The organism is Flavobacteriales bacterium (assembly GCA_016779995.1).
GTDB lineage: Bacteria > Bacteroidota > Bacteroidia > Flavobacteriales > UBA7312 > UBA8444.
In genome coordinates, this window is the sequence record JADHMO010000001.1 from 173,015 (window position 1) to 230,685 (window position 57,671).

53 protein-coding genes (2 of these 53 running past the window's edge) are annotated in these 57,671 nt (G+C 34.0%); 31 read left to right on the plus strand and 22 right to left on the minus strand.

Going from position 1 to position 57,671, the window contains the following annotated elements:
- The 8 genes from ISP71_00825 to uvrB all read left to right on the plus strand — a co-directional run.
- Window positions 1-1,607, plus strand: partial view of a PKD domain-containing protein gene (locus tag ISP71_00825; GenBank protein MBL6662618.1) — the 3' end only. It extends 3,412 nt beyond the left edge of the window; only the last 1,607 of its 5,019 coding nucleotides appear in the window; its start codon lies beyond the left edge, outside the window; it ends in the stop codon at window positions 1,605-1,607.
- 82 nt (window positions 1,608-1,689) lie between these two features.
- Window positions 1,690-3,090 carry a tetratricopeptide repeat protein gene (locus ISP71_00830; GenBank protein ID MBL6662619.1) on the plus strand — a complete coding sequence of 467 codons (1,401 nt, stop codon included), beginning with the start codon at window positions 1,690-1,692 and terminating at the stop codon, window positions 3,088-3,090.
- Window positions 3,091-3,097: 7 nt separating this feature from the next.
- Window positions 3,098-3,856, plus strand: coding sequence for a phosphosulfolactate synthase (locus ISP71_00835; GenBank protein ID MBL6662620.1), 759 nt, complete (start codon window positions 3,098-3,100; stop codon window positions 3,854-3,856).
- A gap of 13 nt (window positions 3,857-3,869) precedes the next feature.
- A complete protein-coding gene (locus ISP71_00840) occupies window positions 3,870-4,166 on the plus strand; it encodes a rhodanese-like domain-containing protein (GenBank protein MBL6662621.1) in 297 nt (98 codons plus the stop codon).
- A 2-nt stretch (window positions 4,167-4,168) separates the two neighbouring features.
- Window positions 4,169-5,146 (plus strand): DUF368 domain-containing protein, encoded by a 978-nt coding sequence (locus ISP71_00845; protein ID MBL6662622.1) that lies wholly within the window; start codon window positions 4,169-4,171, stop codon window positions 5,144-5,146.
- Window positions 5,146-5,880, plus strand: a complete 735-nt coding sequence (locus ISP71_00850) for a shikimate dehydrogenase (GenBank protein MBL6662623.1) — start codon at window positions 5,146-5,148, stop codon at window positions 5,878-5,880. The genes ISP71_00845 and ISP71_00850 overlap by 1 nt, the downstream gene beginning before the upstream one ends.
- 43 nt (window positions 5,881-5,923) lie before the next feature.
- The gene (locus ISP71_00855) at window positions 5,924-7,705 is read left to right on the plus strand and encodes a DUF349 domain-containing protein (protein ID MBL6662624.1); all 1,782 of its coding nucleotides are present in this window, start codon (window positions 5,924-5,926) and stop codon (window positions 7,703-7,705) included.
- Window positions 7,706-9,694: an excinuclease ABC subunit UvrB gene (gene uvrB / locus ISP71_00860; GenBank protein MBL6662625.1), complete on the plus strand. Its 1,989-nt coding sequence runs from the start codon at window positions 7,706-7,708 to the stop codon at window positions 9,692-9,694. It begins immediately after the preceding gene.
- Window position 9,695: 1 nt separating this feature from the next.
- Here uvrB and ISP71_00865 read toward each other — a convergent pair whose 3' ends face one another.
- The 6 genes from ISP71_00865 to sucD form a co-directional block, all read right to left on the minus strand.
- Window positions 9,696-10,100 (minus strand): hypothetical protein, encoded by a 405-nt coding sequence (locus tag ISP71_00865; protein ID MBL6662626.1) that lies wholly within the window; start codon window positions 10,098-10,100, stop codon window positions 9,696-9,698.
- A gap of 37 nt (window positions 10,101-10,137) precedes the next feature.
- Window positions 10,138-10,509 (minus strand): hypothetical protein, encoded by a 372-nt coding sequence (locus tag ISP71_00870; GenBank protein ID MBL6662627.1) that lies wholly within the window; start codon window positions 10,507-10,509, stop codon window positions 10,138-10,140.
- Between the two features lie 31 nt (window positions 10,510-10,540).
- On the minus strand, window positions 10,541-11,386 hold the full coding sequence (locus ISP71_00875) for a prohibitin family protein (GenBank protein ID MBL6662628.1): 846 nt from the start codon (window positions 11,384-11,386) through the stop codon (window positions 10,541-10,543).
- 22 nt (window positions 11,387-11,408) lie between these two features.
- Window positions 11,409-13,436, minus strand: a complete 2,028-nt coding sequence (locus ISP71_00880) for a hypothetical protein (GenBank protein MBL6662629.1) — start codon at window positions 13,434-13,436, stop codon at window positions 11,409-11,411.
- Window positions 13,436-14,182 carry a 3-oxoacyl-[acyl-carrier-protein] reductase gene (gene fabG / locus ISP71_00885; protein MBL6662630.1) on the minus strand — a complete coding sequence of 249 codons (747 nt, stop codon included), beginning with the start codon at window positions 14,180-14,182 and terminating at the stop codon, window positions 13,436-13,438. Before fabG ends, ISP71_00880 begins: the two co-directional genes overlap by 1 nt.
- An 87-nt stretch (window positions 14,183-14,269) precedes the next feature.
- Window positions 14,270-15,148, minus strand: coding sequence for a succinate--CoA ligase subunit alpha (gene sucD, locus ISP71_00890; GenBank protein ID MBL6662631.1), 879 nt, complete (start codon window positions 15,146-15,148; stop codon window positions 14,270-14,272).
- 87 nt (window positions 15,149-15,235) lie between these two features.
- On the opposite strand from sucD, the gene mnmE reads away from it, so the two are divergent.
- The 3 genes from mnmE (at window position 15,236) to lpdA (ending at window position 19,086) form a co-directional block, all read left to right on the plus strand.
- Complete coding sequence (gene mnmE, locus ISP71_00895; GenBank protein ID MBL6662632.1) at window positions 15,236-16,588, plus strand: tRNA uridine-5-carboxymethylaminomethyl(34) synthesis GTPase MnmE; 1,353 nt, start codon at window positions 15,236-15,238, stop codon at window positions 16,586-16,588.
- Window positions 16,589-16,661: 73 nt separating this feature from the next.
- Window positions 16,662-17,606 carry a sulfotransferase gene (locus ISP71_00900; protein MBL6662633.1) on the plus strand — a complete coding sequence of 315 codons (945 nt, stop codon included), beginning with the start codon at window positions 16,662-16,664 and terminating at the stop codon, window positions 17,604-17,606.
- A 91-nt stretch (window positions 17,607-17,697) separates the two neighbouring features.
- Window positions 17,698-19,086 carry a dihydrolipoyl dehydrogenase gene (gene lpdA / locus ISP71_00905; protein MBL6662634.1) on the plus strand — a complete coding sequence of 463 codons (1,389 nt, stop codon included), beginning with the start codon at window positions 17,698-17,700 and terminating at the stop codon, window positions 19,084-19,086.
- A gap of 49 nt (window positions 19,087-19,135) precedes the next feature.
- On the opposite strand, the gene ISP71_00910 is transcribed toward lpdA, so the two are convergent.
- Window positions 19,136-19,480 carry a hypothetical protein gene (locus ISP71_00910; GenBank protein ID MBL6662635.1) on the minus strand — a complete coding sequence of 115 codons (345 nt, stop codon included), beginning with the start codon at window positions 19,478-19,480 and terminating at the stop codon, window positions 19,136-19,138.
- Between the two features lie 119 nt (window positions 19,481-19,599).
- On the opposite strand from ISP71_00910, the gene ISP71_00915 reads away from it, so the two are divergent.
- A complete protein-coding gene (locus ISP71_00915; GenBank protein ID MBL6662636.1) occupies window positions 19,600-21,372 on the plus strand; it encodes a discoidin domain-containing protein in 1,773 nt (590 codons plus the stop codon).
- Between the two features lie 54 nt (window positions 21,373-21,426).
- Here the strand turns inward: ISP71_00915 and ISP71_00920 are convergent, their stop codons facing one another.
- Window positions 21,427-22,014 (minus strand): FKBP-type peptidyl-prolyl cis-trans isomerase, encoded by a 588-nt coding sequence (locus ISP71_00920; protein ID MBL6662637.1) that lies wholly within the window; start codon window positions 22,012-22,014, stop codon window positions 21,427-21,429.
- 169 nt (window positions 22,015-22,183) lie between these two features.
- Here ISP71_00920 and rfbC point away from each other — a divergent pair, with 169 nt between their 5' ends.
- Genes rfbC through ISP71_00945 form a run of 5 tightly spaced genes read left to right on the plus strand, consistent with a single transcriptional unit; the run spans window position 22,184 to window position 29,428 of the window.
- A complete protein-coding gene (gene rfbC / locus ISP71_00925; GenBank protein ID MBL6662638.1) occupies window positions 22,184-22,726 on the plus strand; it encodes a dTDP-4-dehydrorhamnose 3,5-epimerase in 543 nt (180 codons plus the stop codon).
- A complete protein-coding gene (locus ISP71_00930) occupies window positions 22,726-23,697 on the plus strand; it encodes a transglycosylase SLT domain-containing protein (protein MBL6662639.1) in 972 nt (323 codons plus the stop codon). Before rfbC ends, ISP71_00930 begins: the two co-directional genes overlap by 1 nt.
- Complete coding sequence (gene uvrA / locus ISP71_00935; GenBank protein ID MBL6662640.1) at window positions 23,690-26,524, plus strand: excinuclease ABC subunit UvrA; 2,835 nt, start codon at window positions 23,690-23,692, stop codon at window positions 26,522-26,524. Before ISP71_00930 ends, uvrA begins: the two co-directional genes overlap by 8 nt.
- Before the next feature lie 15 nt (window positions 26,525-26,539).
- Window positions 26,540-27,238 carry a TIGR00730 family Rossman fold protein gene (locus ISP71_00940; protein MBL6662641.1) on the plus strand — a complete coding sequence of 233 codons (699 nt, stop codon included), beginning with the start codon at window positions 26,540-26,542 and terminating at the stop codon, window positions 27,236-27,238.
- A gap of 54 nt (window positions 27,239-27,292) precedes the next feature.
- Complete coding sequence (locus ISP71_00945; GenBank protein ID MBL6662642.1) at window positions 27,293-29,428, plus strand: outer membrane beta-barrel protein; 2,136 nt, start codon at window positions 27,293-27,295, stop codon at window positions 29,426-29,428.
- A 29-nt stretch (window positions 29,429-29,457) separates the two neighbouring features.
- Here ISP71_00945 and ISP71_00950 read toward each other — a convergent pair whose 3' ends face one another.
- Window positions 29,458-30,639 (minus strand): class I SAM-dependent RNA methyltransferase, encoded by a 1,182-nt coding sequence (locus ISP71_00950; GenBank protein ID MBL6662643.1) that lies wholly within the window; start codon window positions 30,637-30,639, stop codon window positions 29,458-29,460.
- 47 nt (window positions 30,640-30,686) lie between these two features.
- Here ISP71_00950 and ISP71_00955 point away from each other — a divergent pair, with 47 nt between their 5' ends.
- Genes ISP71_00955 through ISP71_00980 form a run of 6 tightly spaced genes read left to right on the plus strand, consistent with a single transcriptional unit; the run spans window position 30,687 to window position 36,168 of the window.
- Window positions 30,687-31,409, plus strand: coding sequence for a class I SAM-dependent methyltransferase (locus ISP71_00955; GenBank protein ID MBL6662644.1), 723 nt, complete (start codon window positions 30,687-30,689; stop codon window positions 31,407-31,409).
- On the plus strand, window positions 31,406-32,107 hold the full coding sequence (locus ISP71_00960; protein MBL6662645.1) for a ZIP family metal transporter: 702 nt from the start codon (window positions 31,406-31,408) through the stop codon (window positions 32,105-32,107). The genes ISP71_00955 and ISP71_00960 overlap by 4 nt, the downstream gene beginning before the upstream one ends.
- Entirely contained in the window at window positions 32,104-32,613 is a 510-nt protein-coding gene (locus ISP71_00965) for an ATP-binding protein (protein MBL6662646.1), read from the plus strand. The genes ISP71_00960 and ISP71_00965 overlap by 4 nt, the downstream gene beginning before the upstream one ends.
- Before the next feature lie 17 nt (window positions 32,614-32,630).
- Complete coding sequence (locus ISP71_00970; GenBank protein ID MBL6662647.1) at window positions 32,631-34,535, plus strand: RecQ family ATP-dependent DNA helicase; 1,905 nt, start codon at window positions 32,631-32,633, stop codon at window positions 34,533-34,535.
- A 47-nt stretch (window positions 34,536-34,582) separates the two neighbouring features.
- On the plus strand, window positions 34,583-35,494 hold the full coding sequence (locus ISP71_00975) for a methionyl-tRNA formyltransferase (protein ID MBL6662648.1): 912 nt from the start codon (window positions 34,583-34,585) through the stop codon (window positions 35,492-35,494).
- Window positions 35,494-36,168: an RNA methyltransferase gene (locus tag ISP71_00980; protein MBL6662649.1), complete on the plus strand. Its 675-nt coding sequence runs from the start codon at window positions 35,494-35,496 to the stop codon at window positions 36,166-36,168. Before ISP71_00975 ends, ISP71_00980 begins: the two co-directional genes overlap by 1 nt.
- Here the strand turns inward: ISP71_00980 and pdxH are convergent.
- Complete coding sequence (gene pdxH, locus ISP71_00985; protein MBL6662650.1) at window positions 36,157-36,789, minus strand: pyridoxamine 5'-phosphate oxidase; 633 nt, start codon at window positions 36,787-36,789, stop codon at window positions 36,157-36,159. The genes ISP71_00980 and pdxH overlap by 12 nt on opposite strands.
- Window positions 36,790-36,831: 42 nt before the next feature.
- Here pdxH and ISP71_00990 point away from each other — a divergent pair, with 42 nt between their 5' ends.
- Window positions 36,832-38,049, plus strand: a complete 1,218-nt coding sequence (locus ISP71_00990) for a 4-hydroxy-3-methylbut-2-enyl diphosphate reductase (protein MBL6662651.1) — start codon at window positions 36,832-36,834, stop codon at window positions 38,047-38,049.
- On the opposite strand, the gene ISP71_00995 is transcribed toward ISP71_00990, so the two are convergent.
- From ISP71_00995 to ychF, 7 genes are all read right to left on the minus strand, one after another.
- Window positions 38,046-38,723, minus strand: a complete 678-nt coding sequence (locus ISP71_00995) for a (d)CMP kinase (GenBank protein ID MBL6662652.1) — start codon at window positions 38,721-38,723, stop codon at window positions 38,046-38,048. The two genes, ISP71_00990 and ISP71_00995, sit on opposite strands and share 4 nt — an antisense overlap.
- Entirely contained in the window at window positions 38,720-39,742 is a 1,023-nt protein-coding gene (gene porQ / locus ISP71_01000; GenBank protein ID MBL6662653.1) for a type IX secretion system protein PorQ, read from the minus strand. The genes ISP71_00995 and porQ overlap by 4 nt, the downstream gene beginning before the upstream one ends.
- A gap of 108 nt (window positions 39,743-39,850) precedes the next feature.
- A complete protein-coding gene (locus ISP71_01005; protein ID MBL6662654.1) occupies window positions 39,851-40,429 on the minus strand; it encodes a DUF3575 domain-containing protein in 579 nt (192 codons plus the stop codon).
- Between the two features lie 72 nt (window positions 40,430-40,501).
- Window positions 40,502-42,913 carry an endopeptidase La gene (gene lon / locus ISP71_01010; protein ID MBL6662655.1) on the minus strand — a complete coding sequence of 804 codons (2,412 nt, stop codon included), beginning with the start codon at window positions 42,911-42,913 and terminating at the stop codon, window positions 40,502-40,504.
- Window positions 42,914-43,010: 97 nt separating this feature from the next.
- Window positions 43,011-44,165: a GlmU family protein gene (locus ISP71_01015; protein ID MBL6662656.1), complete on the minus strand. Its 1,155-nt coding sequence runs from the start codon at window positions 44,163-44,165 to the stop codon at window positions 43,011-43,013.
- 86 nt (window positions 44,166-44,251) lie between these two features.
- On the minus strand, window positions 44,252-44,728 hold the full coding sequence (locus ISP71_01020; GenBank protein ID MBL6662657.1) for a hypothetical protein: 477 nt from the start codon (window positions 44,726-44,728) through the stop codon (window positions 44,252-44,254).
- Window positions 44,729-44,825: 97 nt separating this feature from the next.
- On the minus strand, window positions 44,826-45,917 hold the full coding sequence (ychF, locus tag ISP71_01025; GenBank protein ID MBL6662658.1) for a redox-regulated ATPase YchF: 1,092 nt from the start codon (window positions 45,915-45,917) through the stop codon (window positions 44,826-44,828).
- 122 nt (window positions 45,918-46,039) lie between these two features.
- Here ychF and ISP71_01030 point away from each other — a divergent pair, with 122 nt between their 5' ends.
- The 5 genes from ISP71_01030 to ISP71_01050 all read left to right on the plus strand — a co-directional run bounded on the left by ISP71_01030 (window position 46,040) and on the right by ISP71_01050 (window position 50,905).
- Window positions 46,040-46,879, plus strand: a complete 840-nt coding sequence (locus ISP71_01030) for a transketolase (protein MBL6662659.1) — start codon at window positions 46,040-46,042, stop codon at window positions 46,877-46,879.
- The gene (locus ISP71_01035; protein MBL6662660.1) at window positions 46,880-48,256 is read left to right on the plus strand and encodes a VWA domain-containing protein; all 1,377 of its coding nucleotides are present in this window, start codon (window positions 46,880-46,882) and stop codon (window positions 48,254-48,256) included.
- Window positions 48,257-48,258: 2 nt separating this feature from the next.
- Window positions 48,259-49,194, plus strand: coding sequence for a transketolase family protein (locus tag ISP71_01040; GenBank protein ID MBL6662661.1), 936 nt, complete (start codon window positions 48,259-48,261; stop codon window positions 49,192-49,194).
- A 64-nt stretch (window positions 49,195-49,258) separates the two neighbouring features.
- On the plus strand, window positions 49,259-50,383 hold the full coding sequence (locus ISP71_01045; GenBank protein MBL6662662.1) for an aspartate aminotransferase family protein: 1,125 nt from the start codon (window positions 49,259-49,261) through the stop codon (window positions 50,381-50,383).
- Between the two features lie 3 nt (window positions 50,384-50,386).
- The gene (locus ISP71_01050; protein MBL6662663.1) at window positions 50,387-50,905 is read left to right on the plus strand and encodes a TlpA family protein disulfide reductase; all 519 of its coding nucleotides are present in this window, start codon (window positions 50,387-50,389) and stop codon (window positions 50,903-50,905) included.
- Here the strand turns inward: ISP71_01050 and ISP71_01055 are convergent, their stop codons facing one another.
- Window positions 50,906-51,109 (minus strand): TIGR03643 family protein, encoded by a 204-nt coding sequence (locus ISP71_01055; GenBank protein MBL6662664.1) that lies wholly within the window; start codon window positions 51,107-51,109, stop codon window positions 50,906-50,908.
- 41 nt (window positions 51,110-51,150) lie between these two features.
- Entirely contained in the window at window positions 51,151-53,370 is a 2,220-nt protein-coding gene (locus ISP71_01060; protein ID MBL6662665.1) for a T9SS type A sorting domain-containing protein, read from the minus strand.
- Between the two features lie 108 nt (window positions 53,371-53,478).
- Here ISP71_01060 and ISP71_01065 point away from each other — a divergent pair, with 108 nt between their 5' ends.
- Both ISP71_01065 and ISP71_01070 read left to right on the plus strand, forming a co-directional pair.
- Complete coding sequence (locus ISP71_01065; GenBank protein MBL6662666.1) at window positions 53,479-55,221, plus strand: ATP-binding cassette domain-containing protein; 1,743 nt, start codon at window positions 53,479-53,481, stop codon at window positions 55,219-55,221.
- Between the two features lie 14 nt (window positions 55,222-55,235).
- Window positions 55,236-56,006, plus strand: a complete 771-nt coding sequence (locus tag ISP71_01070; protein ID MBL6662667.1) for a methyltransferase domain-containing protein — start codon at window positions 55,236-55,238, stop codon at window positions 56,004-56,006.
- On the opposite strand, the gene rsmG is transcribed toward ISP71_01070, so the two are convergent.
- The 3 genes in view from rsmG to ISP71_01085 are tightly spaced (at most 38 nt apart) and all read right to left on the minus strand, a layout consistent with a single transcriptional unit that may run on beyond the window.
- Window positions 56,003-56,629: a 16S rRNA (guanine(527)-N(7))-methyltransferase RsmG gene (gene rsmG / locus ISP71_01075; protein MBL6662668.1), complete on the minus strand. Its 627-nt coding sequence runs from the start codon at window positions 56,627-56,629 to the stop codon at window positions 56,003-56,005. The two genes, ISP71_01070 and rsmG, sit on opposite strands and share 4 nt — an antisense overlap.
- The gene (locus tag ISP71_01080; GenBank protein ID MBL6662669.1) at window positions 56,629-57,189 is read right to left on the minus strand and encodes a sigma-70 family RNA polymerase sigma factor; all 561 of its coding nucleotides are present in this window, start codon (window positions 57,187-57,189) and stop codon (window positions 56,629-56,631) included. Before ISP71_01080 ends, rsmG begins: the two co-directional genes overlap by 1 nt.
- Before the next feature lie 38 nt (window positions 57,190-57,227).
- Window positions 57,228-57,671 carry the 3' portion of a glycosyltransferase gene (locus ISP71_01085; GenBank protein ID MBL6662670.1) on the minus strand. Its footprint extends 600 nt past the window's final position, so only the last 444 of its 1,044 coding nucleotides appear in the window; its start codon lies beyond the right edge, outside the window; it ends in the stop codon at window positions 57,228-57,230.

Here is a 57,671-nt window from a genome sequence, read left to right on the forward strand (position 1 = left end):
ATGATTATGGCTGTTCAGATAGTATTCATAAAGAAATTACAGTTTTAGCACAACCAAACGCTCAATTTTCTGTTTCAGAAAACAACGGTTGTCACCCATTAGAAATTACTATAAATAATACCTCAACCGATGGAGACAATTACATTTTTGATATGGGTGATGGCAATACGATTAACTCAAACTCGATGACAATAAATTACAATTATGAAAATACAACTCAAGAGGTTCAAAATTATACCATCAGCTTAATCTCCTATATCAATCAACTATGTACAGACACTTCAAAAACGACAGTAAGTGTATATCCCAAAGTATTTTCCAATTACGTATCTGACACAGTAGGATGCAGTCCATTAGACGTACAATTTTATAATCTATCCATAGGTGCTAACAATTCTATTTGGGATTTTGGAAATGGACAAACAGATAACGCTGATGAAATCGCCCATGCGCAATACACGAATACTAGCAGTGAAACTCAAATTTTTAATACACAACTCATCTCATCTTCTGAATACGGTTGTGCCGACACTTCATTTAGGAATATTTATGTATTTCCAACACCACTAGTAAATTTTACTGCTAGTCCCTCTAGCCAAATGCTTCCAAATTCGACTGTTGAAATTACTAATAACTCAAGCTCTGGAAATTGGGCTTACCTATGGGACTTTGGCGACAATAACCAATCCGATTTGGAAAACCCAAGCCCTCACACCTACTCTACTTTTGGTAATTATCCAATCAAATTAGTCATGTATAATGAGTTCTCTTGCTCGGATTCAGCAACTGTATGGATAGAAATATTACCCAATACCCCTATTGCAGATTTTAGTATTGACGAACAGGGCTGTGCACCATTATTGGTGAATTTCACTAATAATTCTCAAAATGCCACATCATTCAATTGGGATTTTGGAGATGGCACATACTCAAATATTGAAAACCCAAACAAAGTATATCATCAAGATGGAATTTATAGTGTTTCTTTAACTGTATTTAACGAATCTGGTTCTCATTCGATTACTAGAACCAACAGTATAGAAGTATTTAAAAATCCAATATCACAATTTTTAGTTAATGACGATTATATTCGAGAGCTAGGTGTGGAATTAATTACCACAAATCAATCGCAATTTGCCAACACTTATCATTGGGATTTTGGAGATTCTTTTACTTCTACAAAAAATAATCCTTCACATTATTATGAGAATAATGGAATTTATACGGTTACACTAATAGCATACAACGATGCTTGTAGTGATACGAGTATGAAGAATATTACTATTGCTAATAATGAAGGAGGTCATATCATCATTCCTAATTCCTTCACACCTAATTCAAACAATATAAATGATGGTGATTTCAAAACAGATAATGGAGTAAATGATATATTTTACCCCGTAATTTTAGGAGCAAAAAGTTATACACTAGATATTTATAATAGATGGGGTGAGCATCTTTTTCATACTGACAATTTATTAAAAGGTTGGAATGGTTATTTCAAAGAGGAATTATGCCAACAAGATGTTTATGTTTACAAAATACATGTAGTATTCCATAACAACACCGAAGAAAAATTAGTTGGACACCTAACCTTAATTCGCTAAAAATAACAAGTGTTAATTTCTTTGTTCAAAAACTTATCTGAATAAAATTTGAATCTCAAAACTTTAAACTTATCTTTATAATATGTTTGAAGACGGATTGAATTCACAAGAAGAAAGCAAAATTAATCACTTAATAAATAGGTTTAACGAAATGTTAGAGTCAGGTCAGTATTCTTACTTTGACTCTCACGAAATCGAAAAGATAATTGATTATTTTATTGAGAATGTTAATTTAGCTAAAATTAAAGAGGCTTTTTATCTCTATGAAAAATTATATCCCTTTTCATCACAATTAAAAATAAAAAAAGCTCAGACTTTATTGTATTTTGATAAGGCTTCCGATGCCTATGAAATTTTGAAGGAAGTGCCTTCAGTAAATGATGAAGAATATCTATTTACCCTTGCCACTATTTACAGTAAATTGGATAAAAACAAAAAGGCTATATCGATATTTGAAGAATTATTAAACCTCAATAACAACAATGAGGAGATCCTTTCTAATTTGGCTAATGAGTATCAAAAAATTGAAAATTACTCCAAATCAGCAGATATGCTTGAAAGATTACTCCTTTTAAATAATTACAATGAAATCAATTGGTATTCGTACATCATTACTTGTGAAATATCAAATAACTCAAACCGTTCATTGTCCTTTATCAAAAACTATATAAAATCAAAACCATACGACCATGAAGCTTGGTTTTATCTAGGAATAATTTACCAAAGATTGGATAATCATTTGGACGCCATAGAATCATTTGATTATAGTATATGTATAAAAGAGGATTATATAAGCGCCTACAACAATAAAGCAGAGTCATTATCTGAACTCGGATATTACCAAAAAGCTATAGATTGCTGTAAAGAGACTTTTAAATACGAGGATCCTGATGCCATAATGTATTTTGATATTGGTGAATTGTATGAGAAAATGGATAATCTAATTAAGGCTAAATCATACTTTTTTAAATGCATAAGAAAAGACGAGAATTTTGCTGAAGCATGGTATTCCCTAGCTCTAATTTTAGATTTGCAAGACTTAACCTTAGAAGCCTCTTATCATATTAAAAAGGCAATAGACATAAATTCTTCAAATGTTGACTACCTATTTACTTATGCCCAAATCAATGAAAAAATAGGCTTTATTAAAGAAGCTGAAATAGCTTACAGAAAAGTTTTAGAACTTGATGAATTAGATTCAGAATCATGGTTGAACTACTCTCATTTACTTCACAAAAACGAATCTACTATTGAAGCTATCGAGGTTCTAAAAAAAGGATTGAAATTAAATCCTAAAAATGCCGAGTTATCATATAGGTTGTCTGCCTATCTTTTTCATTCTGGCAGTGAAAATCAAGCTTTATCAATCTTCGAAAAAGCACTATCCATTGACTATGATTTACATGAAGAATTTTTTCAATACTTTCCTAGTATAAAAGATAATAAAAATCTACTACATTTGCTGCTTGAATACAAAAAATAAATTACCTATGAATTTCGACTTACCTTACTTGCCACAAAGAGCATCTAAGCCTCGTACAAATGGTCTTACTATGATGATGGATAAAGGCCTGAGTATTCGACAAGTAGAAGATTTTATAGAAACTGCTGGTGAGCTCACAGATATGGTTAAGTTCGGTTTTGGAACATCTATTATTTCACCAAACCTTGCTGAAAAGATTAAGCTTTATCAAAGCGCAAATATTGACGTATATCTAGGAGGAACACTTTTTGAAGCCTTTATTGCTAGAAATAAATTTGATGATTATCAAAGAATACTTGATAAATACAACATCAATACCGTTGAAGTTTCTGATGGTTCTATAGAAATATCGCACACCGATAAGTGTAAATATATTTCAGAACTCAACAAAAATTTTAAAGTTCTTTCAGAGGTTGGCTCAAAAGATGCCAACAAATTAATTCCACCTTACAAATGGATAGAATTGATGCAAAAAGAACTTGATGCTGGTTCATGGAAAGTTATTGCCGAAGCTCGTGAAGGGGGCAATGTTGGTATATTCAGAGGAAGTGGTGAAGTACGTTCTGATTTGATTGAAGAAATATTAACAAAAATTGATTACGATCAAATTATTTGGGAATCACCACAAAAAACTCAGCAAGTATGGTTTATTAAATTGATGGGTTCTAACGTAAACCTTGGAAATATCGCTTTTAACGAAGTTATTCCTTTAGAGTGCCTAAGACTAGGCTTAAGAGGAGATACTTTCTTCGACCATCTTCCATAATAGTATTACAACAATGACAGTTCAAGAGCTCAAGCGTTTAATAGATGGAAATGAAAACATTACCATTATTGACATCAGAGAATCTTATGAGTGTGAAGATGGTGCTATTTGTGAGCTAAACATTCCACTAGCACAATTTTTGAGTAGAATTAATGAGATACCTAAGGATAAACCAGTAGTGCTATATTGTAACAGTGGAAAAAGAAGTCGTTCATTAAAATATATGATTGAAAAACTTCACTTCTTGAATAACCTCAATCATCTAGAAGGTGGTTTTCAAAAATGGCAAGAAGAAGTCATAACACTGTAATTATGAAAACGTTTTTTACACGATTATTTAAAGGTGTTGCAATGGGTGCTGCAAATGTAATACCCGGAGTTTCAGGCGGTACAATAGCTCTTATAACGAACATCTATGAAGAATTAATTGACTCTCTTAAATCCTTCAACTTAAACGCATTAAAACTCATTTTCAAAGGTCAATTCAAAACACTATACAGTCAGTTAAACTTAAATTTTCTGATACCTATTATGTTAGGTATAGTGTTAAGCATTTTAAGTTTAGCTAAATTATTTGATTACCTTTTAGTAGAATATCCTGCACATACTTGGGCATATTTTTTTGGCTTAGTGTTAGCCTCTGTTTACTATGTAGGGCTAAAAGTCAAACATTGGGATTGGAAAATAATAGCTATACTAATAATAGGTACTTTAGTCGCTTTAACAGTTTCTTTTGTATCTCCATCTCCTACTGAAAACACTTCTTATTTCTACATTTTCATTTGTGGATTAATTGGAATATGCGGTATGATACTACCAGGTTTATCGGGTTCTTATATTTTGATGTTGATGGGAAATTATCATCTATTGATGGTAAAATCTATTAATAGTATTTCAGAACTTGCTCAAGCACTACTAAGTGGTAACCTTTCTGCTTTTTTATCGAGTTCAGAATTCGATTTACTGATTTACTTCTTGATATTCCTTATTGGGTCTGTGGTAGGTTTAATTACCTTTTCAAATGTTATTTCTTGGATATTTAATAAATATCATGATGGTACACTAGCACTTCTTACTGGATTTGTTTTTGGATCATTAAGTATAATATGGCCATGGAAAAAAGAAATTTTCAGCAGTGAAATAATTGACAGACACGGCGAGCCTCTACTTATAGGTTACGAACGCTTTTTGCCAGAGGTATGGGGAGTAAATGAGCTTTTTGTAGTTGTAATGATGCTTATTGGAGTACTTTCAATAGTACTTGTAGAATATTTAGCTAAACAGGAATAATGAAATCCTTTGGACTTATTGGATACCCTCTAGAACATTCTTTTTCAAAATCCTATTTTGAAAATAAATTTTTAAATGAAAACATAAAAGATGTTGAGTATCTAAATATAGAATGTCAAGATTTAGATGAATTAGTCAATTCAAAAAAATTGTTACGATTAGATGGCTTTAACGTTACTATTCCACATAAAGAAACTATTATTAACTATTTAGATGAATTAAGTCCTGAGGCTCAAGTTATTGGGGCAGTAAATTGTGTAAAAAATAATGGAGGTAAGCTAGTAGGATACAATACAGACTATTTAGGCTTTTTAAACTCTCTTGAACCTATTTTAAAACCTCATCATAAAAGTGCATTATTACTAGGGAATGGCGGAGCTACAAAAGCTATTATTTTCGCTTTAAAAAAGCTAAATATTACATTTCAAATAGTTTCTAGAAATTCTTCATTTGATTATGCTGACGTAGATAAAAAGTGCGTAGAAAAACACCAAATAATTATTAATTGTACGCCATTAGGAACATTTCCTAAAATCGATAGTTTTCCAGAGATACCCTATCAATTTTTGTCAGAAAAACATATTCTCTATGATTTAGTTTACAATCCAGAAATAAGCCGTTTTCTTTCTTTTGGAAAAGAGAAAAATTGCACAGTTAAAAATGGAATGGAAATGCTAACTATTCAAGCAGAACAAGCATGGAACATTTGGAAAAGTAAAAAATACACTTATTAATATTTTTAATGTTAAATTTGCATAAATCTAATCTATTGACAAGATGATCCAAGATTCAAACGAGGATAAAAAAGAAATCGTTAACCAAGAGTTAACCAATAAAAATACTGTCATTGAAATTGACTATAACTCATTTACGCCTCAAGAATTACAGCAACAAGTATCTGAACTAATTACAACTGAAAATATATATTCAGTTGCTAAAAGTATTGATGCAATCAAAGCCGTGTTTTATAAAAAAATAAATGCTGAAAAAGAAATCCACAAAGAAGAGTATTTAAAAAACGAAGGCCTTGAAGAAGAGTATAAATTTGTCCACCCACTAGAGAAAGATTTTAAAAAGCTCTTTAGCGAATTTCGTAAAAAGAAAGCCGATTATAGAGAGAAAATAGAGTTAGACTTTGCCAAAAACCTCAAGATAAAAACTCAAATCATAAAGGATATAGAAAGTATTATTAGTGATGAAGAAACCATCAAAGAGACATTTGAAAAGTTTAGAGCATTACAAGATAAGTGGAAAGCTACAGGTGAAGTAGGTATTGGATTCAGGAACGATATATGGAAATCATACCACCATCAGGTTGAAAAATTCTATGATTTTATTAAAATTAATAATGACTTACGTGATTTAGATTTTGATAGAAACCTTAAACAAAAAACTAGCTTATGTGAACAGGCTGAAGCCTTAATGGAAGAAAAATCTATTAATAAGGTACACGCTGAATTGCAAGTTCTTCATGAAAAATGGAAAGAAGTCGGACCAGTTAAAAGAGAGTTGAGGGAAGAAATATGGGAACGTTTTAAAGAAGCAACACATAAATTACACAAAAGACGAAACGAACATTTCCTTGATTTAAAAGAAAAAGGAAAACAATCTTTTGAGAATAAATCTGCGATTTGTCAAAAAATTGCTACCCTCAGTGAAAGTGAAGTAAAATCTCATAACGAATGGAATAAGTTAACTTCACAAGTACAAGAGTTAGAAGCTGAATGGAAGAAACAAGCTCCAATGAGTAAAGAAGAAAATAAAGCGGCTTGGAAACTTCTAAGAGAAACTCTTTCTAATTTTTATGCTAAGAAAAACGAATTTTACAAAGAGAAAAAGCATGAAAATAAACATATCATACAAAATAAAGTTGTCTTGTGTGAAAAAGCCGAAGAATTAGTCAATTCAGAAGTCAGTTGGAAAGAGAAAACAGATAAGGTCAATAAACTTAATGAAGACTGGAAAAAAAGTGGCTATCTGCCTAAATCTCAATCGGAAAAACTATGGAAGAGATTTAGAACAGCTATGGATAATTTCTATGATAGTAAAAAAAGCTTTTTCAAAGAACTAGACAAAGAAAAAGCTGACAACCTAGCTAAAAAAGAAAAATTCTTAAAAACAGTTCAAAAATTCAAGCTTTCTGAAGATAAAAAAGTAAACCTTAATGCTCTTGAAGACTTTCAGAAAGAATGGCGTTCTCTTGGTGATATTTCTAGAGATAAAAACCAAATAGAAGATGATTTCAGGAAGTCCATAGATGATTTCTACAAGCAAATGAAAGTTGATAAGAAAGAACTCAATGATATTAAGTTCAACAACAAACTAGAAAATTTAAAAGCAAAATCGGATTCATTTGCAATAGATAAAGAAAAGCAATTCATCAGAAATAAAATTAACGATTTACAAAAAGAAGTTAATCAATACGAAACCAACATCTCTTTCTTTGGTTCATCTAATGGTGCTGACAAACTCAAATCTCAAATAGAAAAGAAGATAGACAACGGAAAAGCTGAAATAGACTCACTAAAAGATAAACTAAAACAGCTTAACACCCTGTAAATGGGATTCAAAGTCGTATCGGATTTTAGCCCTATGGGCGACCAGCCTACAGCAATAAAACAACTGGTTGAAGGCATAGACAACGGAGAATCACATCAGACTTTACTAGGTGTTACCGGTTCTGGAAAAACCTTTACAGTAGCAAATGTTATTAAAGAGGTTCAAAAGCCAACTTTAGTTCTTAGTCACAACAAAACTCTAGCGGCACAATTATACAGCGAGTTCAAGCAATTCTTTCCCCATAATGCCGTAGAATACTTTGTGTCCTATTACGATTATTATCAGCCTGAGGCCTACATACCAAGTAGTGGAACCTATATTGAAAAAGATTTATCTATAAATCAAGAAATAGAAAAGTTAAGATTGAGTACCACCTCTACCCTATTATCAGGAAGAAAAGATATTATTGTGGTGGCTTCTGTATCCTGCATTTATGGTATCGGAAACCCCGATGAATTCAACAATAACGTAATTGAAATAGAGCAAAATCAAAAGATTAGTCGTAATAAATTAATTAATCAATTGGTAACATCTCTATACTCACGTTCAGACATACAATTCGAAAGAGGCAATTTTAAAGTCCAAGGAGATACTATTTCGGTTTTTCCAGCCTATGCCGATATCGCTTATAAAATTCACTTTTGGGGCGATGAAATTGAAGAAATAGAAAGTTTTGACCCTGTAAACAACACTATTTTAGAAAAGTTCGAGTACTTACGCATTTTTCCTGCAACTATTTTTGTGGCTTCTAAAGACCGTATCCAAAGTGCTATTCATCAGATACAAGATGATTTGATGGATCAGGTACAATTTTTAAATAATACCGACAGAAAACTAGAGGCTAAACGTTTAGATGAACGTGTCAATTACGATTTGGAAATGATTAGAGAACTCGGTTACTGTTCGGGAATAGAAAATTATTCTCGCTATTTTGATGGTCGTATGCCAGGAACTCGTCCGTTCTGCCTAATCGACTATTTTCCTAAAGATTTCTTGACTGTAATAGATGAAAGTCATGTGACAATACCTCAGATAAGAGCTATGTTTGGTGGCGACCGTTCAAGAAAAGAAAACCTCGTAGAGTATGGCTTTCGTTTGCCGGCTGCTATGGACAATAGACCATTGAAGTTTGAAGAATTTGAGAACATTAACAATCAATTCATTTATGTTAGTGCTACTCCAGCTGATTATGAGCTAGAGCAATCGAGTGGCGTGGTAGCTGAACAAGTCATTCGCCCTACAGGCTTATTAGACCCCAAAATAGACGTCAGACCTTCTCTGAATCAAATAGATGACTTACTAGAAGAAATAAAACTGAGAGTTGATAAAGACGAACGTACCCTTGTAACCACACTTACTAAACGAATGGCTGAGGAATTGACAAAGTACCTGACACGTTTTGATATTCGTTGCCGTTACATACACTCGGATGTGGATACCCTAGAGCGAGTAGAAATATTACATGAATTGAGAGAAGGTCTTTTTGATGTCTTGGTGGGTGTTAATCTTTTAAGAGAAGGATTAGACTTACCAGAAGTTAGCTTAGTAGCTATTCTAGATGCCGACAAAGAGGGTTTTTTAAGGTCGGAACGCTCACTTACTCAAACAGCAGGTAGAGCGGCCAGAAACGTCAATGGTTTAGTTATAATGTATGCCGATAAAATAACACGCTCTATGAAACTCACTATTGACGAAACAAATAGACGTAGAGAAAAACAAATTGCTTACAATACCGAGCACGGCTTAGTGCCTACCCCATTGAATAAAAAGAAAGACAATGCACTAGCCAAGAGTCTTAATCCATACGCAGTAAAAGAAGGTATGAGTATGGCTGCTGAGAGTGAAACGGACTACTCCAACCCAAAAGAATTGGAAAGAGCTATTAAAAACACCAAGAAACAAATGGAAAATGCAGCTCAAGACTTGGATTTCCTAGAGGCTGTAAAACTTAGGGATAAACTTACTGAGCTTAAGAAATTGAGGAAATAATCTACTCATATCCCCAACGGTGTACATCGTTATTAGCTTCTTCTATATCGTCTTTTACTAATTTTATACGCTGAGCTATTACCCCAAATAGTTTATCGTTTAACATAAGCCAACGCATTTGCTCTTTATCATTATCGGCTGCCTTGGCTACTTTTGCTAATAATTTAAAGCCATTGATTTCTAGCCAACGTATAGCATCTTTTTTGCCCTCAACACCTTTGATTGTTGCTAGAAGATGTGGTGCATTTTTCATCAACCAATCCGAAGCACCTTTATCGAAATAAAGCGCGTAACAAAATAAGCCTAATTCGGGGTAATTATTTTTCATCAGCCAATCTCTTATTTCAAGATTTCCTGAAATGGCTTCACCCCATGCAACAACGATTTTTTCTGGATATTTTTTCATAAAAAAAGCCTCAATAAAGAGGCTTTAAATTATTAGATTATTTTACCCTGCCAATGGTTCTGTGTATAAAAAAATATCGTCCATTTTCAACAGTAACCAACTCCCAACCTCTTTGACCTAAAAGATTAAGCACCTCAATAATTGATTCTTTATCTTTAACTGATTGTGATAATTTATTAGAATATTTTACATCGAAGGACTGGAATTTAAAAGAAAGACGAGGAACATTTTTCTTAGGAATATTTTCCGTAACATCCATAATCATGTACGCATTTGGCGCAGGTTTTTTGTCTTTTACAACATCTTTTTTAGTAATAGTTTTATTATTTGCTTTAGTAGGCATAGGTCTAGTCTGAGCCAATATAGTCAAAGGCAATACAAAACTCATTAAAATTAAAATCTTTTTCATTGTTAAATAGGTTAAAATTAATACTGTTTTTTTATTTATCGCCACCTAAAATAATCGGTAAATCACCTTCTCCATTTCCAATAACAATAACTTTGCTGTTAGGAGATTTCGACAGTTCCTGTGTCGTTTCAATACCTTTCCATTTAAGTAACTGGGGAGTAATAGTCTTTGTCACGATACGTTGAAAGTCTGAAATACCTTCCGCCTCAATACGCTTTCTTTCTGCTTCTTTAGACTCTTTTAATAGTTTAAACTCATACTCTAAAGCTTCTTGCTCTTGTCTCAGTTTATTTTCAATAGCTGCTTGTAGAGTTTGTGGTAAAGTCACATCTCTAATAAGTATAGCATCCAAAAAGATATATTTATCGGCAATAGATTTAGAAGTGATTTCAAAAATCTTGTCTTCTACTTCTTCTCTCTTTGTAGAATATAATTCCTCAGGTAAATATTCACCAATCACCTCTCTAGTTACAGAACGTATCTCAGGGCGAATGATACTTTCTAAGTAGTCCTCCCCAACCAAATCATGAAGATAACCTAGCTCAGAAACATTGGGCGTATAACGAAAAGATAAATCTACTTTAATAGAAAGTCCATTTTTAGATAGTACTTCCATAGCCTCATAATCTTCTTGTATCTTAACATTGTAGATATAAACTTTATTCCAAGGTGCAATAAAGTGAAAACCTTGAGGCACTACTAAGTCCTTATCTAATCCACCACCAAAACGCTTAAAAACAACCGCTTTCTCACCTGGATTAACGGTATAAAACATATTACCTCCAGTTATTAAAAGAAAAATAATTGCTACAAACCCTAGAACAAAAAACCTCGGCAGTTTTGGGTTAAATCCACCTGAATCATTAGTTTCAAACATACTATTATAAAATTTTAAATTGTTAAATGTTAGTAATTCTCTTTCTCACGAACCACTCTAGTGTCAAAAATACAAATAATAAAATGAAAATCCATTTCAAGTTAATGAAATCACTCTGCGATTCTTCTTTATAACTTAAACTTTGTGATTCTATTGCTGACAATTCATTTTTGAGTTCAGAAAATTGAGATTTATCATAAGATTTACCTCCATATTTTTGTGATAAATTATAAAGAATTTGAGGATTAGCTTGTGAAGATATTTTCTCTAATTCTAAAGGAAGTACTGAAAACTTGCCTTTGTTCAATAACTCCTTGCCATTGAATATTACTTTAGCCTCATAACTGTAATTACCTACTTTTAACTCATTCAACTCTAAGGTGTAGCTAATAGCTGTTTTGTTAAATGAAAAATTGTATTCATTACCATCTTCGTCTTTTATCAAAAGACTTACTTCAGCACTATTGACCAGCTCATAGTTAGCATTGTATAAATCCGCCTCAATTAACAAGGGTTCGTTCTCATAGATAAGTTTTTCATGTCGCAATCTAAAAGGTCTTTTATCTTCTTTAACTGATAAGAATTGAACGCTTTTATTGATTAATTCATCAAATAGCTGATGATTATTAGTTTTTAGATACTCATACAAACGCCATTTCCACAAGCCTTCAACAGCACAAACTGCTTGTCTGTATTCTCCTTGCTTACTGAATGTAAAGATGGGGTTTTGAGTAGTTATACCTAATATGTTTTGAGTAAAAAGATGATGATGTTCAGAGTTAAAAGTATATTCTGCTAAAGGACTATATAAGGGTGGTAGTTCTTCCAACCACAGATTCCATTTATCATTCAATGAGAATAAAGAAAAGGAATTATAGTCGGAATGAACCTCATTAAGAGTACTTTTAGACGGCAAAAAACTAAACCATTCTAAAGATAGGGCTTGACTTGAATTTCCTATGAAATAAAAAGTAGGAATATTAGGTTCTGAAACATTTAACTGAAAAGCAATTAGCAAACTGTAAGGACTGTAATCACCATTAAAATCTGATGTATTTTGTACAACTAACTCATAATTTTCATTGGACTGTATAGATTTACTTATGGCAGCTATATCAGGGTGTGAGATATCACTCAATAAGAGTATTTTCTGCTTACTTTCTAGGACATCTACAAAGATATTTTGAGTATTGTTTAAGGTGTTTTGTTCTCCCTCTACAGCTTTGACTTCAATTCTGTAATTATGAATACCAACGCTTTGAGCACTTAGTTTATAGTCAAAAGAAATAATCTCGTCATTACGATTTATTAACTTCTCTTTTCTATCTAGCAAAACATCTCCTTCATAAATACTAACTTCTAGCCTCTCTCCTTTGGAAAATTGAGATAAAACTGTTGTTGAAATAGGAAAAGAATTACCCAAATATGCAATTTCATTGTATGAAACTGAAGTCAATTCTAAATCTTTCTTGGCAATAGTATCGCCTAATCGTATGGTATATAAAGGAGCATTAAAAGGATAATTGGCATACAAAGGATTAGACCCTGAGTTATAAATCCCGTCAGAGGCGATGACATTAGCTACCACATTACGGTTGGAATATATATCGGAAACCTCATTAAGATAATCTGATATATTTGTTTTTCTGTCTTTAAAATCAAGAATTGGGTTCCTTTCTACTTGTTCACCAAAGGCATATATCTCAACTTGAAAATCTTCCTCAAATTCAGCTTTTAAATCATTCAGCTCCTTAACAAAATTAGTAGAGTAATAGACGCTATCAGCATTAGCAAGTAGAGAAGATGAATTATCAACTCCAATCAAAATGATTGCTTGTTCTTTATGCGTAACAAACTGATTTATGTAAGGTTTGAGCAATAAAAAAGTAAGAATAAAAAAGGTCGCAAAGCGTAGTGCGAATAAAAATCTTCTAAGCCATAAAGCGGATTTAAAGACTTCCTTACTATACAGAACATAAGAAACAGCTATGGAAAGGGCAATACAACCCACAATCCATAGCATTGACCATTCTGTAGTAATGTAATTCATTAAGTGAGCATTCCTCCACAAACATTTAACACTTGTCCTGAAATATATGCTGACATATCAGAAGCTAAAAAGACGGTTGCATTAGCAATATCTTCAGGTGTTCCTCCACGTTTCAATGGAATACTATCTGTCCAGCCTTTCACAATGTTTTCATCTAACTTAGCCGTCATTTCTGTCTCTATAAAACCAGGTGCAATAACGTTACAACGGATATTTCTAGAGCCTAATTCTAGAGCTGTAGATTTTGAAAAACCTATGATACCAGCTTTTGAAGCCGAATAATTAGCTTGACCAGCATTACCTTTTACACCAACAACAGAGCTCATGTTTATAATAGAACCCGAACGTTGTTTTAGCATAGGTCTTAATACAGCTTTTGTTAAGTTAAAAATAGACTTCATATTAACCTCCATGACCGTATCAAAGTCTTCTTCACTCATACGCATGAGTAGGTTGTCTTTGGTAATACCTGCATTGTTTACCAATACATCAATGCTTCCAAAAGTTTCTATGACTTTATCGGCTAAATCTTGAGCAGCTTCAAATTTTGAAGCGTCCGATTTAAACCCTTTAGCTTTAATTCCAAATGCTGATAATTCTTCTTCTAAAGCTTTGGCTTTTTCTTCAGATGACAAATAAGTAAAAGCAATATTTGCACCTTGCTTTGCAAAGGTTATTGCTATTCCTTTTCCTATTCCTCTTGAGGCACCAGTGATTATGGCCGTTTTACCTTCTAATAATTTCATTGTTTTTTAAATTTAAATGCTAAAATAATAGTATTCCAATAAAAAAGACGCTTAAAGCGTCTTTTCTACTAATTTTTATCGTTTGAGTTATGCATTAACACCCATCAATTCGGCCATTTTAGAGCCAATTTTTGCAGGAGAAGCTACGACATGAATACCACATTCGCTAAGAATTCTCATTTTAGCCTCAGCCGTATCGTCTTCACCACCTACTATTGCACCAGCATGTCCCATAGTTCTTCCCTTAGGAGCAGTCTGACCAGCTATAAAACCAACTACTGGTTTTGTGCCGTTTGCTTTAATCCAATGTGCAGCATCAGCTTCTAACTGTCCACCTATCTCGCCAATCATGATAATAGCATCTGTTTCAGGGTCGTTCATCAATAATTCAACTGCCTCTTTTGTGGTCGTACCAATGATAGGGTCACCACCAATACCAATAGCAGTAGAAATTCCCATTCCTGCCTTAACCACTTGGTCAGCCGCTTCATAGGTTAGTGTACCTGATTTAGAAACAACCCCTATTCTACCCGATTCAAAAACAAAACCTGGCATTATACCGCACTTGGCTTCTCCTGGCGTAATAACACCTGGACAGTTTGGGCCTACCAAACGGCAATCTTTATCAGATAAATATTCTTTTACTGTAATCATATCTTTGGTAGGAATACCTTCCGTTATGCATATAATCACTTGAATACCTGCTGCTGCTGCCTCCATAATAGCATCGGCTGCGAAAGCTGGTGGCACAAAAATTAAAGAAGTATTAGCACCTACTTTTTCTACTGCTTCAACAACAGTATTAAAAACAGGTCTATCAAGATGAGTTTGACCACCTTTGCCTGGTGTTACGCCACCAACAACATTTGTGCCATACTCTATCATTTGACCGGCATGGAAAGTTCCTTCACTACCCGTAAAACCTTGAACAATAACTTTAGAATCTTTGTTTACTAATACGCTCATTTTTGTTTTGAATTTATTTGCATGCAAATTTAAAATGAAATATGGATTAGTAAAACAAAAAAGCAAAAGACTTTCTATCTTTGTCAAATGTTTATCAACAACGATACTATTTGTGCCTTAGCAACTTCGTCTGGTCAAGGTGCTATTTCTGTGATACGACTTTCAGGTCCTCAAGCTATTCCTATTTGTAATGCCTTTTTTATCAATAAAGACTTGACCAAAGTAGATAGTCATACCCTACATTTTGGTACGATTAGAAAAGACCATAAAATTTTAGACGAAGTGGTGGTTAGTGTTTTTAGAAATCCACACTCTTACACTGGTGAAGATGTCATAGAGGTATCTTGTCACGGCTCAGTGTATATCCAAAACCAACTCATACAGTTGTTTATTGGTGCTGGTGCTAGAATGGCTAAGGCAGGTGAATTTACTTTAAGGGCATTTGCCAATGGTAAAATGGACTTATCACAAGCCGAGGCTGTTGCCGATTTAATAGCTTCGGAAAGTGAATCGGCACACCAAGTAGCTATGCATCAGATGCGAGGTGGTTTTTCTAACGAATTAAAAGAGTTAAGACAAGAGCTTATCAATTTCGCTGCTCTGATAGAATTGGAGTTGGATTTTGGTGAAGAAGATGTAGAATTTGCCGATAGAGAACGATTTAACCTACTGTTAGAAAAAATAAAACAGGTTATTCAAAACCTCATTGATTCGTTTGCTATTGGTAACGTTCTAAAAAATGGTGTGCCCGTAGCTATAGTTGGGCAACCCAACGTGGGCAAATCCACCCTACTTAATGCTTTACTAAAAGAAGACAGAGCCATCGTTTCCGAAATTGCAGGAACAACGAGAGACACCATAGAAGATGTCATTATTTTAGGCGGCATCCAATTTCGTTTTATAGATACTGCTGGTCTAAGAGAGACTCAAGACAGCATTGAAAAGATTGGTATAGAAAGGGCTGTTGAGAAAGCCCTAAGCGCAAAAATTATTGTGTTCTTAATTGACGCCTCACAAAACCTTAAGGAACAGCTTAGTGAGTTAGAAGCACTACAAGAAAAAGGGCTAAAAGAACCGTTAGTGGTAGTAAACAAAATTGACTTGAATGGCGATATAAAAGAAAAATTACCAAATGCCATTTACATATCTGCTAAACATAATGAAGGTGTAGAAGCATTTTCACAACAAATGATTGATTTAGTCAATACATCTTCTTTGGGTAATAGTACTCTAATTAGTAATAGTAGACATTTGGAGTCATTGACTCTTGCATTAGAAAACATCATCAAAACCATCACTGGCTTAAACGATGGAACAAGTGGAGATTTCTTGGCTATGGACATTCGTCAAGCACTACAACACATAGGAGAAATTACTGGCGAAATTTCTTCCGATGATTTGTTAGAAAATATTTTCTCCAACTTCTGTATAGGAAAATAAGTGTCATAAAACTTAGCCAAAAGCTATCAGAAAATATGTGTGTCAAATTGTTTTTTTTTCAGATATTAGCTAAATGATGAAAAACTACTTTTTCATTTTATCCTTTTCTCGTTCTGGCAGTACAACTCTGGGGCAAAAGTTAAACAACCATTCGGATATAGATGTAATCAATGAAAGTTGGATTTTCAACCTTCTAGGTGTTTTAAAATGGAAAAAGCTAAGTCCATTGAGGCAAAAGTACCTCTTAAAACAACTGAATAAAGGACAAAAACCCATCACGGCTATTCAATCAAACCAAATTATAGACGATACTATTTCTGTTGAGCATTTTTTCCAAGCCATTTTTCCAACAGCATCTAATTTTATAGGTGAAAAAACACCAACTAATCTTTTTTATTACCCTTATTTAAAGTCACAATTTAAATCGGCAAAATTTTTGTTTCTGAAAAGACATCCCTTAGCTATTTGCTCCTCCTACTTCAATCGATGGTATTCTTCCACTTATGACGATAAATTTATTATCGAAACTGTAGATGTTATAAAGGCTTACTTTAATAAGTTCGAATCAATTGAAGAAAAAAATGAAATTTTACAACTGAGCTATGAAGATTTAGTTAGCGATAACAAACTGTGGTTAACTGCAATTGCTGAACATATAGGCTCTGAATTCGAGGAAAGTATGCTTACTGAATCTGAGGTCAAACTGTTTGAAAATTCTGAAGACGAAAAACACCATCAAGACTCCCATAAGTCCCTAAATACCAGTCATATTGACAAATACAAAAGCGTATTTACACCCCTACAATTGCAAGAGCTAAGCTATTTACTGAGAAAAGAAATTAAAGCATTAGGCTACTCTGCTGGAGAAGAAATTACACCCAACCCAAGACTTTTGCGTTTGGAAAAAAGAATTGGCTTAAAACGTTCACCAGCAAGACTATTTTACAGGACAAAAGTAAAACTCATAAAAACCAAATTATCTTACCTTAAATTCATTTTAGAACAAGGATTTAGATAATGTTCATTTAATATGATTTATTTGCTCAATTTACTTCGTTTTCTGTTTTAGAATTTATTAGATTTGTCACGATTTAAAACACAAAGAAAATATGAATTTTGATGTCATTGTTATAGGAAGTGGACCTGGAGGATATGTTACTGCCATTCGCGCTTCACAATTAGGTTTAAAAACAGCTATCGTAGAAAAAGAATCTCTAGGTGGTGTGTGTTTAAACTGGGGATGTATTCCTACTAAAGCCTTGTTGAAATCAGCACAAGTATTTGAATACATTCAACACGCTGAGGATTTCGGTATTAATGTAAAAGATGCTGATGCAGATTTTAACTCTGTTGTTCAACGTTCAAGAGGCGTTGCTGACGGCATGAGTAAAGGAATTGACTTCTTGATGAAGAAGAATAAGATAGAAGTGATAATGGGAACAGCTAAAGTAAAAGCTGGTAAAAAAATAGATGTAGTAGATGCTGATGGCAAAACTACAGAGTACAGTGCTTCAAACATCATTATTGCTACAGGTGCTCGTTCAAGAGAATTACCTAACCTACCACAAGATGGAAAGAAAATTATTGGCTACAGAAAAGCTATGACTTTAGATAAAAAACCATCTAAAATGGTAGTTGTAGGTTCTGGAGCAATTGGCGTAGAATTTGCTTATTTCTATAATGCTATGGGTGTAGACGTAACCGTAGTTGAATACATGCCTAATATCGTTCCTATTGAAGACGAGGACGTTTCTAAACAATTGGCTCGTTCGTTCAAAAAATCTGGTATTAAAGTAATGACCAATTCATCAGTAGAAAGCGTTGACACCTCAGGTAAAGCTTGTGTCGTTAGCGTTAAAACTAAAAAAGGTCTAGAAACTATAGAGTGTGATGTCGTTCTTTCGGCAGTAGGTATCACAGCTAATATTGAAAATATAGGTTTGGAAGACGTAGGCATTGTTACGGACAAAGGTAAAATACTAGTCAACGACTTTTATCAAACGAATATACCGGGCTACTATGCCATCGGTGACGTATTACCAACCCAAGCACTAGCTCACGTCGCTTCTGCTGAAGGCATTATTTGTGTGGAAAAGATAGCAGGTCACAATCCTGAACCTTTAGACTACGGTAATATTCCGGGTTGTACCTATTGTTCTCCAGAAATATCTTCTGTAGGCTACACTGAAAAAGCGGCTAAAGAAGCTGGATACGATATTAAAGTGGGCAAATTCCCATTCTCAGCATCTGGTAAGGCTTCTGCCGCTGGGCACAAAGATGGCTTCGTAAAAGTTATTTTTGATGCTAAGTACGGCGAATGGTTAGGGTGTCATATGATTGGTTACAACGTAACTGAAATGATTGCCGAAGCCGTGGTAGCACGTAAGCTAGAAACTACAGGTCACGAAATACTAAAAGCAGTACACCCGCACCCAACTATGAGTGAGGCTGTTATGGAGGCTGTTGCCGCTGCTTACGATGAAGTGATACACATGTAATAAAAAAAAACATATTCCATTAAAAAAGCCTCGCAATTGCGGGGCTTTTTTAATTGGAAAGTTTATTTATTAAATTGTTAATTTGACAATCTTTAACATTTAATTGATTTTTTAACTCATTAAAAACATCAACATGGATGGTTATATACTTATCACCGTCACTAGCAACAACTTTTTGTTTCATCATTTCTTCTTGACCAGTCATTAACCAAGTTGGATTTATTTCAGGAAATAATTCTAGGAATTTTACAATAGTTTCTTCTGAAACTCCACCTTTTTTACCTAAAACGCCATTAGAAACTTTACTTTTTTCGTAAAACTTATTTAGACTCATACCTTGCTTTTTTATAAAAACAATCATTCTTTGTTTAATTATTGAAGTTGTATCTAACATCACATTTTTTATTGAGAAACATTTCTACTTTCGTAGATTTTTTTCTATATTAGGACCGTATTTTGTATTAAAATAAGCTAAAACTGTTTGCTACCGCAACGTAAAAGTACTTACAAACTATGAAAAAGACAAAACTACCCCAACCAATTAGAGTGCATTCTGATATTAAAAAAGAAATTGCTGAAGAATTAAATATCACAACTCAAACCGTAAGAATGGCTTTAGGCTATGTTCGTAATTCAGAATTATCAAGAAGAATACGTTCAGTCTGCAAAGAAAAACTAGTAAAAGAAGCTAAGAAAATACTTATTTTCTTTATTGGCACTTTATTTGGTTTACAGTCGTTTTCACAAATTGACGGTTCATCACTAGTACGCTTAGTAAATGTACCATCAGAAAATGATTTAAGTGCTATTATCAATCCTTTAATGGGTTGTATAGCATATGCTGAACAAGAAAACAGAGTATATCATTACGATGGTACTAATTGGATGTCTATTGAAGATAATGATAATCAAAACTTAGCCTTAATAGGTACAATTTTGCATATTCAAGGTGGTAACAGCGTCAATTTATCCATTATTCAAGATGGTACAGGTTCAGATGATCAAAACCTAAGTCTTCAAAACGACTATAACAATAATGAAGCGATTATAAATATTGAGGGAGGTAATGGATTGGTATTTAAAACAAATGGAAACTTGCAACTAACCAAAAACACTAACACAATACCTCACGAATTAACGTTTACGACTACAGCTCCTCCAGGAGATGGAGACGCATGGAATGTCGATAATGAAAATACCATCTCTTCCATTAAAAGGACTGGTAATGTTGGTATTGGTACAAATGATCCAATAGGAAAACTAGATGTAAATCAATCTGATTTAAAAGAGAGGATAGCTTTTACCCCACACACAAGAATTATCCATCAAAGTAGTTATATAGCTCCTCATCATGCAATTAATGTTCTTGAACAAAATGCTTATTACTGGCAACCACATACTCCCTCAAACCAATCATTTACCATAGACTTAGGTTTAAATAGTGCCGTTACGCCTTCAAGTTATAAAATGACAGTTGGTTATACAGGCGGTTTGGCGTCTAGTCCAGCCAATTGGACGCTTGAAGGATCAAATGATAATTCACAATGGACAGTTTTACACACTAGTAACACGCCAATAGGAATAGAAATGTCACAAACTTACCAAATTAATACAACCCAATCTTTTAGATACTTCAAGTTAAATATTATCAGTTCTTATTCGCCTTCTGTTCGAATAGGTGCACTTATAATATACCGCAAAGCTCACGATCGTTTCCTAGTTCATGAAAGTGGAAAAGTAGGAATAAATACCGACATGCCTATTGCAGAACTTGATGTTAATGGTTATGTTCATCTTAGTGGTGGCAATTTACTATTGTCTCCTGGCTCAAGAATAGGTATAGGAACAGCAGCAGCTCCTGTAAGTGCACTACACGTCAATGGTAGTATATTCTCGAGTGGTATAGCAACTATACAACGTTTTTATACTGAAGGAATGGGTGTCCATGGTTACTGTGGTATTGGTACCACAAACCCTTCTCAAGCATTACACGTTATGGGTAATATCTTGGCTTCAGGAACAATTACTCCTGACTACGTATTTAAAGAATATTATGATAAAAACGATGTTAACAAAGATTATGATTTCAAAAGCTTAAAAGAAATAGAACAATTCGTAAAGAAAAATAAACATTTACCTGGTGTCCCTTCAGAAAAAGATATTGAAGAACAAGGCGGTATAATAGTTAACAGAGCAACCGAAATAAATTTAGAAAAAATTGAAGAATTGTATCTACATCTTATTCAAATGGAAAAGAGGCTTAGTTTATTAGAAAAAAAGAAGTAAACCAAAAAGCCCCGCAATTGCGGGGCTTTTTTAATGATTTATATTTATGATAAATTAGCCTCCTATGGAGATTAATTCCACTTCAAAAATAAGTGTCGCATTTGGTCCAATAGAACCACCAGCACCTCTTTCGCCATAAGCCAAGTTAGAAGGAATAAATAGTTTGTACTTAGCACCCGGCTTCATCAATTGTAAAGCCTCTACCCAACCTGGAATAACACCATTTACAGGGAATGTCGCTGGCTGACCTCTTTCAACAGAACTATCAAATACAGTACCGTCAATTAGCGTACCATGATAATGAACGGTTACTTGGTCAGTTTCTTTCGGAGAATCGCCAGAACCTTCTGCCAACACTTCGTACTGCAAACCTGTAGCTGTAGTTACAACGCCATCTCTTTTGGCATTTTCAGCTAAAAACTTTTGTCCAGCTTCTACATTAGCAGACTGGGCTTCTTTAGCTAGTTTGCCAAAATAATCTTGTAAAATAAGATTAGATTCTTGTTCCGAAATTTTTAGTTCATTTCCTTCAAATACGTCAGTAAACGCTTGAGCAATAGCCTCAGAGTCAATACTTGTTAGTCCTTGATTTTTAACGCTTTTGGCTACGTTGACACCCAAACTGTAACTTACTTTTTCCATTTCTGTGTTTAAATTTTGTGCATTAATGTTAGTTATTCCCATTATTAGAATAAGGGATAAAATTATTTTTTTCATTTCAGATAATTTTAATGAATGGCAAATATACTTTAAAATCATTTATTAAAGTTTTTATGAGCGATGTTTTGTATCTTTATCCCTTTTGAAAAATATGGAATTTGAGAAGACAACAATCGAGGGCTTATTTATAATTAAACCTCGTGTTTTTAGTGATGAAAGAGGCTATTTTTATGAAAGCTACAACAAAGCTATTTTTGAGAAAAATGGCTTGGATTTAGATTTTATTCAAGACAATCAATCTTTATCTCATAAAGGCGTACTAAGAGGCTTACATTTTCAAGCACCACCATTTCAACAAGGTAAGCTAGTTCGTGTTATTCAAGGCAGTGTATTAGATGTTGCTGTTGATATTCGTACAGACTCTCCTACTTATGGCAAGTACGAAAGCGTATTACTCAGTGGAGAAAACAAAACTCAGTTTTGGATACCACCAGGATTTGCACACGGCTTTGTTACGCTAGAAGATAATACCATATTTTGTTATAAATGCACTGGTCCATATTCTAAAGAATCTGAAGGTGCTTTACTTTGGAACGACCCACAACTAAATATCAACTGGAATATTGACGAACCCTTAGTATCTTCTAAAGACCAAGAAGCTGAATTATTTGAACACTTTAAAAGCCCATTTTAATGAAAAGAAACATTCCTTTAATTGCCACCCTTGTTGTTTTACTTTCCATAATGTCTATATTCACTTTCTCCTCTAGAGAATATTCAGAAAGTATTTCTGTTCTTAAAAGCCTCAAAGAGAAGTACACCATCTTTGCTATACCAAAACCCTCATCAAACATCTACTTTGCCAATGAGCGAGTGCCCCTAGAAAATCCAGATATATGGGAACGCTATGATAAAGAGTTGCTAAAAAATACCTATTGGCAATCCAACACCCTGTTATTGCACAAAAGAGCAGCAAAATACTTCCCTGTCATAGAGCCCATACTCAAGAAAAACAATCTACCTGACGACTTTAAGTATTTAGCACTGATAGAAAGTGGTTTAGAAAATGTAACCTCTCCTGCTGGTGCAAAGGGCTTTTGGCAAATCATGAAATCTACCGCCAAAGAATTTAACTTAGAAGTAAACTCCGAAGTAGATGAACGCTACCACATTGAGAAATCCACTCAGGCAGCTTGTGATTTTTTAAATTCTGCCAAAGAGAAGTTTGGTAGTTGGACATTAGCCGCTGCAGCATACAATATGGGTAGGTCAGGACTACTAAAACAAATGAATAGACAGAAATCATACACCTACTACGATTTATTGCTAAACAATGAAACTTCAAGATATGTGTTTAGAATTTTGGCCATTAAAGAAATTATAGAAAACCCAAAAAAATACGGCTTTCAATTTAGAACAGAAGATTTGTATAAAAATATACCGACCTATGAAGTAATGGTAGATACAAGCATTAACAGTTGGGCAGATTTTTCTATAGAATACGGCATAAATTATAAAATACTAAAACTTCACAATCCTTGGCTTAGAGAAAGTTTTCTCACCAACAAATTGAAGAAAAAATACTATATTGAGATACCGCAAAAAGGAAATTATTCCTTGCAAAATAACTTAACACAAGCTGACAGCAGTCTTTTTAATGAGTAAATCAAAGTCTAAAGAAATGCTTCATATTTTTGGAGCTAAAGAACATAACCTTAAAAACATCAATGTTTCCATTCCTCGTAACGAGTTAGTGGTTATAACAGGTCTTAGTGGTAGTGGCAAATCTTCTCTAGCTTTCGACACCATCTATGCCGAAGGTCAAAGACGATATATTGAAACATTTTCAGCCTATGCTAGACAATTTTTGGGTGGCTTAGAACGCCCAAAAGTGGATAAGATTAGTGGACTTTCACCAGTAATTTCAATTGAGCAAAAAACAACCAGCAAAAATCCACGCTCTACCGTAGGTACTATAACAGAGATTTATGATTTTCTAAGATTGTTATACGCAAGAGCCTCCGATGCTTATTCCTACAATACTGGTGAAAAAATGGTTTCTTACTCAGATGAAGAAATACTACACATAATTCAAAAAGAACTCGACCAACAAAGAACAATACTACTTGCGCCAGTAATTCGTTCAAGAAAAGGACATTATAGAGAGTTATTTGAACAAACAGCCAGACAAGGATTTCTTAGAGTAAGAGTAGATGGTGAGTTACGAGAGATTACACCAGGAATGAAATTAGACCGTTTCAAAACTCACGATATTGAAATAGTAATTGATAAACTAGTCATTAAGCAAGAAAATGAAAAACGTTTGAAACAATCCATAGAAACAGCCATGAAATATGGCAATGGATTGATGATGACACTAGATATTGACACTGAAAAAGAACGCTTTTTTAGTAGACAACTCATGTGTTCAAAAACAGGCATTTCTTACGCTCAAGCCGAACCAAATAGTTTTTCTTTTAATTCCCCAAAAGGAGCTTGTCAGTCTTGTAATGGACTAGGAGTTGTTTCTAATATCGACCTTAAAAAAATCATAACCAACGATTCCCTCAGTATTCAAAAAGGTGGTATTGTTCCTATTGCGAAAAGCAATAACTCCTGGATAATCAATCAAATAGAAACAATAGGCAAAAAATACGATTTCAACCTTTCAACACCCATTAAAGAGATTCCTAAAATGGGATTAGACGCTATTCTTTACGGCTCAAGTGAATCGTTTAATGTCGAACTTAAAAAAGCGGGAATTAGCAAATCCTATAAAATCAATTTTGAAGGTATTGTGCCATTTATAGAAGACCAATTTAAACATGCATCCTCGCCAAGACTAAAACGTTGGGCAGCAGAATACATGATCAAAGAAGATTGTGAGGAGTGTCATGGTAGCCGACTAAATAAAGAGTCCCGTTTCTTTAAAATAGATGGTCTTAATATAGCTGAAGTATCCAATATGGATATCCAAGAATTACAGAAATGGATAAACAGTTTGGAAAGTAAACTTTCTGAAAAACAAAATATTATTGCCAAAGAAATAATCAAGGAATTACGTAAAAGAGTGCAGTTTCTTATCGATGTGGGACTAAACTATTTATCACTCAATCGTTCTTCAAGAAGTCTTTCTGGTGGAGAAAGTCAGCGTATTCGTCTAGCAACACAAATAGGCTCACAACTAACTGATGTTTTATATATTCTTGATGAACCAAGTATTGGACTACACCAAAGAGATAACCAAAAGTTGATTAATTCACTTAAAGAGTTAAGAGATATTGGCAATTCTATCATTGTCGTTGAACACGATAAAGATATGATTATGGCAGCAGACTACGTCATTGATATAGGACCAGGTGCAGGAATCCATGGTGGACAAATCATAGCCGAAGGAAATGCTAAAGATTTTATCAAAAATTCATCAATAACTATTGACTATCTGAAAGGAAAAAAACGAATTGAAGTCAATCCCAAACGAAGAAAAGGAAATAATAAAAGCATCGTCATTAAAGGAGCTAGAGGCAACAACTTACAAAACGTAACAGCCGAATTCCCCCTAGGAAAGTTTATTGGAGTAATAGGTGTTTCTGGTAGTGGCAAAAGTAGTTTGATTAATGAAACCCTCTACCCCATTCTCAATCAACATTTTTATAACTCCGTAAAGAAACCTTTAGAATTTGATTCCGTAAAAGGTTTAGAACACATCGATAAAGTAATAGAAGTTGATCAGTCTCCGATTGGTCGTACTCCACGTTCCAACCCAGCTACTTACACAGGAGTATTTTCCGAAATAAGAACACTTTTTGCTAACCATCCTGAATCAAAGGCAAGAGGATACAAAGTAGGACGATTTTCATTTAATGTATCTGGAGGTAGATGTGAAGAATGTCAAGGGGCTGGTGTAAGAACCATAGAAATGAACTTCTTGCCAGACGTACATGTAGATTGTGAATATTGTAACGGCAAACGATACAATAGAGAAACATTAGAAATAAGATACAAAGGCAAATCCATTGCTGATGTATTGGATATGAATATTAACCTAGCACTAAAATTTTTTGAAAATCACCCTAAAATAAAAAGACAGATTAATGCCTTGGTAGAAGTTGGGCTCGGTTATATCAAATTAGGTCAACAATCTACAACACTATCTGGTGGAGAATCACAACGTGTCAAATTAGCTAGTGAGTTATCTAAAAGAAGTACAGGAAACACCTTTTACATTCTTGACGAACCTACTACAGGCTTACATTTTGAAGATGTAAATGTTTTGCTACAAGTTTTAGAAAAACTTGTCAATAAAGGTAATACCGTATTGGTCATTGAACATAACTTAGACGTTGTAAAAATGGCCGACCACATCATAGAGATAGGGCCTGATGGAGGCAGCAATGGTGGAAAAATAATCAATACGGGAACACCAGAAGAAATCACTCTTTCTAAAGCAGGTTATACCGCCTCATTTTTGAAAGAAGAATTAAATTATTAATTAAAATATAATACTATGAAAAAGATAGAGAAAGCATTCGAAAATAAAAATTGGAATGAAATTAAAACAAAAGACTCTTGGCAAATTTTTAAAATAATGGCTGAATTTGTTCAAGCATTTGAAACACTTTCAAAAATTGGTCCTTGTGTATCTATCTTTGGTTCGGCACGAACCCAGCCAGATAATCCTTATTATAAAATGGCAGAAGACATAGCAGAAAAACTTACCGTCAAAGGATATGGAATTATTACTGGTGGTGGTTTCGGAATTATGGAAGCTGGTAACAAAGGAGCAAACAAAGGAGAGGGAAAATCTGTTGGTTTAAATATCGATTTACCATTCGAACAAGAAGCCAATACATATATTGACAATGATAAGTTAATAAATTTTGATTATTTCTTTGTTAGGAAGGTAATGTTCGTAAAATACGCACAAGGATTCGTAGTAATGCCCGGTGGTGTAGGTACTTTAGATGAGCTTTTTGAAGCAATTACTCTCATACAAACACAAAAAATTGCTGCTTTCCCAATTGTCTTGGTCGGTAAAGACTATTGGAGTGGCTTAATCGACTGGATAAAAAATGTAATGCTCGAAAAAGAACAAAACATAAGCCCTGAAGATTTAGACCTATTTACTCTAGTAGATACTGCAGATGAAGCCGTTGAATACATTGATAATTTCTACTCAAAATATTTGCTGAAACCAAACTTCTAATTCTAAGCTAAAATTTCTTAGTTTTACAAGCGTTCAAAACCAATAAAAAACTCGATGAAAAAATTCATTGCTACATCGCTTTTAACACTAATATTTTCAGTTAGCGTATGGTCTCAAATTCCCGACCCTGCTTATATTCCATCTGAATATCAAGACACAACATTAACTGAAGATGATGGTGCTATCGACGCTGAAAATGGAACTCCAGCAACCATTAACAAAGCAGAAAAAATCAAACTTCAACCCAAATTGCATGTCGGATTTGGTAATTTTAACTTTAAAGGAGACATTTCTGACAACAGAAATACAGGAATTATCGGACAATCTGGCTTTCAAATTGGATTATCTGCCAACCTCAGTGAATTTATTGATGCTAGTTTATTAATGGAAGAAGGTGTTGTTCGTGTTGACGGTATCAATCGTGATGATTTGCCTACCAATTTCATGAGTACCATAAATACCATCGGAATAAGATTTGATTATAACTTCAAAAATGTATTCAAAAATAGACTTTTAACACCCTATTTGGGACTAGGATTATCCTACTTAAAATTCGATTCCAAAGGCTCTTATGATAATACCAATGATGAATACGAAATAGATTTGTTAAGTCAGTGGCTACTTGACCCAGCAAATACTGAGGCTTACAGTCAAAAGGGTATTGATATTCCATTGTCAATTGGTTTAAATCTTAAAATTAACGATAGATTAAACCTTAAAGTAGGTACATCTTACCACTATACCAATACGGATTATATAGACAATATTTTAGATGGTTCATCTGACAAATATTTTGTCAATTCTGCACATGTAGTCTATGATTTACATTGTTACAACTGCGAGGAAAAATATGTTCCAGAGATTCACGACGATTACATCGCTGTAGATTTTGATGCACTAGACAGAGAAGACGAAGATAAAGATGGTGTTGTTGATATTGATGACTTCTGTATAGGCACACCTAAAGGCGTAGAAGTAGATGCTCAAGGTTGTCCAATAGATACAGACAACGATAATGTGCCTGATTATCTAGACAAAGAGGCTAACACACCAAAAGGTGCTGTTGTTAACGCAAATGGTATTCAATTAACCGATAAAATGAGTGAGGCTATTTACTTAGCATACATCAATTCAGCATCTAGAAAAGACGCTAACACCTACTTTGAAGATACATACCCTAGCGATAAATTCATCAAACTAACTAAAAAAGTAGTTAATGTTCAAGGTGATACTATGATGGTAGATATCTACAAACCAAAATTATTCCAACAAATATATAATCAACAAAAAGAGTTTGAAGAGGCTGTCACTCCTGCTCAATACGTTGATTTAAGCTCTGAAGTTATTTACAAACTGCAAATTGCTAAATATGCTGAGGGTATTGAAGCTGCAGAAATAAATAGGTTGATGAGTATCATAAACCTTAAAAGTACTTTAGAAAATAACCATACGGTTTACTATACGGGAGAATTTACTGATGTACTAAAAGCAAGACAGAAACAAAATCAATTACTCAATAGTGGATACAATAATGTCTTAGTCATTGAAGATGCACAAGGAGACTTAAGAACAGTCACTGACGAGGAAATGAATAGAGAAAGAAAGCGTAGAGCTTCTGCTAAGTTAGAAGATTTACCACCTCTTGAAGATATTGTTTTCAGAGTTCAATTAGATGTTCTTAAAGAAGTGGATTTAGATTTTTATGACCTAGACGAATTAGTTGTATTTGAAGGGAAAGATGGTTTCAAACACGTATTTACAGAAGGATATGGCTCTTATGAAGAAGCACTAGAACGTAGAAACGAGCTTTACTTCATGAGTTATGAAAACTCTAAGGTAGTTGCTATCAAAGAAGGTCAGATTGTTGAAGCTAAAGACTATATGAATTTATCTTACACAGAAGAAAATGCCGCTGTCTATGGAGATGTTATTTTCAAAGTACAATTGGGAATATACAGCAAGAATGACGTTGTTGAACTCAGTAAATTGAATGATTTAGAAGGTGTTGAGAAAACCGAAATTTCAGAAGGTATCCATCGATACACTATCGGAACTTACACTAGTATTCAAGGTGCTATGCTCAAATTAAATAAAGTCACTAAGCAAGGTTATGAAGGCTCTTACATTATTGCCTTCTACAACGATGAGCAAATATCCATCAAGAAAGCTAAAGAATTAATCGGCTTCTAAGGATAAAACAGAATTAAAAAAAAAGCGACTTATTCAGTCGCTTTTTTTTTGCTTATTTTTTTTGAACCTTCATACATCTGATATTTTAAGAATCTACATTCTAACTTGCCATTGAATATTTTAATTCTTCTAGTGTGCTTAAGGTGTATATGGCTTACAGCTTCCATATCAGAGGTTATTAACCAAGCCGAACAACCTGCATAATTCTTTTTAAAAGTATCTCCTATTTGTGAGTATAATTCAAGTGTGTCAGCAGTCAAACGCTCGCCATAAGGTGGGTTAAATAAAATCGTTCCACCATTTGGCATAGGCTCAGGCTTTCTAATAAAGTTTGCTCTTTTTATTTCAATGATATCATCAAGCATAGCATCTTTAACGTTGTCTTGAGCTTTCCTAACAGATGCAAAAGCCCTATCACAACCTATTATTCTTCCCTCAAAGTCACTCACTTTATTCATAGATACTTCTTTAATCTTTGCCCATAAATCGGCATCAAAGTCAAGCCAATTCATAAAACCAAATTTCTTCCTATGTAATGAGGGAGGAATATTACATGCAATCATAGCGGCCTCAATAAGAATTGTGCCAGAACCACACATGGGGTCTAAGAAATCACTTTGCCTATCCCAATCGCTTAATAAGATTAAACCCGCTGCTAAAACTTCGCTAATTGGAGCCTCATTAGTAGCATGTCTGTATCCCCTTTTATGTAATGATTCTCCTGAACTATCCAAAGAAATTGTACACTTATCGTTAGAAACGTGAATATTAATTCTTACATCTGGATTTTTAGTATCAACATCAGGTCTTCTACCCTTGGTTAAATCCCTAAAATAGTCCACAATGGCGTCTTTTACTTTTAAAGCCACATAATGACTATGATTAAAAAAGTCGGAATGAACAGCTGCATTGACAGCAATAGTGTTATCGACACTAATGTATTTTGACCAATCTAGCTTTTTGGCTTCTTCATATAAATCAACATCTCTTCGAGCCGTGAACTTGTAAATAGGTTTGAGAATTCGAATGGCTGTTCTTAGGTTTAGATTTGCTTTGTACATAAAGCCTAGGTCACCAACAAAACTAACAGCTCTATTCAAAACCTGAACATCTTGAGCACCTAATTTCAAAAGCTCATCAGCTAATATTTCCTCTAAGCCTAATTGCGTTTTAGCAATCATATTAAAATTCTCAACTACACTATTTTTCATCGGACAAATTTAATCAAATAATACAGTAATAAATTTATATTTGAAGAATGAAAAATTGGTTCAATACTTGGTTCAACACACCTTATTACCATCTTCTTTATAAGAATAGAAATTCTGATGAAGCGGAATTTTTCTTGAACAATCTTTTGGAGTATTTAAATGCTGATAAAAATCATAAATTCTTAGATGTAGCTTGTGGAAAAGGTCGTCACGCCATATATATTAACAAAAAAGGTTTTGACGTTGAGGGCATAGATTTATCCAAAGAAAGTATTGATTACGCTAGTCAATTTTCTAATGACAAGCTTTCATTTAAAGTTCATGATATGCGCTCTACTTATAAAAAAGAAAAATTTGATTTTCTACTCAATATCTTTACTAGCTTCGGCTATTTTGATGAGTCATCGGATAACTACAAGGCAATTCAAGCTATGGCTGACAATATTAAAAAAGGTGGAAAAGTTATTTTGGACTTTATGAATGCCAAAAAAGTACTTAAAGACTTAGTAAAAAGCGAATCAAAAACCGTCGATAATATCCAGTTTACCATTAAAAGAAGTTATGAAAACGGCTTTTTACTAAAAGATATTTACTTTAGTGATAAACAACAATTTCACTTCCAAGAAAAAGTTCAAGCATTAACATTATCTGATTTTATAGATTTGTTTGAAAAATCTGGTTTGAAAATAATAAATTTGTGGGGTGATTATTCACTTAATGATTTTAACGCTATTCATTCTCCACGTCTAATAATACTCGCTCAAAAATGACAATTATTGATTACATTATTTTATTATCGTCTGTTTTTGTAGGTTCAATCATTGCCTTCTACATAAAAAACATATCAGAAAATAACACCAAGCTACTAATTTCATTCAGTGGTGCTTACTTATTTTCTATTACTGTACTCCATTTAATTCCCGAAACTTTCGCAGGAGAACATAATCATACTATTGGATTGTTTATCCTTATTGGATTTTTTTTACAAATCATTTTAGAACAATTTTCAAAGGGTGTTGAGCATGGCCATGGGCACATTCACGGAAGTGTTCCAATGAGTATGCTAATAGGTCTCGGAGTACATTCCTTCATCGAAGGTATGCCGCTAGGAAACCCACATCATCATTCTCACATGCATTCTTCTTTATTATCAGCTATAGCCTTACACAAAGTACCAGTTGGAATTGTGCTTACTCATATGCTCATAGAAAGTAAAATGTCTAAGCCTAAAATTATCCTTTTAATTAGTCTATTCGCTATTACAACTCCACTCGGTACATTTTTTAGTGAATACATCAGTAATATTTCAAATTATTATCGAGAGATAATGGCCATTGTTATAGGAATGTTCCTACATATTTCTACAACTATATTATTTGAAAGTAGCGAAGGACACCATTTTAATAGTCGAAAAGCTATTGCCATCATCATAGGTTCTAGTATTGCCTTGATAAGCACATTTCTATGATTAAAAGAATAATTATTACAGGTGGACCTAGCAGTGGTAAGACTAGTATTATCGATGCGTTAAAAGATGAAGGATATAGCTGTTTTGATGAAGTGTCAAGAGAAATTATTCAAGAAATGAATATCAAAACAGCATTTAAAAATGTTGATTTTGAAGAAACCGTTTTTAATAAAAGAAAAAGAGATTTCTTAAATGCTACATCTGGTGTGAATTTCTATGACAGAAGCATGCTTGATAATCTAGCATATCTTAAAACCAATCAGCACAAAATACCTACTCACTTCAAAATAGATTGCGAAAATCATCGCTATCACCCTACTGTTTTTATCACAACACCTTGGGAAGACATCTATACCGTAGATGATGAAAGGTTAGAGAGTTTTAAAGATTCTATTCAAATTTTCGAGTCCTTAAAACAAGTCTATAAAGAAGCCAACTACAATCTAATAGAACTGCCTCAGGCAAGTGTTAAAGAACGAATAAGGTTTATCATCAATGAAATCTAATTCATATCTTCGTAAAGATGTTGAGCCCACAAGAAATTCTAAAACAATATTGGGGTTACGATTCTTTTCGAAGTAAGCAAGAGGATGCTATACATTCAATTCTTGACGCAAAAGATACCTTAACCCTTCTACCTACCGGTGGAGGAAAGTCTATTTGCTTTCAAGTTCCTGCACTTATGATGGAGGGTATTTGCATAGTTATTTCTCCCCTTATTGCTCTAATGAACGACCAAGTAACAGCTCTGAAAGCTAAAAACATACGTGCATTAGCAATTACTTCAGGAATGAGTTTTTCAGAATTAGACATTGCCCTAGACAATTGTATTTACGGCAACTATAAGTTTTTGTATTTATCACCAGAAAGACTAGAAAGTGATATGGTGCAACAACGTCTAAAAAAGATGAATATTAACTTAATAGCGGTAGACGAAGCGCACTGTATATCAGAATGGGGTTATAACTTTAGACCATCTTATTTGAAGATTGCCGAAATACGTGAAATTACAACTGCCCCAATTTTAGCCCTTACTGCAACTGCTACTCCATTAGTCGTAAAAGACATACAAGAGAAATTAAAATTTGATTATGAACATGTTATCAGCACAAGTTTTTATAGAGATGAATTATCCTATGTTGTCCTCAAACAAGATGACAAAGACAGCAAACTAATTCAAATCCTAAACAGAGTAAAAGGGACATCTATAGTTTATTGTAGGACTCGAAAAGAAACCAAACGAATTCATTTGCTACTTTCAGAATATGGAATTACATCACACTATTATAATGCAGGTTTAGATGTCTTGGAAAGAGCTTCAAAGCAAAAACAATGGCAACTGAACCACGTGAGAGTTATGGTGGCTACCAATGCCTTTGGTATGGGTATTGATAAAAATGACGTACGATTAGTTATCCACAACCACCTACCCTTCTCCTTAGAAGCCTATTTTCAAGAAGCTGGTAGAGCAGGGAGAGATCGAAAACTTGCATATTCCATACTGTTATACAACGATTTAGACATTCACAACCTAAAAAAACAAATAAATGATCATTATCCTGAGATAGAAATTGTAAGAAACGTATATCAACAAATTGCTAATTATCTAGGAATAGCCATTGGCGATGGCAAACATCAAGAATTTCCGTTTCATATCAACGAATTTTGTGAACGTTATAATTTAAATCAACTTCAAACTTACAATGTTCTTAAGTTGTTAGAAAAAGAAGATTATATCAAACTGAGTGAAGCCATTCATCAACCCTCACGCTTGTTTATTAAAGTTACCCATACCGAATTGTATCAATTCCAAATTGCTAATAAACAATACGATATTTTACTCAAAATACTATTACGTTCCTACGGCTCTCTATTCGATAACTTCACTAAAATTCAAGAAAACATTATCGCTAAAAGAGCTCAACTTTCTACTCAAGAAGTCAAAGATTTTCTGACTAACCTAAAGCAAATGGACATTTTAGATTATATCCCACAGAATAGTAATCCTAAACTGTTAATGCTAAAAGCAAGAGTAGATTCTAAATACATTAGTCTTTCTAAAGAAACATTAGAAACTAGAAAAGCAAATGAAGAAGCTAAAGCAGCCTCAGTCATACAATATGCTAGTAATCAATACCAATGCAGAAGTCATGTTTTACAAAACTATTTTGGCGAGAAAGACAACAATAGATGTGGCAAATGTGATGTCTGTCTTGAAAGGAATAAGTTAAATATTAATGACCAAGAGTTTGAGGCTATCATGTTAGCCATTCAAAACCTAATTAGTCAAAGTCCAATGCATGTAGATGACATCATTATGGCAATTGTTGAATACAGAGAAGATAAAATGGTTAGCGTACTGCAATTTCTTAGCGATAATGGACAAATAGCCATGAATGACGAACAAAAGCTATATTGGATTTACTAAAAAGTGTAATTTCGTCAACTATGAGTTCACAACTGAGAATAGTCTTTATGGGTACACCCGATTTTGCTACTGAATCACTCAAGAGATTAGTAGAAAACAATTTTAATGTAGTCGGTGTAGTAACAGCTCCAGACAGACCTGCAGGTAGAGGTCAAAAAATTAAATATTCTTCGGTGAAAGCATTTGCTCTAGAACAAGGTTTAAAAATTCTTCAACCTGAGAAACTTAAAAACACTTCATTTATTACAGATTTAGAAAGCCTTAAGGCCGATTTATTTGTAGTTGTAGCATTTAGAATGTTACCCGAAGTCGTATGGGCTATGCCATCTAAAGGCACTTTCAATTTGCATGCATCATTATTACCAAATTATAGAGGTGCAGCCCCTATTAATTGGGCAGTTATCAATGGTGAAAAAGAAACGGGTGTTAGCACCTTTTTCATAGAAAAAAATATTGATACTGGTAATATCATTTTTCAAGAAAAGATAAATATTACTGAAGATGATACGGCTGGTATTATTCATGACAAACTAATGCATATAGGTAGTGAATTGGTATGTAAGACCATTAACGCTATTGAAAATAATCAAGCACCAAATGTGCCTCAAATTGATGAAACAGCCTCACACGCACCTAAAATATTTAAAGCAGATTGCAAAATATTATGGTCCGAAAGTGCTATTGATATTCACAATAAAATCAGAGGATTATCGCCATACCCTACAGCTTGGACTAGCGTAGATAAAGATAAAACCTTAAAACTGTTTAAATCGACTTATGAAAACACCAACCATAATTTGGAAATTGGAAAGGTGGTTATAACAAACAACAAAGAGTTAAAAGTGGCCGCTCATGATGGTTTTGTTCATATTCATGAATTACAATTATCTGGTAAAAAAAGAATGAAAACAGGAGATTTTCTTCGTGGATATAATTTTGAAGATATCATTTTGCAGTAATGGAAGTGCTGATTGACCACTTTTTAAAATGCATAACAGATGAGCGAAAAGCACTCTTTGAAGAGCTTATTCAAAAACGCACAAAATACCTTACCGTAGTATTAGAAAATATCTATCAACCCTTAAATGCAAGTGCTGTACTACGTTCCTGCGATTGCTTTGGCATACAAGATGTTCACGTCATAGAAAATTATAACGAATTCAAACCTGATAGAGAGGTAGCAATGGGAGCTTCTAATTGGCTAACAGTCAATCGTTATGATAAAAATGATAACAATACGCTCGATTGCATACAGTCTTTAAAAAATCAAGGCTACAGAATAGTAGCAACAAGTCCACACAACTCTCAAACAGACCTTATCAATTTTGACTTGTCAAAAGGCAAAACAGCTTTGTTTTTTGGTACTGAGGTAGAAGGTCTTAGTGATGTAGTTCTCGAAAATGCTGACGAACATTTACACATTCCTATGTATGGGTTTACTGAAAGTTTTAATTTATCCGTATCTGCAGCAATATGTCTTTATGAAATGCGAATGAAAATGGAAAAAGAAGACATCAAATGGCACATGACAGAAGATGAAAAAAATCAAGTTCTCCTAAACTGGCTACGCTATAGTATAGACCGCTCCGAAATTGTAGAAGAAGATTTCCTAAAAAATCGTTTAAGGTGCTAAGCGATTAATCGTCCAATTTTCTCCTTCCTTGTTGTATAAAAACCTATCGTGCAAACGACTAGCTCTACCCTGCCAAAATTCAATTTCATTAGGCACAATGGTATAGCCTCCCCAATTTTCTGGTCTAGGCACATCATTAGGGTATTTCTTTTTTAACTCTTGAATTTTGTTTTCAAGAACTTCTCTAGATTCTATCACTTGACTTTGTGGCGAACACCAAGCCCCTATCCTACTTTCATAAGGACGGCTATTGAAATAGTCATCAGATTCCTGTTCTGACAATCTTCTAATTGAGCCATTGATTCTGACTTGACGTTCCATCTCTGGCCAAAAGAAATTCATACAAACATTAGGATTAACCTCAATCTCCTGCGACTTTCTACTAGAATAATTGGTGAAAAAACTAAATCCTTTTTCTGTGGCACCTCTTAGTAACAACACCCTTGAACTAGGCACACCATTTCTGTTGACAGTCGACAACACAAAAGCATTAGCATCATTTGAATAGGTAATAGCTTCAGATAGCCACTGTTGGAATAATGTTATGGGTTCTTCCGTTAAATCCTTAACATTCAACTCACTTTTCTGATAGTCAGTTCTAAGGTCTTTAATGCTTTTCATACTTCAAAATTACCTATTTTTGTGTGTATTTATATTCAATTAATGAAAAAATTCGAAGTACCTGATTTTTATCGTTCCAATTTAATTGGAGCTATCAAAAACCAACGAAAAGAACTTGACCCTAAGAAGAAAGATTTCTCTCCAACAATTGTTGACTTTGGTCCTGTTCAAATTCACCTTGCTCGTCACTTTGGCTTTTGCTATGGTGTAGAAAATGCTATCGAGATATCCTATAAAGCTATCGAAGAAAATCCAGACAAGAACATTTATCTGCTAAGTCAAATGATACACAACCCCATTGTTAATGAAGACTTACTTTCTAGGGGCTTAAAGTTTATTATGGATACCCAAGGCAATCAATTGATAGAATGGGACAAAATCAAATCAGATGATGTAGTGATTACACCAGCATTTGGCACAACCATTGAAATACAAGAATTACTTGAAAAAAAGAATATCAAATTAGAAACTTATGATACCACTTGCCCATTTGTAACTCGTGTATGGAAAAAAGCCGAAAGTATTGGCAATGACAACTATTCCATAATCATTCATGGTAAACATAATCACGAGGAGACAAAAGCTACTTTTTCTCACTCCTATCAAAACGCACCCTCTCTAATCATAAAAGATTTGGACGAAGCTAAACTACTAGTCGATTTTATTGAAGAAAAAAGACCTGAAGCCGAATTTTATTCCACTTTTGAAGGAAAGTATTCTGAAGGCTTTGACCTTAAAAAAGATTTAGAAAAGATAGGAGTGGTCAATCAAACAACTATGTTGGCTAGTGAAACAGAAGAGATTTCAAACTTCTTAAAGCAATTCATTATCGATAAGAGAGGTCAAGAAAATTACAAAGACTTTTTTGCTGACACTAGAGATACGCTTTGTTATGCTACAAACGAGAATCAAAAAGCTACTTACGGTTTATTGGAAGTACCTGCTGATTTAGCTATTGTTGTGGGTGGATACAATAGTTCTAACACCTCTCACCTCGTAGAGCTTTGTGAAAAAGTTTTACCAACATATTTTGTAAAGTCTGAGGAGGAAATTCTTTCTAAAGAAACAATAAGACATTTCAATTACAACGATAAAACAACCTCTGAAACAAATGGGTTTCTACCCAATAAAGAAAAACTGAAAGTTATTATCACATCAGGTGCTTCATGCCCAGATGCTGTAGTTGACAGAGTTTTGCAGAAATTATTATCCTATTTTGATAACAAAATATCGGTTGAAGAAGCTTTAGCCAATATTTAGTCATCCATAGCTTTCTGACAATAACTTAGAGCTAAATTGAATTGTTCATCAATGCTCAAATTGGTATTGTCTATTTGGATGGCATCGTCCATTATCACTAGAGGATTTTCTTCGCGGGTACTATCGTCATAATCTCTGCTCAGTAGGTTCTTCTTGATATCCTCAAGACTAGCGTCTTTAAGTTCTAATGACCTTCTTCTAGCACGTTCATCAACTGAGGCAGTAATAAATAACTTCAATTCTGCATTTGGAAATACTACAGAACCAATATCTCTTCCATCCATTACTACTCCTTTATTTTCCCCTATTGCTTGCTGTATAGCCACCATTTTCTGGCGTACTTCTTTTAACTTGCTAATCTTACTCACATTTTCAGAAATCCATAAGCTACGAATTTCATTTTCTACATTGACACCATTTAAAAAGGTTTCAGAAATAGACCTTTCATCATTATAATTGAATGATACATTTATATTGTCTAAAGAATCTATTAATGCTGCTTCATCAATAATACCATCATTCATTATATCGTTTTTCAAAGCATAAAGACAAACTGCTCTGTACATAGCACCTGTATCTACATAAATGTATGCATAGTGTTTGGAAAGCTGTTTAGCTAATGTGCTTTTACCACATGAAGAATGGCCATCAATAGCAATATTTATTTTTTTCATTTTTGTTTGTAGAACTTGGAAAAATCTGTGCTAAAGGAAAAGTAATTTGGTGAACCGTGCAAGTGATAAGTTGATCTTCCGTAATTTATTTTAAAGTGTGATATTTTTATACCCAAACCCCATGAAAAACCTACCATTCCTAGATATGAATCTACTTTAAGTTCTTGCCTACGCTTGGGGTTGTACCCCATTCTTAATTGAATATGTTTACCAATACTTAGCTCACCACCAACATCAATGTGTCGAAAAAGCTTATTTGTAAAGTTAATTTCTTCAGAACTAGCGTTCTCATTCAAGTCATTATTGGCACTTTCATAAATAGATGTTAAATCCCATTTCTGAATATTCTTATAATTCATTGTAATAAGGAATGGCAAATGTTCTAAGCGTTTAGACAATCCAAAATCCAATTGAAATGGCAATATTTCCTCAGTACTAGCATAAGTACTTATTTGTTTTCCATAGTTCCTGGCAAGAAAAGACATTGAAAAGTTTTTATCCTCTTTTTTATAGGCTATGGCCAAGTCACTTGCAAGTGCTGCCGATTGATAATCTTGAAGATTAGAAAATAATGTTTTAACACTTGCTCCAACTGACCATCGCTCACTAAGTTCTTTTCCTAAGCCCACAGAGATGATTTGTTCATTTGCTCCAAAAGTACCTAGGGATTGAGAAGTAAAATCCGTTTCCGTAAATTCACCATAGCCAATAGATTTAACAGAAATACCTATTGTACCAAAGTCACGTAAAGGAAGTGCATAAGCAGCAGAAACAAAGTTGATATCAGAGAAATAATCGACAAAATTCAATGACAACTGCTTTTCCATTTTCTTATTCAACATGGCAGGATTAAAAATGCCTGACTCTAAGTCTTGTGAATATAATGAAACAGGTTCGTTTAAAACAGCATGACGGGCTGAGAGAGGTAAATCCAATGCTGCATACGACGATGAAGAATTTTGAGCTTTTACGAATGTAAAACTAATGACATATAAAAGAAATAAAACAACAATTCTCATTCTACAAATTAACAAATGTTTTTAGATGAAAACGAGTATTTCAAATACTTATTATAAAAAAAGCGCAGACCTAAGTCTGCGCTTTAAATTATCTATTTTAGTTATAAATTAAAATGACACCCCTATGTCGAAACCTATTTTTGGAACTATTCCTGTATAGCCTCTATCAGGAGAATAGAAATCTATGTCTAAAGGCTTGTTATCAAATTGAGAATTACGCAAACCACCACCAGCAAATAAGTCTAAAGAAAGTTTCTCTGAAAATATGAGTTGAATTCCCATTAATACGCCACCCTCTACTTGTTTAATATCGTAATCGTGATTTGTACTACTATAAATATTGTTGTAGTAATAGTATTTTTCATATTGTTCAACAAAGTATTTACCGTTGGCATACAATCCTGCATACACACCAGCTAGACTAGATTCGCTAGAGCTATTAATAGCAGGTTTGAAAATATATTTTCTTAGCTGGATTTCACCCATCCAACCATATTCATCACCATTATCCGATAGTCTGTAACCACCTGATAAAGCAAATGAATTATTATTGTTTAACGCTCTTTCATATGTAGCATAAACAGTACCATCTAAAAAATGGAAAGGACTAATTTTTACTAAAACATCTTGCGAGAATACAAAAGTGGATGCCATAGAAAGGCAAAGAATAAGAGTAATTTTTTTCATTTTTAAAGTTTTAAGTTAGATAATTCTCAGCAAAAGTAAAGAAATATTTTATTCTAACACAAAAAAAATGAATTAGATAAGGGCAATGTTAATAACATCATTCATTTTACTGACATAATGAAAACTCAACCCTTTCAAATATCGCTCGTTAATTTCGTCAACATCTTTTTTATTTTGTTCGCAAAGAATAATTTCTTTAACCCCTGCCCTTTTAGCAGCGAGTATTTTCTCTTTTATACCGCCTACAGCTAGTACTTTACCTCTTAATGTTATTTCTCCCGTCATCGCTAACTTAGCTTTGACTTTTTTTCCTGTAAATAAGGACACTAAAGCCGTAAGCATTGTAATACCCGCTGAAGGGCCATCTTTTGGAGTTGCTCCCTCAGGAACATGAAGATGAACATCATTTGTATTTAAGTCATCAGGATTTATACCTAATTCTTTAGCGTGAGACTTTATGTATTGCATAGCAATTGTGGAAGATTCTTTCATCACATTACCAAGGTTTCCAGTAATACTCATTTTACCTTTTCCCGCACTTTTACTGCTTTCTATAAATAATATATCTCCTCCTACAGCCGTCCAAGCTAAGCCTGTTACTACTCCAGGAATATCATTGTTCAAATGACGTTCTTTATCAAATGGAGCAGCACCAAGTATTTCTTTTAAATCCGATATGTCAGGACTATGATTATAGTCTTGTTCCATTGCTATGGATTTGGCAGCATAGCGAACCAATTTGGCAACCATTTTATCAAGACCTCTAACTCCAGATTCTCTTGTGTAGCCATCTATAACAGATTCAAAAACTTTATTACTTAACTTTAAATCAGAGTTTTTTAAACCATGTTCTTTGATTTGTTTAGGAAGTAGGTGTTTTTTAGCAATCTGCACTTTTTCTTCAATAGTATAACCGTTTATCTCTATAATTTCCATTCTATCTCTTAGAGCAGGTTGAATACTTGATAAGGAATTAGCAGTTGCCACAAACATAACTTTAGATAAGTCATATCCTACCTCTAAATAATTATCGTGAAATGAGCTATTTTGCTCAGGGTCTAGAACTTCAAGCATTGCCGAAGAAGGATCTCCATGCGAATCTCTTGTAATCTTATCTATTTCGTCTAGTACAAATACAGGATTAGAAGAATTGGCCTTTTTAATGGATTTAATAATTCTACCCGGCATTGCCCCGATATACGTTTTACGATGACCTCTGATTTCAGACTCATCACGTAATCCACCAAGTGAAACACGCTCGTATTTTCTACCTAGGGCTTCAGCAATAGACTTCCCTAAAGACGTTTTACCTACACCCGGCGGACCATATAAACACAAAATAGGTGCTTTCATATCGCCTTTGAGTTTCAATACGGCTAGATGTTCTAGGATACGTTCTTTAACTTTTTCAAGACCAAAATGGTCTCTATCTAATATTTTTTTAGCTTTATCTAAATCAAAATTATCTTTTGTGTATTCGTTCCAAGGTAAATCCAAAAATAATTCAAGGTAGGCTCTTTGTACAGAGTAATCTGCCATAGCAGGATTAATACGCTGTAATTTTTTGATTTCTTTTTCAAAATTATCAGACACCTCTTTGTTCCATTTTTTAGATTTAGCTCTAGTACGCATTTCCTCAATTTCTTGATCTGCCGAACCTCCTAATTCTTCTTGTATGGCTTTGAGTTGTTGATTTAGAAAATATTCCCTCTGTTGTTGGTCTAAGTCGTGTTTAACCTTGTGTTGAATTTCATTTTTCATCTCAAGGCGTTGCAATTCTTTGCTAATAATTTCCAGTGTTTCTTGCGAACGACTTTTTAAATTAAAGACCTCAAGTAAATCCTGCTTTTTTTTCATGTCAACATCCATATTGGAACAAACAAAGTTGACTAAATAAGAAGGGGATTCTATATTTTGAATTGCTAATTGAGCTTCTGAAGGAATGTTAGGAGATTCTTTAACAATTTGCAAAGCAATATCTTTTATCGAATCAACAAGGGCGATAAATTGCTCATCATCCTTTTCAGGTTTTTCTTCAGATAACTCAGCAACGGTAGCTTTCAAATAAGGTTCTTCTTGAACCATTTCTTGTAGCTCAATTAATTTTCTACCTTGAATAATAACAGTGATATTTCCATCTGGCATTCGTAACATTTTCATAATGTGTGCCACTGTACCGATAGTGTTTAAATCACCAAAGCTTGGGTCTTCTATATCAAACTTCTTTTGAGATACAACTCCTATCGTTTTAGAACCTTTGTAAACCTCCTTAATAAGCTTAACTGATTTATCTCTTCCAACTGTTATGGGAATTATTACACCAGGGAAAAGAACCGTATTTCTAAGAGGTAAAATAGCTAAGGATTTAGGGACTTCTTCCTTATTTATTTTCTCCTCATCAACGCTACTAAGTAGTGGAAAGAAATCCGATTCGTCATCAAAATTTGCCCCAGCAAAAGAATCTAAAAACATGTCTTTTTTCATTCAAAATTTTTTTTATCAATCATGACAATTATGTTATTCGAAAATAATAATGACAAGAATTGTGCCATTATAAATATCATTTAAAAGACTGACAAAACTAGTCTTTTCGGTACGACTTTGTCAGTTCAAAAACCTCAGCTAAAATATCTTTTTCTACTTGATTAAACTCTATAGCTCGGCGTTGCATCACTTTTTCTGCCACTTCGAAGACTTTATTTAAGCGATAAGTCATATAACCTGCTGAACCACCCCATGAGAAGGAAGAAACAAAATTACGAGGAAAACCTGCTCCAAAAACGTTAGCACTAACTCCTACAACCGTTCCAGTGTTAAACATTGTATTGATTCCACATTTTGAATGGTCGCCCATTATAAGACCACAAAATTGAAGTCCTGTATTTACAAAGCGTTCAGATGGATAATTCCATAATTTAACCTCAGCATAATTGTTTTTTAAATTGGAATTATTCGTGTCGGCTCCTAAATTGCACCATTCTCCTAATACAGAATTACCTAAGAAGCCGTCATGTCCTTTGTTGGAATATCCCAACAATACAGAGTTGTTTACTTCTCCCCCAACTTTACAATAAGGACCTAAGGTAGTTGCCCCATAAATTTTCGCCCCCATTTTAAGCACTGAGTTTTCGCACATAGCTAATGGTCCTCTGACAATACTTCCTTCCATAATTTCAGCATTTTTGCCTACATAAATTGGTCCTGTCGAAGCATTAAGAATAGCATGTTCTACTTTTGCACCATCTTCAAGAAAAATATTTTCTGGATTAGTACAAGCGTTAGTTTCGCTAATGAGTTGAGATGTCCTTCCTGCTGTAAGTAGCTTAAAATCGGATTGAATACATGCATCATTGTACTCAAAAATATGCCACAGTTGTGAAACTTGCATAAAATCGTCTTCATAGGGTATTACCTCATTAGGAATACTTTCCTTACTTCTGTAAGCAATAAGTGTTTCATTCTGCTTTAAACACTGATTTTCTGATAAAGATTTAATTGCGTCAACTAGATTAATGTCAGGGCAAATAGAACCATTTATCCAAAGGTTATCCTCATTACTAATCAGAGAAAATTTTTGTTGCAAATAATCTTCTGTATAAAATGAACATTTCGTATTCAAAAAGTGTTCCCATTTCTCAGTTATGGTAAGTATACCAATACGAATTTCAGAAACAGGTCGAGTGTATGTTAAAGGAAGAAGATTCCCTCTAGTGTCATCAAATAAAATGTAATTCATAACAACAAATGTAATAATTACAAAAAAAGCAAAACTATCATAACTGATAATTTTGCTTTCATAGATGTATTTTATTCTAATTTAATCTAGATACCAAAGCTAAAAACTCCATTTTCTATAACAACACTATCTAAATTATTAGCTATGTTATGCAAAGTAGCCGAAAAGCTTCCCGAAATTTCATCTCCATCACTCACCTTCAAATTTATAACAAATCGACTGTTTGAATTTTTAGTGTAAGTGTATAAATTATCGTTTTTATCATTAAAATTTATTGAATAACCACTCAATGAATTTACATAATCGGCTTGATCAAAAACTCCAACTCTAACGGTATCTATTATAAGTTCTAATTGCCCTACATCATCGTTTCTTCCCCAAAATATAGATTGGTTAGAAATTACTCTATCTCCAATGGCAAAAGCTGGACAATTCACTTTCTGTGAATTTAATTCATAGGTAAATACATTAGGCACAGATTTCTTCTTTTTACAAGAAGTGTTTAGAAGAAAGAAAATAGAAAGCAAAATAAATGCGAAACTAGCAAGATTTAATTTTTTCATTTTTTAAGTTATAATTAGTTTTATGAAGAGCACCTTGCTCTTTCATGCGAATCTAGAAGAGTTAGTGCAATGAAATGTATGACTTAAATCATATTCTTTAAGTATTGAACCTAAAATGCATAATATCACCATCGGCAACAACATACTCCTTGCCTTCCACTGACATTTTACCATTTTCTTTGCATGCTAATTCAGAACCTAACTCTACAAAATCTGTATATTTAATGACCTCGGCACGAATAAAACCTTTCTCAAAGTCGGTATGTATTACTCCTGCAGCTTGTGGAGCTTTCATTCCCTCTTTAATGGTCCATGCTCTAACCTCTTTAACTCCTGCCGTAAAATAAGTGGAAAGATTTAACAACTGATATGCTGAACGAATAAGTTTACTCACCCCAGGCTCGTCTAAGCCCATATCCTCTAGAAACATTTGGCGTTCTTCATAACTATCAAGTTCTGTTATATCTGCTTCTGTAGATGCCGCAATCATTAAAACAGAAGCATCTTCATCTTTTACAATTTCCTTCACTCTATCAACATGAGGATTGCCATTTTTTATGGAAGCTTCATCAACATTACACACATACATTATTGGTTTATCAGTAAGTAACATTAAGTCAGCAACGTGTTCTTTTTCTTTATCTTCTAAATCTATACTTCTAACTGATTTACCTTGTTCTAAATGAGCTTTGTATTTGGCTAGAACATCAACAACTTTTCTAGAGTCTTTGTCACCTGTTCGAGATAGCTTTTCATACTTCAGTAGCTTTTTATCAACAGCTTCTAAATCTTTTAATTGCAATTCTATGTCTATGGTTTCTTTATCTCTAATTGGGTCAACTGAACCATCTACATGAACAATATTATCATTTTCAAAACACCTCAACACATGAATAATAGCGTCTGTTTCTCTAATATTAGCTAAGAATTTATTCCCTAAGCCTTCTCCTTTACTAGCTCCTTTTACCAATCCAGCAATATCTACAATTTCTATAGTAGTTGGTTGGACTTTTTCAGGTTGTACTAAACGTTCTAACTCATTAAGTCTTTTGTCTGGCACACTAATAACACCTACGTTAGGTTCAATAGTACAAAAGGGGAAATTTGCCGATTGCGCTTTGGCATTAGACAAACAATTAAATAATGTCGATTTTCCAACATTTGGCAAACCTACTATACCACACTTCAAAGCCATATCAAAATATATTTTTCGCAAAGATAATCAGCTATTTAAACATTTTTGAAAAAATATTAACAATTGTAATTTCCCCTACTAAAAGAATTACATTTGAGAATTAAACTAATTAGACCATGAGTGAGGATTTAAAGGCTATTTGCAATCAAGTTAGAAGAGATATTGTTCGTATGGTACATGCTCAAAATTCAGGTCATCCTGGTGGCTCACTCGGTTGCGTTGAGTATTTTGTAGCTCTATATTTCGAAGTTATGAAGCATAATACTGACTTTGAGATGAATGGTATTGATGAAGATTTATTTTTTCTATCCAACGGTCATATCTCCCCTGTCCTTTATAGTGTGTTAGCAAGAAGAGGATATTTTGATGTTAAAGAATTATCGACTTTCAGAACCATAAACTCAAGACTTCAGGGACACCCTACCACTCACGATAAACTTCCTGGCGTACGAATTGCCTCAGGCTCTTTAGGTCAAGGTATGTCAGTAGCAATTGGTGCAGCACTTACTAAAAAATTAAATAATGATTCGTCCATCGTATATAGTTTGCACGGAGATGGTGAATTGCAAGAAGGGCAAATTTGGGAGGCTGCTATGTATGCTTCTGGCAACAAAGTCGATAATCTAATTTGTACAATTGACTACAATCAAAAGCAAATTGATGGCTCATTAGAGGAGGTTCTTCCCATGGGAAATATTTCTAATAAATTTAAAGCCTTTGATTGGGAAGTGTTAGAAATAAAGGACGGCAACAACATTTATGATGTTATTGACGTTTTAAATAAGGCTAAATCATTGTGTGGTAATGGAAAACCCATTTGTATAATTATGCATACTGAAATGGGAAATGGCGTTGATTTCATGATGGGAACACACAAATGGCATGGTGTTGCGCCTAACGATGAACAGTTAGCAGATGCTCTGAGTCAAAATCCTGAATCACTTGGTGATTATTAAATGTTAAATTTAAACAAACATATCTTATTAGCTATACTGATAATTTGTATCAGTTTATTAAACCCCTACAAAACCTTTGCCCAAAAAGATAAACCCGTAACTCGTGTTTTATTCATATTTGATGCTTCTCAGAGTATGTACGCTCAATGGGACGGAAATAGTAGAATGGAAATTGCCAAAGAATTGCTTAGCAATATGTTAGATAGTCTTGACAATAAAGAAAACTTGCAAGTGAGTTTACGATGCTATGGTCATCAAAAACCATCACCGCCTCAAGATTGTAGAGATACTAGGCTAGAAGTTGCTTTTGGAAACAATACTATACCTGCCATAAAAAACAGATTAAAAACACTTCGACCAAAAGGCACTACCCCAATTGCAAAAGCACTAGAATCAGGTGCTTTAGATTTTCCTGCCGTCACCTCCAACTCTAGAAATATCGTTATTCTAATTACAGATGGTATAGAAGAATGTGGCGGAGACCCATGCGCTGTATCTAGACTATACCAAGAGAAAAAAATCATTCTTAAACCTTTTGTTATTGGTATTGGTCTTAGTGAAGAATACAAGAAAAATTTTGAATGTGTGGGTACTTTTTACGATGCCAGAAATCCTGATGAATTCAAAAACATTTTAGATGTAGTCATTTCTCAAGTGCTAAACTCAACCACTGCCCAAGTTAATCTACTGGACGAAAATGAAATGCCTACCGAAACAAATGTACCCCTCAGCTTTTACGATTCTTTTTCAGGGATTCTACAATACAATTTTATACACACTATGAACAGTAGAGGAAATCCTGATACCTTGAATATTGATCCAGTGCTAAGTTATAAAGTTGTTGCCCATACCATACCACAGACAGAAGCAGAAGGAGATTGGAAATTAATACCAGGCAAACACACTACAATACCAATAAAATGCCCACAAGGCACATTAAGTATTAGTTCTGCAGTTAATAAAACTAAAGTAGAATGTATTGTTAGAGAAAAAGGCAAAACCGAAACCCTAAACGTTCAACAACTAAATACTAAACAAAGGTATTTAACAGGTGAATATGAGCTAGAAATTCTGACTTTACCTCGTATTTATGAAACTGTTAAAGTCAATCAAAGTGAATCTACCAATGTAAAAATTCCTGAACCAGGTTTAGTCGTTTTATCGGCCTCATCATCACCTTATGGAAGTATATTTGAAGTAAGCAATGAACTGAAATGGGTTTGCGATTTGAATATCAACAAAGGAAGGCAAGCACTTTACGTATTACCAGGAAAATACAAGGTAGTGTATAGGGCAAAAAATGCCTCTTCTAGCGAATACACCAAAGAAAAAACATTTAAAGTAAGTTCTATAAAAACCGTATCTCTAAAACTATAATAATGGAAATGAAAGACACACGCTCAGGATTTGGAGCAGGATTAACTGAACTTGGAAAAAGCAATCCTAATGTTGTGGCATTATGCGCTGACCTCACAGGTTCGTTGAAGATGAATGAATTTGCAGATAATCATCCTGAACGTTTTTTTCAAGTAGGTATAGCAGAAGCTAATATGATGGGCATAGCAGCAGGATTAACCATAGGAGGTAAAATCCCTTTCACTGGTACTTTTGCCAACTTCTCCACATCCAGAGTTTATGACCAAATCAGACAATCTATAGCCTACTCAGAAAAAAATGTCAAAATATGCGCTTCTCACGCTGGTCTAACTTTAGGAGAAGATGGTGCTACTCACCAAGTTTTAGAAGATATAGGTATGATGAAAATGTTGCCAGGCATGGTTGTTATCAATCCGTGCGATTATAACCAAACTAAGGCCGCAACAATAGCCATAGCAGAACATAATGGGCCTGTTTACCTGCGTTTTGGCAGACCTAATGTGCCTAATTTTACCCCTGAAAACCAAAAGTTTGAAATAGGAAAAGCGATTTGTCTAAAAGAAGGAAAAGACGTTAGCATTTTTGCTACTGGTCATTTGGTTTGGGAGGCTATGGAAGCACAAAAAGCTTTAGAAGAACAAGGAATAAGTGCTGAAATAATAAACATACACACCATTAAGCCACTAGATGAAAAAGCAATTTTAGAGTCTGTAGCCAAAACAAAATGTGTGGTAAGTGCCGAAGAACATATGTTAAATGGTGGACTTGGCGATAGCATAGCACAATGTCTTTCAAGAAATAACCCCACTCCTATCGAAATGGTAGGTGTAAACGATACATTTGGTGAAAGTGGAAAGCCCAAAGAGCTTATGGCTAAATATGGATTAGACTCTCATAATATTGTTAAGGCTGCATTAAAAGTTGTCAAAAGAAAGTAAATATACAATAGGGCAAAATGTATTTTTTAACCATCAAGCCCAAACTACACCCTTTGCAAATGGTATGGAAATTTCTCATGCCGAAGGAATCTATATTTATGACGTCAATAACAAAAAATATTTAGACTTAGTTGCTGGAGTATCTGCCTGTACATTAGGACATAGTCACCCAGCAATTGTACAAAGCGTTAATGAACAAATGCAACTTTATGCACATGTAATGGTGTACGGTGAGTATGTTCAATCTCCTCAGTACAAACTTTCACAACTACTAATAGAAAACTTGCCTGAAAGTTTAAACTGTACCTACTTAGTAAACTCTGGAACAGAAGCTATTGAAGGTGCTATGAAATTAGCTAAACGTATTACTTCAAAAAATAAGATAATATCTTTTAATAACAGTTATCACGGTAGCACACATGGAGCTCTTAGTATTATGGGTAAGGAGCTATATAAAACCAACTACCGCCCACTACTCCCCGATTGTGAATTAATTGATTACGATAGCATAGAACAGCTAGTATTAATAGACCACTTAACAGCTGCTGTAGTTGTTGAGCCAATTCAAGGCGCAACAGGATTTAAAGTTCCATCTATAAAATGGTTAGAAGCTCTCAGACAACGTTGTGATGAAGTAGGTGCGCTGCTCATTTTTGACGAAATACAAACTGGTTTTGGAAGAACTGGTCAATTATTTGCTATAAACACTTTTGGCGTAACTCCTGATATCCTATGTATAGCTAAAGGCATGGGTGGCGGTATGCCTATTGGTTGTTTCATCAGTTCCAAAAAGAATATGGATAAACTTAAAGATAATCCTAAACTAGGTCATATTACAACCTTTGGGGGGCATCCCGTTTGTTGTGCTGCATCACTTGCTACTTTAAGTACTCTAATAGAAGACAGAAACATCATTCAATCTATAGAATATAAAGAGCAGATTTTTAGAGAAAATTTACAACACCCCAAAATTAAAGAAGTGAGAGGCAAAGGCTTAATGTTAGCTATAGAATTAGATAGTGAAAAAATCTGTCAATACCTTGTAGAAAAAGGGTACGAACATGGCTTAATTATGTTCTTTTTCTTGTTTACTAATACGGCAGTACGTTTATCTCCACCACTTATTATTTCTGAAGAAGAAATTATTAAGGCTTGTAATACTATCAAAGACATTTTAAACGAAATATAGATTATGAAAAACATTCTTTTTTTAGCCACAATTTTTGCGTTCTCTATTGCCTGTGGCACCAATGAAGACAACAGAGGCTACAAGCTTAAAGTTGGTGACAGTTGTCCAGATTTCAGCATGGAACTGTTAGATGGAACGACAATTACCAACGAATCGCTACTAGGAAAGGTAAGTGTGATACAATTTACAGCCTCTTGGTGTGGTGTTTGCAGAAAAGAGATGCCTCATTTGGAAACCGAGGTATGGCAAGAATTTAAAGATGAAGATTTCATTCTTTTAGGGGTAGACTTGAAAGAATCGAAAGAAAAAACAACAACATTCATTGAAGAAATGCAAGTAACTTATCCCATAGCATTGGACACAAATGGTCGAGTGTTTGAACAATTTACTCTTCCTAAAGCTGGAGTAACACGAAATATCGTTTTGGATAGAAACGGTAAAATAATCTTCCTTACTCGTTTATTTGATAAAGTGGAGTTTCATCAAATGATTGAAGTTATAAGAAAAGAATTAGAGCAATAACTACTTTTGATTAGAAGACTTAAAGCGTCCTTTTACAAAACTTCTTAAAGAAAGATGTTTGGTCTTTCTACTCTTAACCCGTTTTCGCCACATTACAAAAGAAGAACGTTTCATGTGTTTACGCATTAGCTGACGAACCTCATTTTCTTTAAGATTATACTGTAACTCAATAGCATCAAAAGGTGTTCTATCTTCCCACGCCATTTCTATTATCCTATCGATATCTTTTTCGGAGAGTACCAAAACTATTGCTTTATGAGTTTTTTAATAGAGTTATTAAATTCAATGAGGTAAATTCCAACCTCTAAATCTTGTATGTCTATAGAGTGTTTGAAATCACTTTTTACAGACGAATGAACCTCTTGCCAAATGGTGTTATATATTCTTATTTGACCATTGATATTACTCTCAAGAACAAAAGCTCCGTAAGTAGGATTAGGGAATAAATCAAACTGTGTTGTATTAGTACTATAATCTGAAGTTGACAAAGCAGATTCGACGCAAAAATTAAGCGTTATATCATCACCAAAATCAGAATTAGGCTCGTTTAATTCAGCAAGAATATTATCGTCATTATCATAAATAGTAAAGTCTCCATCAAATTCACAAGTATGTTGTGAACCGTACAAACCATCGCCATACTCATCTTCAACCACAAATTTATAGCAGCCGTCCATTAAACACCAATTTTCAATAACACTTTGAGGATTAGGCTCCATATCCTGAGCAGAATTTCCGCCCGGATAGTAACCATTAGAAACTGAATAGATTACCTGACCATTAGTGCTTTGTAATTCCCAAGAAGTTTCTTGACCATAGCAATCAGGCAAGAAGTCTAACTCCACTAAATTGGCAGCTACGTTTATATAGTCTGTCATGGTATAGTCATCTGTATTTTCTGTGCCAGAAACACTTAAAGAGACATCGTAAGTGCCTGGTGAATTGTAGTTCACAGTATGCGGTCCAGGACCATTAGCAGAAGCTGGCGAACCACCAGGGAATTGCCAATTATATGACGTTATTTCTCCAGTAGATAAAGATGAATAAGTAACCGATGAGTTTAAGCAAACATTAGTCTCTGAGCTATTGAAAGCAGCTGTTACAGTAGCACTTTGATTACAATATATGCCATTTAATGAAATCGCATTGGTGTTAGCAGGGTCTAACCATGGTTTTAGCTGTTCGGAAGTAGAGTTACCTACCTGATCCCAGCCGTGCCATAGTTTTCCGTAAATATCCGTTTGATTGGTAGCGTCACAAAAAGATGAACCACCAGTTAATACACCTACCAATAAAGAGTTCTGATTGTATATTGGCGAACCTGAAGAACCTCCTTCTGTTACACCATGACCATTATCCGTTTGAGACCATTGCACTTGCCAATGTGTTGTATTATCATTACCCCATCCTAAACCACTAGATGTTGTCAAACTATTAGTAAAAGTAGAAATCTTCATTATATCTCCACTAGGATGGTGAATACTAACACCACTAGTAGCAGGGGTATTTGAACGATTCCATCCAGAAAAATAGGGATCAAAATCAGGTTCACTATTCAACTCAACTAAAAAGAAATCAGGATCACCAACTCCACCTTCACCTCCACTATTAGCAAGTTTAGAACAACCCGTAATGGAGTAAGTATTATTTGGAACAGAATTATTACAATTTGGCGAACGGTAGTTAAAATAAAAAATAGATTGATTGAGTTCATTATCACTAATATCTCCACCACTAAAGCAATGGTCAGCAGAAAGTACGTAAGGTGTACAATTGTTCAGTGTATTATTAACTAATGCACCTGTGCATAAACCAACATTCCAACCTGAACCAATTTGAATTCTACAAACAGATTTTTTTTGGTTTTCCCAAGCGTCACCTTCGGAGCAATTGGCATTGACTTGGCAATCTTCAGAAGAATTGTAACCTCCAAGTTGCCCACCACTAATATCCCTGTAAGCATAGGCAAAGCGATTAATAGATAATCTTAAATCACTTAACTCAGTATTAGGCTGAAAATACTCAAGAATTAACATATCGCCACTAATAAGCTCTGTTGCGAAAAGACCAGAACTGTGGTTATGTTTTGAAGTAAAAGGACCTATTCTTTGAGTGTACGAAGGGTTGTATATGTATAATTCTCCAGATGATGGTATCCAAAAATCGTCATAATACAATGAAATGCCTTTAGCATCGGTAGCTGCTATAGCTAATGTCCAAACCTTTCCACCATCTACCTCAGTCCATAAACCATCATCAGAACTCGAAATATCACACAACACAAATTTACCAAAGTTGAACATTTGACCTTTGACCACTTCTGCGTTTAATAACTCATCGATATCAGCAGGTTTATCAAAAGTTAATAACGGTATTTCATTACCAGAATCTAAAAAAAGAGACTCAATGTTTTGTGCTGTTAAAAAATTGAAACTCAATAATAATGTTAGTAAGAGCTTATACATAATAATATTGTTAAGGTTTTGATAAACTAGGACAAAGTACAAAAATAATGAATTGCAAATTAATCGACACAATTTTGATGCTTAACCATTATATTTGCCAATCATATTATGACAAAAAACAAAAAAACATCACTTAAACGCGCTGGTCGTTTATTTCAATATATAAAACCTTACAGAATAGAATTTTCCTTCGGGCTTTTCTTCTTGTTGTTATCTACTGCAGCCTCGTTAATTTTTCCTGCTTTAATGGGTAATCTTGTTGATTCAGCCTCCGATAAGCTAGTGAATAACATCAACCAAATAGCAATAGCACTTTTAGTGTTATTTGCCTTACAAGCCATATTTTCCTATTTCAGAATAGTGTTATTTGTTAATGTTACTGAAAAAACTTTAGCAGTAATACGACAAGAAACCTATGCGCACCTTATAAAACTGCCTATGAATTTCTTTTCAAAAAGACGTGTAGGTGAATTGAATAGCCGTATTGCCTCTGACATATCCTTATTACAAGAAACTTTTACTACCGATTTAGCTGAATTTTTAAGACAAGTTCTTATCATTATAGGTGGTATTGTATTTCTTTCTTTGACCTCTGTCAAGCTGACCTTATTTATGTTAGCCATAATTCCCGCCATGATGTTAGCTGCGGTCTTTTTTGGAAGATATATTAAACGATTCTCCAAGCAAGTACAAGAAAAAGTAGCTGAATCTAACACTATAATAGAAGAAACTTTACAAGGTATTTCCAACGTCAAAGCCTTTACCAATGAGTTTTTTGAAATAGGACGATACACTAAAAAAACGAATGAAGTGATGCAAATTGCCAAAAAAGGCGGTCGTTATCGTGGTGCTTTTGCTTCATTCATCATCTTTTGTTTGTTTGGCTCTATTGTTGCAGTTATTTGGTATGGCGTATTAATGATTAACTCAAACGAACTAAGTATAGGTGAGTTGTTTACGTTTATACTATACTCGGTTTTTATTGGTGCATCTGTAGGTGGTATGGCCGACATCTACGCAAAACTTCAAAAAGCTATTGGAGCAACAGAACATTTGATGGATATTCTTGAAGAAGAAAAAGAAGAAATCCATTCAACATTTAGTGCTGATGCCGTTAAAGGTCATATAAAATTTCACAATTTAAGTTTTGCCTACCCAAGTAGACCAGATGTACAAGTATTGAATAATTTAAATTTTGAAGTTCAACAAGGTCATAACATAGCGTTGGTAGGCCCAAGTGGCGCAGGAAAAACCACATTAGCCTCTATCCTATTTGGTTTTTATAAAATAGAAGACGGTCAAATTAGTATTGACGGAAAAAATATTGAAGAATACGACTTACACTTTTTAAGGAAGCAGATTGCTATTGTCCCTCAAGATATCATTTTATTTGGTGGTAGCATTAAAGAAAATATTGCATACGGCAAATTAGACGCTTCTGAACAAGAAATTGAAGAAGCAGCTAAAAAAGCTAATGCTCTTAACTTCATTAATGATTTCCCTGAAAAAATGGAAACACTTGTTGGTGAGCGTGGCATACAACTTTCAGGTGGACAAAGACAACGAATAGCCATTGCTAGAGCTTTGCTAAAAAATCCTAGTATATTAATTTTAGACGAAGCAACTAGTGCTTTAGACTCTGAATCCGAAAAGCTGGTTCAGGAAGCTATGGACGTGCTCATGAAAGGAAGGACTTCTATAGTTATCGCACATCGACTTTCTACCATTAAAAATGCAGATTGTATATTAGTGCTCGAAAACGGACAAATTATCGAGCAAGGAACCCATCAAGAGCTTCAAAAAAATGAAGGCTTATATAAGCAACTCTCTGATATGCAGTTCAACCATTAAAAAAAATATAACCCATGAAATACATAATAAGCTTAGTAACACGATTAATACCTCGACATTACCTACACCACATTAGTCATTTTTTTCTAAGAATATTTTCTCTATTTATGAGAGGTAATCAATTCGAAGACCCAATTAATGGATATACTTATAGAAAATTGCTACCCTACGGAAGGCTAAGATCTAGAGAAAATGCCATAGCACCAGATAGTATGTCTTTAGAAAGACACCGACTAATTTGGTTATACCTTAAAGAGAAAACTAATTTCTTTAGTGATAATTTAAAATTTTTGCACATTGCCCCAGAATACTGCTTTATTAAGCTATTCAAAAATCAAAAGAATTTGGACTACACTACAGCCGATTTAAATTCGCCTTGGGCAGATGTAAAAATGGACGTTCACGATATTCCTTTCGAGGATAATAGCTTTGATGTCATTATGTGTAATCACGTTTTGGAGCATGTGCAAGATGACAGAAAAGTGATGAAAGAATTTTACAGAGTGATTAAAAAAGGTGGTTGGGGAATTTTTCAAGTACCTATCGATACTAATCGAAAAGAAACCTTCGACGACCCTAGCATAACAGACCCAAAAGAAAGGGAAAAACACTATTGGCAAGACGATCACGTCAGACTTTATGGCTTAGATTATGGTAATATTCTTAGTGAAGCTGGTTTTGAAGTTATTGAAGATGACTACATCAATACCCTAGACCCTAAGTTGGTAGAACGTTATGCCTTACCAAAAGGAGAAATTATATATTTCTGTAAAAAGATAGATTAAACCATCTGCACATAAACAACCTTTTTAGTATCAAAAAAGTCTTGGCTGAAATAATCTGAAAGATTAAAAGAATGGTGATGATAGGTTACTTGACTCATTTCTTCGGTCAAGTCACCTCCTTTAAGGTAAAGAACACCATTAGGAAAAGTGTTTTTACAATTAAGAGAAAATTTATCTTCAATCCACTTTAGAAAAGCAGGCATACGGGTTACCGCTCGGCTCACTACAAAATCAAATTTTCCGTTGATATTTTCTGCTCTTTCATGTGCTGTTTTGACATTTTTCAAGCCTAACTCCTGAGCCACTGCACGAACTACTTTAATTTTTTTGCCAATACTATCCACCAATAAAAAATCTACCTTGGGAAATAATATAGCTAATGGAATACCTGGAAAGCCTCCCCCAGTACCCACATCTAGTACCTTAGTACCATCTTCGAAGTTCATTATTTTGGCTATTCCTAAAGAATGTAAAACGTGACGCTCTAAAAAGTCATTCATATCCTTCCTAGAAACCACATTTATTTGAGCGTTCCAAAACCCATACAAATCAGAAAGAGCAGAGAATTGCTTTTTTTGAATATCTGTTAAATCTGGAAAATGTGTAAAAATGATATTAGCCATTAAAAGATATCTTTTTTACCAGAAAGTATCTTAAACAACTGCTCTCTTGAGCGAAATAATTGAGCTTTAACTGTTCCAATAGGTATCTCTAACTCTAAAGAAATTTCTTCATAACTGTATTCTTTAAAGTAACGTAACTTAACTAATTCTCTGTAGTTTGGTTTTAGTTGTTCGACTATATTTCTTAAAATTTGAATACGTTGCTTATTCATCATCTTTTTCTCTGGTCCATCACCATGATAGGGAATGTCTATTGCTGTTTGTGAACCTTCATCGTGATCTATCATAGCATCTATTGAGTAAGTCGGTAATTTTTTCTTTCTCAAATAATCAATACAGTTGTTTCTTGCAATGCTAAACAACCATGTACTAAAAGCAAAATTAGGCGTGTAAGAATCTAACTTATTAAAGGCTTTACCAAAGGCTTCTATGGTTAGTTCCTTAGCAAGTTCTCTGTCGTTGACTCTTTCATAAAGCATAAAAAAGATGGGGTCTCTGTATTTAGACATCAAGGTATTATAGGCACGAGGATCTCCTTTGGTCAATGCCAATTCGATGATTTTTAAATCCTCCTTTGCTTTTTCTGTAAGTTCTTTGTTTACCAAAACCTTTTCTTTTTTATTGTTCTGTTGACTATAAAGATAAAGTAAAAAATAATAAATAGTAGTTCTAAAAATGGATACAGAAAGATTAAATCTTTTTCTACTAGTTTTTTCATTATTGGATACGACACCAACATTTGAACTGCTAAACGTAGCATAAACAAAGAAACAATAAAATGTAAAAAGGGTTGCCAAAACAGTAAAACCAAAAATAACAGCCAAAATAAGGCTTGACTAAGTGTCCATAAACCCAACATCATCTTGTGATAGTTTTTATAATAAACTCCAGTACTAAGATGTCTACTTTTTTGTCTTATCCAAGACTTCCAAGTGGTTTTTGGAACAGATAAGGTGTGTGAAGAATTCGCAATACTTACAGCAGTATTATGGGGACTTGCTACTTCTTTAATAAATAAATCATCATCTCCTGAAGGTAAGTG

Excerpts from the sequence above, each read along its gene's own strand:
- ISP71_00830 (MBL6662619.1), top strand. The coding sequence starts at position 1,690 with ATGTTTGAAGACGGATTGAATTCACAAGAAGAAAGCAAAATTAATCAC.
- ISP71_00835 (MBL6662620.1), top strand. The coding sequence starts at position 3,098 with ATGAATTTCGACTTACCTTACTTGCCACAAAGAGCATCTAAGCCTCGT.
- ISP71_00840 (MBL6662621.1), top strand. The coding sequence starts at position 3,870 with ATGACAGTTCAAGAGCTCAAGCGTTTAATAGATGGAAATGAAAACATT.
- ISP71_00845 (MBL6662622.1), top strand. The coding sequence starts at position 4,169 with ATGAAAACGTTTTTTACACGATTATTTAAAGGTGTTGCAATGGGTGCT.
- ISP71_00850 (MBL6662623.1), top strand. The coding sequence starts at position 5,146 with ATGAAATCCTTTGGACTTATTGGATACCCTCTAGAACATTCTTTTTCA.
- ISP71_00855 (MBL6662624.1), top strand. The coding sequence starts at position 5,924 with ATGATCCAAGATTCAAACGAGGATAAAAAAGAAATCGTTAACCAAGAG.
- uvrB (MBL6662625.1), top strand. The coding sequence starts at position 7,706 with ATGGGATTCAAAGTCGTATCGGATTTTAGCCCTATGGGCGACCAGCCT.
- ISP71_00865 (MBL6662626.1), bottom strand. The coding sequence starts at position 10,100 with ATGAAAAAATATCCAGAAAAAATCGTTGTTGCATGGGGTGAAGCCATT.
- ISP71_00870 (MBL6662627.1), bottom strand. The coding sequence starts at position 10,509 with ATGAAAAAGATTTTAATTTTAATGAGTTTTGTATTGCCTTTGACTATA.
- ISP71_00875 (MBL6662628.1), bottom strand. The coding sequence starts at position 11,386 with ATGTTTGAAACTAATGATTCAGGTGGATTTAACCCAAAACTGCCGAGG.
- ISP71_00880 (MBL6662629.1), bottom strand. The coding sequence starts at position 13,436 with ATGAATTACATTACTACAGAATGGTCAATGCTATGGATTGTGGGTTGT.
- fabG (MBL6662630.1), bottom strand. The coding sequence starts at position 14,182 with ATGAAATTATTAGAAGGTAAAACGGCCATAATCACTGGTGCCTCAAGA.
- sucD (MBL6662631.1), bottom strand. The coding sequence starts at position 15,148 with ATGAGCGTATTAGTAAACAAAGATTCTAAAGTTATTGTTCAAGGTTTT.
- mnmE (MBL6662632.1), top strand. The coding sequence starts at position 15,236 with ATGTTTATCAACAACGATACTATTTGTGCCTTAGCAACTTCGTCTGGT.
- ISP71_00900 (MBL6662633.1), top strand. The coding sequence starts at position 16,662 with ATGATGAAAAACTACTTTTTCATTTTATCCTTTTCTCGTTCTGGCAGT.
- lpdA (MBL6662634.1), top strand. The coding sequence starts at position 17,698 with ATGAATTTTGATGTCATTGTTATAGGAAGTGGACCTGGAGGATATGTT.
- ISP71_00910 (MBL6662635.1), bottom strand. The coding sequence starts at position 19,480 with ATGTTAGATACAACTTCAATAATTAAACAAAGAATGATTGTTTTTATA.
- ISP71_00915 (MBL6662636.1), top strand. The coding sequence starts at position 19,600 with ATGAAAAAGACAAAACTACCCCAACCAATTAGAGTGCATTCTGATATT.
- ISP71_00920 (MBL6662637.1), bottom strand. The coding sequence starts at position 22,014 with ATGGAAAAAGTAAGTTACAGTTTGGGTGTCAACGTAGCCAAAAGCGTT.
- rfbC (MBL6662638.1), top strand. The coding sequence starts at position 22,184 with ATGGAATTTGAGAAGACAACAATCGAGGGCTTATTTATAATTAAACCT.
- ISP71_00930 (MBL6662639.1), top strand. The coding sequence starts at position 22,726 with ATGAAAAGAAACATTCCTTTAATTGCCACCCTTGTTGTTTTACTTTCC.
- uvrA (MBL6662640.1), top strand. The coding sequence starts at position 23,690 with ATGAGTAAATCAAAGTCTAAAGAAATGCTTCATATTTTTGGAGCTAAA.
- ISP71_00940 (MBL6662641.1), top strand. The coding sequence starts at position 26,540 with ATGAAAAAGATAGAGAAAGCATTCGAAAATAAAAATTGGAATGAAATT.
- ISP71_00945 (MBL6662642.1), top strand. The coding sequence starts at position 27,293 with ATGAAAAAATTCATTGCTACATCGCTTTTAACACTAATATTTTCAGTT.
- ISP71_00950 (MBL6662643.1), bottom strand. The coding sequence starts at position 30,639 with ATGAAAAATAGTGTAGTTGAGAATTTTAATATGATTGCTAAAACGCAA.
- ISP71_00955 (MBL6662644.1), top strand. The coding sequence starts at position 30,687 with ATGAAAAATTGGTTCAATACTTGGTTCAACACACCTTATTACCATCTT.
- ISP71_00960 (MBL6662645.1), top strand. The coding sequence starts at position 31,406 with ATGACAATTATTGATTACATTATTTTATTATCGTCTGTTTTTGTAGGT.
- ISP71_00965 (MBL6662646.1), top strand. The coding sequence starts at position 32,104 with ATGATTAAAAGAATAATTATTACAGGTGGACCTAGCAGTGGTAAGACT.
- ISP71_00970 (MBL6662647.1), top strand. The coding sequence starts at position 32,631 with ATGTTGAGCCCACAAGAAATTCTAAAACAATATTGGGGTTACGATTCT.
- ISP71_00975 (MBL6662648.1), top strand. The coding sequence starts at position 34,583 with ATGGGTACACCCGATTTTGCTACTGAATCACTCAAGAGATTAGTAGAA.
- ISP71_00980 (MBL6662649.1), top strand. The coding sequence starts at position 35,494 with ATGGAAGTGCTGATTGACCACTTTTTAAAATGCATAACAGATGAGCGA.
- pdxH (MBL6662650.1), bottom strand. The coding sequence starts at position 36,789 with ATGAAAAGCATTAAAGACCTTAGAACTGACTATCAGAAAAGTGAGTTG.
- ISP71_00990 (MBL6662651.1), top strand. The coding sequence starts at position 36,832 with ATGAAAAAATTCGAAGTACCTGATTTTTATCGTTCCAATTTAATTGGA.
- ISP71_00995 (MBL6662652.1), bottom strand. The coding sequence starts at position 38,723 with ATGAAAAAAATAAATATTGCTATTGATGGCCATTCTTCATGTGGTAAA.
- porQ (MBL6662653.1), bottom strand. The coding sequence starts at position 39,742 with ATGAGAATTGTTGTTTTATTTCTTTTATATGTCATTAGTTTTACATTC.
- ISP71_01005 (MBL6662654.1), bottom strand. The coding sequence starts at position 40,429 with ATGAAAAAAATTACTCTTATTCTTTGCCTTTCTATGGCATCCACTTTT.
- lon (MBL6662655.1), bottom strand. The coding sequence starts at position 42,913 with ATGAAAAAAGACATGTTTTTAGATTCTTTTGCTGGGGCAAATTTTGAT.
- ISP71_01015 (MBL6662656.1), bottom strand. The coding sequence starts at position 44,165 with ATGAATTACATTTTATTTGATGACACTAGAGGGAATCTTCTTCCTTTA.
- ISP71_01020 (MBL6662657.1), bottom strand. The coding sequence starts at position 44,728 with ATGAAAAAATTAAATCTTGCTAGTTTCGCATTTATTTTGCTTTCTATT.
- ISP71_01030 (MBL6662659.1), top strand. The coding sequence starts at position 46,040 with ATGAGTGAGGATTTAAAGGCTATTTGCAATCAAGTTAGAAGAGATATT.
- ISP71_01035 (MBL6662660.1), top strand. The coding sequence starts at position 46,880 with ATGTTAAATTTAAACAAACATATCTTATTAGCTATACTGATAATTTGT.
- ISP71_01040 (MBL6662661.1), top strand. The coding sequence starts at position 48,259 with ATGGAAATGAAAGACACACGCTCAGGATTTGGAGCAGGATTAACTGAA.
- ISP71_01045 (MBL6662662.1), top strand. The coding sequence starts at position 49,259 with ATGGAAATTTCTCATGCCGAAGGAATCTATATTTATGACGTCAATAAC.
- ISP71_01050 (MBL6662663.1), top strand. The coding sequence starts at position 50,387 with ATGAAAAACATTCTTTTTTTAGCCACAATTTTTGCGTTCTCTATTGCC.
- ISP71_01055 (MBL6662664.1), bottom strand. The coding sequence starts at position 51,109 with ATGGCGTGGGAAGATAGAACACCTTTTGATGCTATTGAGTTACAGTAT.
- ISP71_01060 (MBL6662665.1), bottom strand. The coding sequence starts at position 53,370 with ATGTATAAGCTCTTACTAACATTATTATTGAGTTTCAATTTTTTAACA.
- ISP71_01065 (MBL6662666.1), top strand. The coding sequence starts at position 53,479 with ATGACAAAAAACAAAAAAACATCACTTAAACGCGCTGGTCGTTTATTT.
- ISP71_01070 (MBL6662667.1), top strand. The coding sequence starts at position 55,236 with ATGAAATACATAATAAGCTTAGTAACACGATTAATACCTCGACATTAC.
- rsmG (MBL6662668.1), bottom strand. The coding sequence starts at position 56,629 with ATGGCTAATATCATTTTTACACATTTTCCAGATTTAACAGATATTCAA.